Source organism: Natrinema versiforme (genome assembly GCF_005576615.1).
Classification (GTDB): Archaea; Halobacteriota; Halobacteria; order Halobacteriales; family Natrialbaceae; genus Natrinema; species Natrinema versiforme_A.
Genome location: NZ_CP040332.1, coordinates 287,234 through 344,904, shown reverse-complemented (window position 1 = coordinate 344,904; position 57,671 = coordinate 287,234). Strand labels below are relative to the sequence as shown.

The window sequence follows — 57,671 nt, the reverse complement described above, 5'->3', positions numbered from 1 at the left end:
GTTTGCGGTCATTTCTAACCTATTATTTCACATAGATGGGAACAATTGAGCGCAACCGCACACTTTTATCGGTCGGCCGGAGACACTCGAGACGATAATGGACGAAGACGCGCTCGAGTATCACCGGACCGCCCCGCCGGGGAAAATAGAGATATCGACGACGAAACCGACGAACACGCAGCGAGACCTCTCGTTCGCATATTCGCCGGGTGTCGCCGCGCCGTGTCGAGAGATCGACGCGGACGCGGGCGAGGCGTACCAGTACACGACGAAGGGGAACCTCGTGGGCGTCGTCTCGAACGGGTCGGCCGTGCTCGGGCTCGGCGATATCGGCGCACAGGCCTCGAAGCCCGTCATGGAAGGGAAAGGCGTCCTGTTCAAGCGCTTCGCCGACATCGACGTCTTCGATATCGAACTCGATCTCGACGATCCGGACGCGTTCGTCGACTCGGTCGCCGCGATGGAACCGACCTTCGGCGGGATCAATCTGGAAGACATCGCGGCACCGGACTGTTTCACCATCGAGGAGCAACTGCGCGAGCGGCTGTCGATCCCGGTGTTCCACGACGACCAGCACGGCACGGCAATCATCTCGGGCGCGGCACTGCTCAATGCCGTCGAAATCTCCGGGAAGGATCTCGCAGACCTCGAGGTGACCTTCGCCGGTGCAGGCGCGGCAGCGCTCGCGACGGCCCGATTCTACGTCTCTCTGGGCGTCAAACGCGAGAACATCACGATGTGCGATATCGACGGCATCTTGACGACCCAGCGGGCGGAATCCGGCGACCTCAACGAGTACAACCGGGAGTTTGCTCGAGACCTGCCCGAGGGAGACCTCGCAGACGCGATGGAAGGTGCGGACGTGTTCGTCGGCCTCTCCGCTGGCGGCATCGTCAGTCAGGAGATGGTCCGCTCGATGGCCGCGGATCCGATCATCTTCGCGATGGCGAATCCGGATCCCGAGATCGGCTACGAGGCGGCCAAGGACGCCCGCGATGATACGGTTATCATGGCAACGGGACGCTCGGATTATCCGAATCAGGTCAACAACGTCCTCGGCTTCCCCTTCATCTTCCGCGGTGCGCTCGACGTACGTGCCACCGAGATCAACGAGGAGATGAAGGTCGCGGCGGCGTCGGCGCTGGCCGATCTGGCCAAACAAGACGTTCCCGATTCGGTGGTCAAAGCCTACGGTGATCAACCGCTACAGTTCGGCCCCGACTACATCATTCCGAAGCCCCTCGACGCCCGTGTCCTGTTCGAAGTCGCCCCCGCGGTCGCACGGGCTGCGATCGACTCGGGAGCGGCCCGCGTCGACATCGATATCGACGAGTACGTCGAGCGACTCGAGGCCCGCCTCGGGAAATCCCGCGAGATGATGCGCGTCGTCCTCAACAAGGCCAAGTCCGACCCCAAGCGGATCGCGCTGGCCGAAGGGACCGACGAGACGATCGTTCGAGCGGCGTCCCAGATCGTCGAACGGGGGATCGCCGAACCGGTCCTGATCGGCGACGAGGACGACATTCGCGGCACGATCGCGAACCTCGGCCTCGAGTTCGAACCGGACGTAGTCGACCCCGAGAGCGGCGACTACGAGGGGTACGCCGACCACCTCTACGAACGCCGGAAGCGCAACGGCGTCACCCGTCGTGAGGCAGCGTCGATGATCCGCGACGACACCAATTACTTCGGCAGCGTGATGGTCGACCGCGGCGACGCCGACGCGCTGCTGACCGGCCTGACGAACCACTATCCGTCCGCGCTCCGGCCGCCGCTACAGGTGGTCGGCACGGCGGATGACGCCGACTACGCCGCGGGCGTCTACATGCTCACGTTCAAAAACAGTGTGATATTCGTCGCCGACGCGACCGTCAATCAGGCCCCCGACGAGGACGTCCTCGAGGAGGTCACCCGTCACACCGCCGAACTGGCTCGCCGGTTCGACGTCGAACCCCGCGCCGCGTTGCTGTCCTATTCGGACTTCGGCAGCGTCGACAACGAGGGCACGCGAAAACCCCGCGAGGCGGCCCGTCGCCTCCGCGAGGACCCTGCAGTCGACTTCCCTGTCGACGGCGAGATGCAGGCCGACACGGCCGTCGTCGAGGAGATGCTGACCGGCACCTACGACTTTACCGACCTCGAGAAGCCGGCGAACGTGCTGGTCTTCCCGAACCTCGAGGCGGGTAACATCGGCTACAAGCTGCTCCAGCGACTGGGCGGTGCGGACGCGATCGGGCCGATGCTCGTCGGGATGGACGAGCCGGTCCACGTCCTCCAGCGGGGCGACGAGGTCAAAGACATCGTGAACCTCGCGGCCGTCGCGACCGTCGACGCGCAGGACGAGGCGTACTGACCGGTCGGTCCGAAAAGCCAGTGGCTTCGACGGGTTCGTCTTCCCGTGAACGAATATCTCGCCGCCGGCCGCCTCAACGGCCGCCGATCGTCTCGACGATGACCGTTTTCGTGATGAGCCGAGCAGTTAATCGAGAACGACCGACGGTATTTATTGCGCTGTGTCGCTCCAATCAGACTCGAGAGCGATGCCTGGAACAGAGACGGTCCGCCGGCCCAACCCGGCAGTGAGCAACTGTACGATGCCCTCGTTGACGCCGGGGTCGACCTCCTCGTCGGGCTCCCCGGGACGCAGACGCTCCCGTTAGATCGTACCGTCGAGCGCCGAGAGGACATTCGATACGTGATGGCGCGCCACGAGACGGCGATCCCGCACATCGCATGGGGATACTACGAGTCTGGAGGTGAGGTCGCCGCGACGCTTACCGTCCCCGGCCCCGGCGACACGAACGCGATGCACGGGTTGAAGAACGCACTCGACGACCGCGTTCCACTGATCCACGTCGCCGCCGACGCCGATCCGGCCGACCGCGGGAAGGGGCCGATCCACGAAATCGAACCCGAGACGTACGACACCGTCGTCAAGGAGAACGTCTCGGTCGAGCGGCCGGTCGAGTTCCAGCAGGCGATCCGTTCGGGGATCGAAACCGCACTCACACCCCCGCGCGGACCGGTCCGGCTCGGCGTTCCGAAGTCCCTCCTCGAGGCCGAGTTCCGCTCACCGGCCGTAACGATCGATCCGCAGACGAGTCGCTTCGGCGGCGACGCCGAGTACGAAGACGCAAAGCAACTGCTCGCCGACGCGGAGCGACCGGTCGTCTACCTCGGCGTCGGTGCCCGCCGAACGGGAGACCCGGACGCGATTCGGGCCCTCGTTGAGACGCTGGACGCGCCGGTCGTCGCGTCCTACAAAGGAAAGGGCGTCTTCCCCGAGGACGATCCGCGCTGGCTCGGTGTCACGGGCAGTCATCTCCCGTCAGGAGCGAACGAGACCCTCGAGGCTGCCGACGTCGTCCTCGCGCTCGGCACCCGGTTCGACGGCGTGACGACCGCCGACTGGTCGCTGCCGATGGGTGACGAACTCGTTCACGTTACCCTCGAGACGAGTCGCATCGACATCGCCTACGACGCCGATATCGCGATCGTTGCGGACGTCGCCAGCGCGGTCGATCGGCTACGAGCGGGACTCCGTTCTGCGTCGCGTCCCGACACCGCTTGGGACGGGGCGTCCATCGGCGACCGCGTTCGCTCGGAGTACGACGACCGGCTTCGTGCCTGCAGCTTGCTCGAGGACGAGACGCCGATCGCGACGGCCGGCGCGCTCCGGACGCTTCGCGAGGTGTTGCCGCGAGAGGCCGTTGTGACGACCGATATCGGCGGCTTCCGTCTCTGGGCCAAGCAGACCTTCGAGACGTACGAACCCGAGGCGTACGTTACTTCCGGGTCGTGGGCGGGAATGGGCGTCGGACTACCGGCTGCGATCGGCGCGAAACTCGCCGTGCCGGATCGGCCGGTCGTCGCGTTGACCGGTGACGGCGGGGCGATGATGTGCTTACAGGAGCTGCATACGGCGGCGGCGTACGACCTAGACGTGGTCACGATCCTCTTCAACAACCAGGACTACGGAGTCATCAGTAAGTCGCCGGAAATCGATCAGTATGCAGAGGGGCATCGGTTCGACTGGTCGTCTCCCGAGTTCGCCGCCATCGCGGAGGGATTCGGCTGTCGGGGCGAGACTGTGAGGACGCTCTCGGAACTCGAGAGCGCAGTCGATACTGCACTGGCACGAGCGGACGGACCGGAACTGATCGACGTTCGCGTCGATCCGGACGAGCCAACAGCTGCCGACGTTTCCGAGTACGACTCGAGCGTGAAGTTCTGAGCGTCGACGGAAGCAATTCGGTTTCGCTCTGAGTTCCTGTTTCCGTTCGCTCGAGAACTCGAAGCGGGTGAGTCCGGCATCGGAAACCAGTGAGAACTACGTCCGACCACATTCCAGTTAGCCTAACGAATTAGCCTAACCCATAAACCGATACAGAGGTTGATTACGGGAACGGTCCCTCCATACATCGAAAGTGCGATAGAGCGTCTAGCCGTGGACGCGTGATCGGATCGAGGTCGGACCGAGATGATGACTCGGGCTCGAGGCTCGCGAAAGCGAGTGTCGGCGGTGGATGAGCGGTGCAACGGAGTTAGGAAGGTCGGTTCTGTCGACATCACACCACCATGTCCGCAGTTTTCGATCGAAATATCAAAATAACAACGGACACGGTGGTGTGGGGTGCTCCGAGGTAACGTAACTCGCAAGGAGTAGAGTGGACGGACTGACACCACGATGTCCGCTGTTCCATGGGGAAGAAGCGAACCAAGAGCAGCGGACATCGTGGTGTAAGAGAACGGAGTCGGCACCGTTGCTACTCGGAGAGCTCAGTCCGAAGAGACCAGTCAATCGGACGGTATAGGCAGACAGCGGCGGAAAGAGACGAAGCAATCCGATCCCGCTGCCGGTCGATTACGGAAGCCGACACACCCACCCCACCATGTCCGCTGTTCTTCCGGACGAACGGGGGTGGCCTGATCTGCGAGAATATATTTCAGACCATGCCTGATCTGAAATATCAACTATAGTTGCCATTTGGACTAGCTCTCAGTAGATTGCATTAAAACTTCTGTAGTCTAGATGGTCGTCTGAGACCATCCCCCTCTCGTAGACCTATTACTGCGGACACAGTGGGGTGGGTGTGTTCCTCGGTTTGATATAAGTGAGAAGAACTGCGGACACTCCGGACGGTGTGGTTTTATAAACCCTGCCGAGAGACACACTCCCAGAGACAGTCCGAATGAGCCTGTTCGAACGAGACACCGAAATCTACAGGAATCGCGACGCGCTGCGGGAGGATTACCAACCGGCGCAACTCGTCGGTCGCGACGAAGAAATCCAGATGTATCAGGCTGCGCTCCAGCCCGTGATCAACGGCGAACAACCGAACAACGTCTTTCTCTACGGCAAGACCGGCGTCGGAAAGACCGCCGCAACCAGATATTTGCTTTCCCACCTCGAGGAAGACGCCAGTCAGTACGACGATATCGATCTCCGGCTCACCTTCCTCAACTGCGACGGCCTCACGTCCTCGTATCAGATCGCGACGCGTCTGGTCAACGAACTCCGAGACGAAACGAATCAGATCAGTACGACCGGCTACCCGCGAGCGACGGTCTACGAGATGCTCTGGGACGACCTCGACGATCTCGGCGGGACCAATCTCATCGTTCTGGACGAAGTCGACCACGTCGAAGACGACTCGATCCTCTATCAGCTTCCGCGAGCGCGTGCGAACAATAACCTCTCCGAAGCGAAAATTGGGATTATCGGTATCTCGAACGATTTCTCGTTTCGAGACGACCTCTCCCCAAAGGTAAAGAGTTCGCTCTGTGAACAGGAGATCCATTTCCCCGCGTACGACGCGAGCGATCTGCAGAAAATCCTCGAGCAGCGGGCGGCGGTCGCGTTTCACGACGACGTCCTCGACGATGCAGTGATCCCGCTGTGTGCCGCCTATGGTGCGAAAGACGCCGGCGACGCTCGCCAGTCGATCGACCTCCTGATGAAAGCCGGCGATCTCGCTCGCGAGGAAGCCGAGACGACGACCGTCGCCGAAACCCACGTAGAGGCAGGCCGTCACGATCTGGAACGCGGCCGGATCGAAGAGGGGATCAGCGGACTCACTCAGCACGGTCATCTCGTGTTGTACTCCCTGCTCACGCTGCATCTCCAAAACGAGACTCCGGTCCGTTCACGAGACGTCCGGCCCCGGTACACCAACTTCGCACAGCGAGCCGGGCGGGACCCGCTTGTTCCGCGCCGGATGCGCGATCATCTGGCGGAACTGGCCATGCTCGGACTCGTCTCGGTCACCGAACGAAACGAGGGCCGACGCGGGGGAACGTATCGCGAGTATACACTCGATATGGACATCGAACTCATCCTGTCGGCACTCGATGAGGTCCTCGACGACGTCGGTATCCACGACTCCATTCAAGAGCACTTACTCGATGGCGATACGACCGACGAAAATACGTCATTAGCCGAATTTCAGTAATTCAGATTACTAATTCCAATATCAGAATCCCCACCTACCGAGTGAGTCACTTCTACGAACCCCACACCACCATGTCCGGAGTAAAATCCAATCTCATACCTCCTGTACTCTATTTTATCTGGGTGCGGATCCAGTATCCGTAACTGTTTACGACGCTGTTAGATATCTAATAGAAATGAGGGTTCCATCGATGAGCACATATCAGATATAACGATGTAGTATACTCTCGCCTTTCTTTGAACAATGGCTGTGCGTATCACACTCGAAGTTAACACCACTCTGTCCGCTGTTCTTTTCCTATTTTTCTCTTGACAGCCACTGCTGTCGGCTGGGGACGGAAACACTTCGATAGAGGTGTGTCTAATTTCTCAATAATTGAGAAAGTGATGAGAAACGAGAGACTCCCCGAACTGGCGATAATCGAGGATAGGTATCCGTATCGGATTGAATTTCCAAACTCCATATTTTCCGTCTATCAGGACATCAAACCGAAGATCACACATCGATAACGGTGTGTACTGAGATGAGACGACTGTACTCACCTTTCCGGATTGGACGACAACGATGGCGACCGCGGAGAAACACATCGATAGCGGGGCCCGACGAACAACGACTTACGTCTCGTTTCGAACCTGTGCTTTGACGACGCTCGAGACCTCGTCCACGGAGACCATTTCGAGGCGCGAATCCTCGCGAAGCGTTTCGAGGATCGTCTCGGGACGCTCTCCGAACTGGAACTCGAGGAACATCCCCGAACTGGGGCCGTGGCTCCGCCGTTCGAAGTCGACGAGCGAGTACGTCGTCATTTCCTTCATCTTGTTGACGTAGGTCTCCTGATGGTACTGTTCGGCGTCGATCGCATCCGTGAGGAACTGGTACACGCGGTAGCCAGTCGTGCTGCGAGCGGATTCGTCGTCCGTCTCCGAAGCGACGGCGGCCGTCGCGTAGAGACAAAGCTTCTTCTGTGTGCTGATACCGCGGACGACCTCGAGGACCCGATTCTTCTCGACTTTGTCCTGTGCTTCGCGGACGTGTTCCTCGCGAACGCGCTCGTCGCCTTCGCGTTCCGCGAGTTCACCGGCGACTCGAACGAGATCGATCGCCTTGCGAGCGTCGCCGTGGGTCTGGGCCGCGAAGGCCGCTGCCAGCGGGATAACGTCCTCGTCCAGAACGTCGTCGTAGAAGGCGTCTCGCCGGCGACGGAGAATCGACTGGAGCTGGTTCGCGTCGTAGTCGTCGAAGTGGACGTCTTCGGGGGTAAAGGAACTCAGGGCGCGGCTCCCCACGGACTCCATCATTTTCGTGTCGTTCGAAATCGCGACGACGGAGACGTGAGCAGTGAGGTCGTTGTTCGCGCCGGCTCGAGAGAGCTGATAGAGGAGACGGGAGAAGGCTGGGTCCTGCTTGTCCCGTCGGCCGACGAGCATGTCGAGTTCGTCGAGAACGAACACTGCCGAGTCGAAGTTTTCGTTGACGATCCGATAGAGTTCGTCCCACTTCTCTTTCGTCGCGACGCCGTGTTTCGGGACCTGTACCTCGACGGCCGCTTCGTCCGCCGCGCGACTCGCGAGTTCGTAGACGGCGACGCCGAGGGTATCGAGATCCTGGCAGTTGACTTCGATCGTCCCGAACCGAATGTCTCGCGTCTCGCAGATTTTGCTGATGTTCTTACAGACGGCCTTCGTGATCAGCGATTTTCCGGTTCCGGAGGGGCCGTAGAGAAAGAGATTGGGCGGCCGGTTGTCCCCGAGAGCGACGCGGAGCATCTTGGTTACTTCCTGTAACTGCTCGTCGCGACCGACGATCCGATCCTCGGAGACGATGTGATTCGGGTCGAGAAGCGACCGATCGCGAATGAGCCCCTCCTGTTGGTCGAACTCCAGTAACATCTCTTCGATCGATTGTGACTCACCGGCCGTCGCCGAGCCGGTCGAGGAGGGAGTCGTCTCGGGTATCGTAGAATCAGACGAGGATTCGACCCGCTCCGTCGCTTCATCCTTCGATGTCCCCGATCCATCTCGAGGATCGTCGAAGTCGTCCATACGGTGATCCATACAGAGGAGAAAGAAAAATGTTGCCCCACCTCTATCGATGTGTATTTCTCCGATTGAGTGGATGATATGCGCTATTTCGACTCGGCTGAGACGGGACGTCGTCGGGATAGCAACGACGACTGACGATGTGTTCGAGGATCGAGTCCGTCGCGAGACAGACACCCCTCTATCGATGTGTTTGGTCCCTCGAGCGGGAGGGGGTACGCTCGATAGCGAAACTGCGAGAAGAACGATGACTCGAGAGATTTCAGGAGAAGAACAGTCAGGACATCGATCACGGGTATTTGAGTGATTCCGTTTGCTTCCTTTCTTCTAGCTTTCTAGACGATACACTCACACACCCCTCTATCGATGTGTTCGATGTGTTCCGAACTGCAGTGAGTCTGTCGTTTCCCTTGCCTTTCCACTTCACGAAATTCCTCGAGGAGAGAGACGGTCTGAACAGGCGTATCAGACGATTTCCGGGCCGATACGGATTGAACGATTTTCATCTCGATCGACTATCCGCTCAGACGTCCGGATACCGTCTCTCCCTATAGAGAGAACACATCGATAGAGGGGTGTCTGTGTCGCGGTCCATTCGCTCTCTCCGGAACGTCTCCGAACGATCCCGTCTCGAGCGAAAGCCGATTTCGAGAGACACTTCGAGAGACACATCGATAGAGGGGCGTCCGTTTGCAGAGAGTTCCACATCTCGTGGATGAGACGGATATCACGAGGAGTATTCTCGATCAAGTGTATCCTCGACTAACAGATCTAGATCTCTCCCTCTATTGATCACGCACTCTTCTCTCGTCTTATCTCCGCTGTTATCTTCCCTCCTCTGTCGTTTTCACTCCGTGTTATCCGGGATTGTGAAGAAGAACGTCGTTCCCTCGCCGGGGTCGGACTCGACCCAGATACGGCCATCATGCGTCATCACGATGCGTTTGCAAATCGCGAGACCGATACCAGTTCCCTCGTACTCGTCGGGAGCGTGGAGGCGGTTGAACACCTCGAAGATGTCGTCCGTCCTCTTCGGGGCTATCCCGATCCCGTCGTCGCGGACCGAAAACAGCCACTCGTCGTCCCGCTTCTCGGCGGAAACGTGGACGGTCGGTGGGCCATCGTCCGCATACGTGATAGCGTTATCGAGGAGGTTCTGGAAGAGCTGAATGAGTTGGCGTTCATCGCCGCTCACAGTGGGCAGTTCGTCCGACGTGATGATGGCATTGCGTTCGTCGATTGCCATCTGAAGGTTCTCCATCGCCTCCTCGAGGACCGTCTCACAGTCGATCTGCTCGAAGTTCTCCTTACAGGTGTTGACCCGTGAATACTCGAGCAACGCATCGACCATCTCCCGCATCCGGTCCGCGCCATCGACAGCGAACTCGATGAACTCCCTCGCGTCGGCATCGAGGTCGTCTCCGTAGCGATTCTCGAGCAGCTGGAGATAGCTCGAGACCATCCGTAACGGCTCTTGAAGGTCGTGGGAGGCGGCGTGGGCGAATCGCTCGAGTTCCGCGTTCGAGCGTTTCAGTTGCGCGTTGGTTTGTTCGAGTTCCCGCTCGTACTCTTTGCGGTCGGTGATGTCGCTCGCCATCCCGATCCACTCGGTGATATCACCGTCCTCGTCCAGCATCGGTACCGCGCGCGAGAACGTCCAGCCCAGGCTCCCGTCGACCTGCTCTACCTGGTGTTCTAGTTCGAAGACGCTCTTGGTCCGGATCGCTTCGTTGATGGCCTCCATGACACGCTCGTGGTCGTCCGGATGAATGTATCTCTCAAGCCACTCGCTGGTCGATTCGTGCGTATCGGGGATGAACTCCTTGCCTTCGAGGTGGTGCATTTCGCTCCAATCGGGGCTCATGCGATACACGACGTCCGAGCTGGCGGCGACCAACGCCCGGAATCGCTCCTCGCTCTCCTGAAGCGCCTCCTCGACCTCCTTGCGCTCGGTGATATCGCGCGTTGTCCCGGCGATGGCTTCCACTTCCCCCTCGTCGTTGAGTACCGGAGCAAAGATGTAGTCGTAGATACGGCGGCCGTGCTCAGCGTGTTGGAACGCCACCTCGCCGCGGACGGGTTCTTTCGTCTCTACGACCTGGTCGATCTCGCGTTCGTGCATCTCCGCGTGCCATTGCTCGTAGCCGTTTTCCAGCAGGGTCTTTCCGACGGACTCTTCGAAGGTCTGGCCCCACATCTCGAGCAGTGCGTCGTTGGCGAATATGAAGCGGTAGTCGAGGTCGAACGCGTAGACGAGGTCGGGTGTACTGGAGATGATCGTCTCGTAGAGCCGCCGCTCCCGCTCGGACTGCACGGGCACTCTCGTCGTCTCTGCCGCCGCGTCCTCGCGCTCGGTGCCGTCGGTATTCGCGGACGATTCCGCATTTTCGAAGGCGTATGCGATCGTTACGCCGCTCTCTGCGAGCGATTCTCGCTCGGCCGCGCCAAACCCGTGCGGCCGATCGGTAGCCAGATGCAAGGCACCGTACAGCGTCTCGTCGTAACCGAGGGGGACGACCGCGAAAGTTCGGTAGTCGTGTTCGAGGGCGTGGTCGCGCCGATCCTCGCACGGCGGATCGTCAACGAGATTCCGTCCGACCGTAATCTCCCGCGTCCGCACTGCCTCGTTTATCAGTTCCGCTCGGGGTGACTCCTCGGTGATGGTGACTTCAGAGAGCGTCTGCTCCGCGATCCCGGCCGAGGCTGTCGGAATCATCGCCTCTGTCTTCGGATTATAGCGCCCGATCCACGCGAAGGAGTACAACTCCGATGCTGCGAACTGCTCGCAAACGCGTCGACGCATTTCGTTTGTGGTGATGGTCGGGATCAACGCTCGGGTGACCGCTCCGATCACCTCGTTTACTGACTGTTTCCCATCACGACTCATTTCGTCACTCTATCTCCAGAGGCGGTTTACTCCTGTCGATTTCTGAAGACGATATTCTTCCTCGATCCCAGAGGGGGTATAAAAGGGGAACGGGATCATATATCAGAACGGCGGAGATGTCGCCGCTGGCAGCCACGAGCGAATACCGTGAACGAGCGGGATGAGGACCGTTCCCGAAATATCCGTTCTCGAGATGCGAGTGAGCTACACGCACGAACACTTCGATAGAGGTGTGTCTCGGACCGGCCACCGGAGAACTCTCGAATCGCAATCGAACCGCTCTCACTCGAATCGGCAGGACGACTTTCTCGCTCGAATTGTCAGGATTGCTCCATCACGCCTGGCTCTGGTAGTAGAGCACGCTGATCGCGATGCCGACGAATAGGTCGGGGAGAAAGAGGAACACCCCGAGAGTCGGTTTCGGTCGTACAAAAGGAGCTGGCAGAGCGGGTTGCTCGTGAGTGCGTACAGGAGCAACACGGCGCTCAATACGATGAGACTTCGCGTGTACTTGTTCGATAACCCCCGATAGATACCGACGTCGGTCCGCGTGAGGATGACTAATATGACGAGATTGAACGTCGTGATGAACAGCTTTGCCCGAACGAAGAGGAGAGCAACGGCAGCGAACCTTCTTTCGGTCCGTGTGCGAGGCCATGGCCGAGAGACGGCAAGAGAGCGGCTCCCACCACTGCACAGACGAGCCCGGTACCCGTAACGACGAGCGTTCTAGCGATCGGTTTTCGCATTCGCGATCTCAATCCCCGCTTCGTCGACGATTTCGTCTAACACGTCGAGGTTCTCCGCTAACCGATCGGAGAGGAAGTACAACTCGCCGTACCCGTCCCCGTTCGTGAGGAGGACGCAGTGCTCGACGAGCCGCTCGAGGTGGTGTTCGACGGTCTTGTAGTTGAGGTCAAGGGCCGTAGAGAGCTGGTTGGTGTTTCTCGGTTGGTCCTGTATCGCGCGGATAATTCGAAGCCGGTTCTCACCGCCGCGCGACCCGCCGATGAGCCACCACAGCACGCGTCGAATCCCCCGTCCGGACGTCTCCCGTCGCTTTCCCGTTCCCGTTTCGTTGTTCGTCACCCTTCCGAGTCCCGTATCGTTTCTGTTGAGAGTCATCTCTGCTATTGCGTGTCGCTGCTCGACTGTACGGGAATCATCCGCGAGACTGTTCGTATCAACTATCCGCACCGACTGAAGCCGGAGATATCGGATAAGAGTTTGCCGAAGTATCCGGGAAATCCAGCACACACGAAGGGGACGGTAGACCCACATTTAGCGGCACTCTCCGCGCTGTTCGATGGACGTCTCGAAATCACTCCCCTGTGCCAGCCGGACACGCACTGGATTTTATTGTCCGGCGGGCTCGAATCCACCGGTACACGCCGACGTAACTATGGACGATTCACCACAGCAGTCGTCTGTCGACCAGCTCGAGTCTGCCCTCGATAGCGGAGCCCCCGAGGAGGCTGTCACGTGTCTCGAGCGTCTCGCAACGCACGATATGGAGACGCGGAAAGCAGCTGTTCGAGCGATACGTCAGTTCGCCGAAACGCAACCGACCGCACTCGAGCCCGTCCTCACGACGCTGCCGTCGTTTCTCACTGACGAGGAGCGATCGATCCGTTTGACGACCGCGAAACTGTTCGTCGAAGTCGCCGAGGCCGACCCCGACGTCGTCTCGTCGGTCGTCCCATCGCTCGCGGACCGATTGGCCGACGAGGACGAGTTCTATTACGTGCGCGCTCGCTCGGCGGAGGCGCTGGGCTATGTCGCGTTGGAGCACCCGGAGACGGCCGCCACACCCGAGGTGCTGGCTGACCTGCAAATCGGACTGTCGTTCGACGAGCCCGAGGTCAGAGAGAAGCTGGCGAAGGCCCTCGAGTTCGTGGCGCTTGGCGATCAGGATCGGCTCCGACACCGCGTCTCGACCCTGACCGAGTCGCTCGACGATCCGAACGAACTCGTCCGCTATCACCTCTGTACCGCGCTCGTCGCGATCGGTTGTGCGTCCCCCGATGCGCTATCCGAGAGCGCCGCCACACTGCGCGATCGATTGGACGACGAGAACCCCTACGTGCGCGGCCGGGTAGTCGAGGCGTTCGGATTGCTCGAGCGAGCGGACTCGGACGTGTCGATCCCGGACGTGACCGCGGCCGTCGACGACGACCCCGAACAGTTCCTCGCCGCTCGAGTTCGCTTTGCGACCGGCGGAGACGACGACTTTGGAGACGACGATCCCGGAGATGCCGTTCCCGAGACGATCGGGTCGATCCCAGCCATCCGTGACCGAACCGACGAGATCGTTGCAGAAATCACTACTCCGGACGGCGACGAGTGTCCGAACTGCGGACTCGTGCTTCCCGAAGCGAGCACTCCGATGTGTCCGCGATGTGGCGTTCCGTACTAATCCGGCGACATAACGGTATGGTAGCTCGCCCCGACTGCCGAAAGAATTAGGTGTGCCTAAATCGGAATGGTTTTGTATTTTAGGCAGACCTAAATCACTATGGGTGACAAAACCGGGGCGATCGAAGCGGTCGTCCGTCGCGAACGCCGGACGGATAGCGACGCAGTCATCGACGGCGTGTCGGGTGCGCGGCGTGGGGAGCGATCCACCGGACCGACCGACGCGACGGGCAACTACGGCTGGCTCGAATCGGCCAGCGTGGTCCGACATGAGTAAGCGAAAGTCGACTGTCGGGCCGGACCGGACAGCTTCGTCACCGGCAAACGAGACGCGGTTCGGGTGGCTCTTCGATCCGAACCTTATCACGGTAGTCCTCGGCAGCTTCGCTATCGTGTTCGCCGGCGGGTTGATCCAGGTGAGTTTCGGTGCGTATTCGATGACGTTCGCCGAGGCGTGGGCCGCGGTGTTCAATCCGAACGTGGTGTTCAATCCGCAGGCGTGGGACGCGTTCCTGTTGGGCGAAACGATGCCGGAGATGAGCACCGAAAGTCTCATCGTCTGGAACATCCGACTGCCGCGGGTGTTCGTCGCGGCCCTCGTCGGGATGAACCTCGGCGTCTCGGGGGCGATTTTTCAGGCGGTGACGCGAAACGAACTCGCGAGCCCGTTCATTCTCGGCGTCTCCTCCGGCGCGGGGCTCATGATTTTGCTGACGCTCGTCGTATTCGGGAGCCTGACGGCGTTTCTCCCGCTGATCGCCGCGCTCGGGGGTGCCGGTGCGTTCCTCATCGTCTACGTCATCGCGTGGAAGAACGGAACGTCACCGGTTCGACTGGTGCTCGCCGGCGTCATCGTCGGCACGGTCTTCGGCTCGCTGCAGACGGCGCTGTTTTTCTTCGCGGACGACATCGGCGTCGTCCAGTCGGCGATCGCGTGGACGACCGGGTCGCTTACCGGGACCGACTGGGAGCAGGTCCGCCTCGTGCTCCCGTGGACGTTCGTGGTCGTGTTGCTCTCCGTCGCCGGGTCGAGACAAATGAACGTCATGTTGCTCGGTGAGCAGACGGCGAAGTCGCTGGGAATGTCGATCGAGAAGGTCCGCTTTGCGCTCTCGGGGGTCGCGGTCCTCGCGGCGGCGGCGAGCATCGCCGTCGCCGGCATCGTCGGGTTCGTCGGTCTCATCGTTCCGCACATGGTGCGAAACCTCGTCGGGAGCGACTCGAAGAAGCTGATCATCGGCTGTCTCTTCGTCGGGCCGGCGTTAATGGTCGGTGCCGACGTGGGCGCGCGACTTGCGTTGAGCCCCACACAGATCCCCGTCGGCATCGTCACCGGACTCCTCGGTGGCCCGTACTTCCTCTACCTGATGCGAAAACAACAGAACATGGGTGAGATCTGAATGGGAAGCCCCATCGCTGACCCGGGTCGGTCGACCGAATCGGAGGACAGCCGTCGCCGACTCGCCGGTGAACATCGAACAGCCGGCGCGGCTCGCCGACCGCACGATCGTCCTCGAGAACGGGCGGATCGTCGAGCGGGGACTCACGACGACTTCCTCGCGGTGGACGGACTGTACGCGACGCTGTGGGAAGTCCAAGGCGGTGAAATCGATGCCGTCCCCGAATTATTTCTCGAGACCGTCGCTCAGGAGTAGTCGATACCGCCCTCTAATTTAGGCAGGCCTAATAATCGGTGGACTTATTATGTTTTAGGCAAGCCTAAAAGTACGATGGGAGACGAAACGAGAGGCGGAGGCCCGACGCGGCGGGATTTCGTGACGTACGGCAGCACGGCCGTTGGCAGCGGAATACTGGCGGGCTGTTCGGAGTTACTCGGACAGGAGGGTGCTGAGGGTACCGAGACGACCGAGGACGGATCGTACTCGGTATCGATGGAACCGATGGGGACGGTCTCGTTCGACCAGGTACCCGAGCGGTGGATCGCATACGACGGCGGGTACGCCGATATGGCCGTCGCACTGGGCCAGACCGACGGATTGGCCGGTGTCGGCGGTGCGGACCGGTACTACACCTACGTTTACGACGACCTCCCCGGCGTCACGGTCGATCAAGACGTCCTCGAGGAGTATCCGGAGGTCCGAACCAAAGAGGAGTTCTACGAACTCGAGAGCGACGTGCATCTGTACGATCCCCAGATGCTGGTCAACTGGTTCGACTGGGGCGAAGGAGACGTCGACGAGATCGCGACGAACGTCGCGCCGTTCGTCGGGAACCTGATCTTTCGTCGGTCCGACGAGTGGCACGAGTACCGCTACTACACGCTGTACGAGGCGTTCGAGAAAGTCGCTGAGGTGTTCCAACAGCGAGCGCGCTACGAGGCGTTCAGCGAACTCCACACCGAGTTCATCACATCGATACAGGAGCGACTCCCGCCCGCTGACGACCGACCGTCCGTCTTCCTCACGTTCGAGGGGGCCGACGAACCGGAGACGTTCTCGCCGTACCGGCTCGACGACGGGGGGACGAGCAAGAAACAGTGGCGGGATCTCGGCGTCCACGACGCGCTCGCGGGGACGGGCACCGACAATCTCAGCACCACGAACCGCGGGAAACTCGACTACGAGAACCTGCTCGAGATCGACCCCGACGTGATTCTCATCCGGGGCCACGAGCGAAAGTCCGCCACGGAGTTCCGGGACGTCGTTCTCGACAATATGCAGAGTCATCCCGTCGGGAGCGAACTCACCGCCGTCCGGAACGGGCGCGTCTACCGCGGCGGCTACCTCAATCAGGGCCCGATTCACAATCTCTTCCTGACAGAGCGAGCGGCGAAGCAACTGTTCCCCGACGAGTTCGGGGCCGTGACCGGGGACGAACAACTCTTCGACCGACAGGTGGTCGCAGACATCGTCAACGGGGAGGTCGAACGATGAGTGATAATACCGACAGCGCGACCGGCGAGCCGACTCGCAGAGACGCGCTGAAATACGGCGGCGCGCTCGCAGCCGGCGTTTCCTTCGCCGGCTGTTCGGAGCTAGCCGATCAGAGCGACGGCGACGAGATGACCGGTAGTGAGTCGTACACGGTGACGATGGCCCCGATGGGCAAGGTCTCCTTCGACGCCGTGCCCGAGACGTGGATGGCGTACTTCAGCACCTATGCCGACATGGCTATCGCACTCGGCCAGCGCGACGGCCTGCAGGGACTCGTCTACACGGAGAATTGGCCGAACGCGTTCTACGACGTGCTTCCGGGCGTCGATGTCTCGTTCGACGACGTTCCGCAGCTCATGGGTGAGGGTGGAATCGATAAGGAGACGTTCTACGACCTCCAGAGCGACGTCCATCTGTTCGATCCGAACTTCATCAGCGTCCTCGACGACAGTTGGGGGCCAGCAGATTTCGATGAAGTCTCGACCGGCATCGGCCCCATCGTCGGCAACTCGATTCGTCGTCGCGGGGATGACTGGCATGACTACCCGTACTACTCGCTATACGAGGCCTTCGACGTAATCGCCGATGTATTTCAACAACGAGAGCGATACGAGGCACTCAACGAGATTCACGAAAGCCTCCTCTCAAAGATTCAGTCCGAACTACCACCGAACGAGGAACGACCGACCGTCGGACTGCTATCGATCAATTCGAACTTCGAGAAGGGTGCGTTCTACGCCTATCCGGTTCACGACGGGAACGGACACAAGCAGTACCGGGACCTCGAGATGCGAGGCGCGTTCGACGACGAGATCGACGGGAGCTACGCGGAGTGGGACTACGAACGGCTCCTCGAGATCGATCCGGACGCGCTGCTGTTCCAGTACGGGTTTTCTCACGTCTCGACCGAACAGTTCGAGCAGCGAATGGATGCCATGCGCGAAGACCCGGTCGGCAAACGGCTCACTGCCGTCCAGAACGATCGGCTCTATCGCGGTGGAACCTCCTATCAGGGACCAATCATCAACCTGTTCCAGACCGAAGCTGCCGCCAAGCAGTTCTACCCCGAGACGTTCGGAGAGTGGAACGGTCTCGAAACGCTGTCGAACGGGGATGAGCGCCTCTTCGACTACGATCGCGTTGCGGACATTATCAACGGAGAATTCGAACGATGACGGATGACGATACCGTTCGACACGAGACACTGACGAGACGAGACACCCTGAAGTACGGCGGAACGGTCGTCGGCAGCGGACTGGTCGCTGGCTGTTCGGAACTCGCCGGCCAGAGCGAACCGAGTTCGTCCGACGAGCCGGATGGGACGTACTCGGTGACGATGGCGCCGAGCGGAACCGTCGAGTTCGAACGGCCGCCGGAGAACGTCCTCACGGTCCTCCCGCATCACGCGGACATGGCGCTTGCAGCCGGCCACGGCGACGCCGTCTCGTCGATGCTGTACAACCCCGAGTACAACGACACGATCTGGAACAAATTCCTCGAGCGCCTCGACGGTGTCTCCGCGGAGTGGGCCGACCTCCCCGGTACGTGGGACCCGGACAAGGAGTTCCTCTACGAACTCGAGAGCGACCTCCACTTGGCTGATCCAGCCTACATGACGACGATGGGTGCCTGGAGTACCGACGACATCGAGGAGATCGGCGAGACCGTCGCCCCGTGGTTCGGGAACACGTTCAGTAACGCGAACAAGGAGCCGCCGGCCGAGTGGGCCGACGGCTATGAGTACTACACGCTCTGGGAACTCTTCGCGAAGGTTGCACAGGTCTTCCAAGCGGAGGCGCGGTACCAGGCGCTCGCCGACGTTCACGCTGAGATGCTCGCGACCATCGAAGCGGACCTCCCGTCCGAAGACGAGCGACCGAGCGCGGCGATGATCATCCTCAACCAGTCCGAGGACAGCATGTACGTCTACGCGCTGAACGGTCCCGGTTTCCTGACGGCCCACACCCGCCCCCTCGGCGTGACGGACGTCTTCGCCGACGTGGCGACCGAGTCGACGGTCGACTTCGAGGCGCTCATCGAGGCCGACCCCGATGTCATCCTCTGTCTCGCGGGGATGTCCGAATTCAGGCACGTGTCGAAGACCCGAGAGCGACTCGCGGACGATCCGACGACGGCGTCGGTGTCGGCCGTGGAAAACGATCGCATCTACACGCAGGGCGGGCGGAACCAGGGGCCGATCATGAACCTCTTCCAAACTGAAATGGCGGCCAAGCAACTCTACCCCGATGTATTCGGGGAATGGCCGACCTACACCGAGGGGCCATATCCCGAGATTCCCGAGGACGAACAGCTGTTCGACCGGCAGGACGTTGCAGACATTATCACTGGAGCCAACAACGCATGACTGACGAAATCGATACTACAGTCGACGGACCGACGCGCAGAGACACACTGAAATACGGCGGCGCGCTCGCGACCGGGACCGCTCTCGCGGGCTGTTCGGAGCTGGTCGGACAGAGCGACGAACGGGGTGCCCAATCAGGCGAGGGGACGTATTCGGTGACGATGGCTCCGATGGGCGAGGTGTCGTTCGACTCGCCGCCGGAGAGCATCTTCACGCGACTGACACACCACGCCGGGATGGCGTTTGCCCTCGGACGCGGAAACGACGTCAACGCGATGCACGCGCCCGAGTACTACGACAAACTGTGGAATCAGTTCACGCCGCGACTGCCCGGTGTTACGCTCGACTGGACCGGGTTGTACTCCTCGTGGGAGCCGAGCAAGGAGAAGCTCTATGATCTCGAGAGCGACGTTCACCTCGCCGATCCGGCGAGCGTCAACGCCCTCGATAGCTGGAACGCGGAGGACGTCGAGGAGATCGGCGGGACCGTGTCCCCGTGGTTCGGCAACACGTACAGCGACAGACACGACGAGCCGCCCGCCAACTGGGCCGACCGCTACGAGTACTACGGCCTCTGGGAGATGTTCGAGAAGGTCGCAGGCATCTTTCAGGAAGCGGAGCGATACGAGGCGCTCGCGGAGATACACACGTCCCTATTGGACACGATCGAGGCGAATCTGCCCGCGAAAGAGGAGCGCCCGACCGTCGTCATGGCGGGGATGAGCGACATCGAGGGCATGTACGCCTACACGCTGGATACGCCCGGATTTCTGACGGCGCACGTGCGCCCGCTCGATCCGATCGGCGCGCTGGGCGACAACATCTCCTCGGGCGACGTGATCGACATGGAAGTGCTGCTCGAGGCCGATCCGGACGTGCTCTTCTCGCTGGGCGGGATGCACCCCGAAACGGATCTGGCCGGCATTCGATCGTCGCTGCGGAACCACTCCGCCGGTAGCAGGCTCTCGGCGGTCCAAAACGACCGCGTCTACCCGCAGGGGGCCCGCTATCAGGGACCGATCCTGAACCTGTTCCAGTTGGAGATGACTGCGAAGCAACTCTACCCCGACGTCTTCGGGGAGTGGCCGACCTATACCGAGGGCCCGTATCCGGAGATTCCGGCAGACGAGCAGCTATTCGACCGCCAAGCGGTCGCCGACATCATCACGGGTGATCGCTGAATGCGCGCTCGAGAGTGGGCGATCGCCGGAGCCTTCCGCGACCCGGCGGAGTACGATATCCCCGATTTGCCGTCGTGGCGCGTCCGTCGCAATGACTGCGGTGGGCTGTCCTTCGCCGACGAGGACGACGAGCCGTTCATCGCCGCTGACCACCCAGTGACGGTGAGACGCTAACGATACCCCATGAGTGACAATACCGATAGCACGAGCGGGATTCCGACACGTAGAGACACGCTGAAGTACGGCGGCGCTGTGGTCGGCGGCGGGCTGCTCGCCGGCTGTGTGGCTAGCCCGGAGGACGAAACGAGCGAAACGGAGGGATCGTACTCGGTGACGATGGATCCCGTCGGTACCGTCGAGTTCGACGAGGTTCCCGAAACGTGGTTCCCGTACACGGGCGATTACGCGGACATGGGCGTCGCGCTCGGACAGGGTGACGGACTCTCGGCCATCGGCGTCCGCGCCCGGTTCGCCTCACACCTGTACGAGGAACTCCCCGGCGTCTCCGTCGACGGAAGCGAACTCACCGAACTCTATCAGGACGGCACCGGCAAAGAGATCTTTTACGAACTCGAGGCCGACGTTCACCTCATCGATCCGAACTTCATGGAGAATCGCCTCCAGTGGGATCGGGTCGACATCGACGAGATCCGAGACGCCGTCGCGCCGTTCGTGGGGAACACGATCTTCTCGCGTGTCTACGACTGGCATGATTACGCCGACTACACGCTGTACGAGGCCTTCGAGAAGATCGCGCAGGTGTTCCAAGAGCAGGCTCGCTACGACGCGTTCGCGGCGTATCACGACGAGGTACTCGCGGACGTACGAGCGCGCCTTCCGAACGAAACCCCGACCATCGCGGTTCTCTACCCGGAGGGAGTCCCGCCGGAATCGTTCTATCCGTACCTGATCGGCTCCGGGACACAGTCCAAACACTGGACCGATCTGAACGTCGCGGATAGTCTCGCCCGGAACGATATCGTCGATGCGCAAGCCGGCGGGGGAACTATCGACTACGAAACACTGTTGGAGATCGATCCGGACGCCCTCGCGATCAGGATGCAAGGTGAGATCACCCAGGAGTATTTCGACACCGAAATCGTCTCACATCTACGGAACCACAACGTCGCGAGTGAGCTTCAGGCGGTTCAAAACGACCGCGTCATCTATGGTGGCCTGACCTACCAAGGGCCGATCATCCACCTCTTCCAGCTCGAGCGGGCGGCTCGTGGACTGTATCCCGACGAGTTCGGAGGCGAACAGCTATTCGACCGCCAGCGCGTTGCGGACATCGTCACCGGGGAATTTCAGAAATGAGTGATAGCGACACGACCCAAACGAACGCAGCGTTCGATCACGATGTCGTCATCGTCGGCGGCGGCCCAGCGGGCTGTGCCGCGGGGGTCTTTACCGCACGCTACGGGCTGGACACGGTGATCTTCGATCGCGGGCGCTCCTCGATCCAGCGGTGTGCCGTCCTCGAGAATTATCTCGGCTTTCCCGGTGGGATCGACATCGAGACGCTGTACGGGCTGATCCACGACCACGCCGAGGAGGCAGGCTGTGAGATCGTCCCCGATCTCGTCGAGTCGCTCGAGCGCGCCGACGGCGGCGAGGGGTTCGTCGTCGGCGTTCAGGAGGGTGAGCCGGTCACGGCTCGCCGAGTGATCGCCGCCACGCGCTACGACGGCGAATACATGCGCGGTCTCGACGACGAGGCGGCGATGTTCGAGACGCACGAACACGACGGCGAAGAACACGAGCACTTCGACAAGGGGTACGCCGAGGGCGACGGAACGACGCCCGTCGACGACCTGTACATCGCGTCACCGTACGGAGCTACCGGCTATCAGGCGAGCATGGCTGCCGGACGCGGGACACGGGTCGGGATAACCGTCGTCGAGGACGTTCGACGGGAACGGGGCTATCCCGAGTCCGTCGCGAGTTACTACGACTGGAGGCGCCCGGCGGCGGAACTCGATTCGGAGTGGAGCGACCGCGATCGGTGGCGGGAGTGGTTCGACGACCGATTGCCAGACGATCACGACCTCGAGGACGAGCGACGCCGCGAGATCCGCGAACGGGAAGTCGATCGCCGACTCGAGACGTACCTCTCCGACGACGAGATCGACGCTCGCGTCGAGCGCGGCCACAGGCGACTCCTCGAACACGTCGACGACGACCTGATCCTCGAGGCGGCGCGCGAAATCGAGGGCGAGGAGTGAGTCGGGAGTGACGAATGACTCTCCCCGACGACACACTCACTGATCCCGACCGTCCGCTGCGTCCCAGCGTCGCGGAGGCGAATTCGAACGAGCGGGAGTCGTTCGAGCGGCTCACAAAACGGCGGTCGTTTCCGCGTATCTCGCCGGGCTCACTGACGGCCGTTCGATCGGGCGGCCTCGCCCCGACGACTCGAGACCGGGTATCGATTCAGTCATAAATGACCGGTGCTCCCCACTACCTACTCGTTCTCTATCTCGCCGAACGACGCGATTCGCCGCCGGTTTCGCCCGGTCACGTCGCCGATGCGGTCGACCGGTCGCCCGCGGCGACGACGGAGATGCTCCAGCGCCTCGAGTCCAGAGGGCTGGTGACGTACGAACCCTACGAGGGGGCGACGCTCACCCCAGCAGGGCGGGACGCCGCCGAAGAACTCTACGAGACCTACACCACTCTCTCACAGTTCTTTCACGACGTGCTCGAACTCGACGAGTACGAGCGCGAGGCGATGGAGCTGGCCGGAACGATCAGTCCGGTGGTCGCCGAGCGACTCGAGTCGGCCCTGCTCACCGAGTGAGGTGTTTCGGGACGGCTGTCGCGATCGGCTCGGGACGATGCGTTACTCTCCGATTCTCCGCCGTCACGTCGACTGAGACGAACCGCGAGCTTTTTATTTTAGGTCTACCTAAACACTGCTAATGGCTACCGGGACCCAGTCGTCTCCACCGTCCGACTCCGAACCGGCTTCGAACCGTGGACCCGAGATATCCGTCTGCGAAAGCAGCCCTGCGAAATCAGTCTTCATCGAATCCGGAAACACCGACGGGTGGATTTCGAGCGATCACATCGTCGATGTAAGCCGCTAGTCCCCTCGAGTCCCGCTCCGGTCTCAGGGGTTTCCTCATTTCGCTCGGCCGTCGGTCCGTCTGCACCGACTGGAAAGTAGTCCGATTCGGAACCGTTGAAGATCCACCGTTAGTTCGTCGCGGACTCGAGGACGAGGGTATCGTCTTCGAGGTAGTGTTCGATGTGGTGGGCGTGTTCCTCGATGGTCTCGAGTTGCTCGCGGAGGATCTCTCCCGTCGCGTAGTCGCCGAGTTGCTCCGCGAGTTCGATGTGCTGACGGTAGCTCTCGATGATATCCCCCATCATCTCGAGGTCGTTGGCGAGCGAGGTCCGGATGTCGTAGACGTCTTCGTCCTCGGGTTCGACCGTCGCGGTTTCTGCGAGCGTCGTCATGCTCGCGTGCGGGACGCCACCGAGCGCTTGGAGTCGCTCGGCGAGTTCGTCGGCCGCGTCTTCGACGTCTTCGTAAACCTCTTGGAGGAAGACGTGAACGTCGAGGAACTCCGCGCCTTCGACGTTCCAGTGGTGCTTGTGGAGCTGATGGTAGAGGACGTAGGCGTCCGCGAGGTCGGTATTGAGGGCGTCGATGATCTGTTCGGCCTTTCCGGTCTCGAGTCGAAGGGCGTTCTCTTCGACGGTATCTGCGTCCTGTCGGGTGCTCTTTTGCGTGTTCATTACGATTCACTATTGGTCCGTCACTCTCTTATAACTTTTCAATTACTAAACAATTTTTCGCACTGCCTAAACCAAGGGCTGGATCACAGCACACATTCGCTCCCGTCCGTCCTCCTCACGGTCTGTGGAGAGAATTCTCGAGCGCCTCAGTATCTGCTTGACTCACACATCACGGTAGTTGTTGTGACGAACAGGGACGATTCCGAGCTCGCTGGAATCGGGATGAAGTTGATAATACCGTCGCCGAACATATTCACTGTCGCGCTCCCACCGCGCGACATGGCCGATCCAACCAACATCCCACCTGACATTGTCCGCGGCTCGCCCGGCGACGGTTGCCACCCCCAACCCGCCGGGCGCTTTTGAGGTTTTCTCGAGGCGGTTATGACCGGTCCCGAACCGCTGACTTCCGAGTTCGCTGGCTCGAGCGCGCCACCTTCACAAACACTCGAGTTCTCGAACTGTATCTGAAAGCGAGGGGTTGGTACAGTGATCCCGATCGGAGTACCCTTGTTGCAGGGCGAGATCGGCAGCGATCCGAGACGGATCGTGGGCCCCCTGTTTCGATCGACCGCAGAATCGGACGAATGCTGTGGCCATCGATTCCCACCCCGAATCGCGGCAGGCGATACGTTCGCACCTGTTAAACGGGTCACCGACCAACCGCACAGACACATGGATCTCGAGCGGAATTCGTGGACGGAGATCGAGTCGGCAGCACTGACGACGGCACTCCTGCCCGTCGGCAGCACGGAACAGCACGGGCCCCATGCGCCGGTCGGGACCGATACGATCATCGCTCGGTCGATCGCCGCTGCGGTCGATCAGGAGTGGGACGGGAACGCGGCCGTGCTCCCACCGTTGCCGGTCGGGGTCGCACCGTACCACGGTCGGTTTCCCGGGACGCTGTCGGTCTCGCCGGAGACGCTTCGTCGGTACGCCCGCGATGTCGTGGACTCCGTCTCGGACTCGAGTGACAGTATCGAGACGGTCGTGTTCGTAAACGAACACGGCGGGAACGGCGACACGCTGTCTCACCTCGCTCGAGAGTTGACCGAGCGGGACTCGATCGACGTAGACGTGTTCCTCTGGGAGTGGATGCGTGCTGTCGACGACCACGTCGGGCACGCGGGAACCCTCGAGACGTCGGTCCTGTTGCACCTGTGTCCCGACGATGTCGGGGACCCAGTCGCCGGCGATGCACCGACGTGGGCGAGCACGGTCGACGGCGGCGTCCTCCACGATTTCACCGACGAGTTCAGCGAGAACGGTGCGGTCGGCGACGCGACGGACGCCTCGCCGGAACTGGGCGAGCGGACGTTCGCGACCGCGGTCGACGCGCTCGCGTCGTTTCTCGATCGAGTCGCGACCGAGCAGTCGTGACGGGATCGCCCCCACCCGGACCCGAAAAGGCGGTCAAAGCCGTCGTTCGCCGATACTGGAACGGGCGCTCCGACTCGTACGACGCCGACGGCATCTCCGGCATAGACACGGCCGAGCAGCGTGAGGCGTGGCTGTCGCTCCTCCGGGGGTGGACCGGCGACCCCGATCAATCCAAACGCGTCCTCGATCTCGGCTGTGGAACGGGGACGCTCTCGGTGCTGCTGGCGGCGTTGGGACACGACGTTACCGGGGTCGATCTGTCGCCAGCGATGCTCGAGCGGGCTCGATCGAAGGCTCGAGAGCGCGATCTCTCGATCGACTTTCGCACGGGGGACGCCGAGTCTCTACAGGTGCCCGATTCCGCCTACGACGTGGTGACGGCGCGCCATCTCATCTGGACGCTCCCGAACCCCGCGAGCGCGCTGCGGGAGTGGCGTCGCGTCGTCCGGCCCGGCGGTCGCATCATTCTCATCGAGGGCTACTGGGATTTCCCGCAGCCGTGGGACGAGTACCGGGAAATCCACGAGGATCTCCCGTTGTATCGCGGTCGCCCGCCCGAAGAGTTACGCGAGTTTATCGCTGGCCACGGATTCGAGCGGGTCGAACAGGAACCGCTGATGGAGCCGGCGCTCTGGGGCGAAACACCGGAGCAGGAATTGTATCTCGTGGCTATCGACGTTCCCGGGTGACCGAGTCGCCGCAATCCCGCGGTCGATCCCGCAGCGTTCGGTGGGTAGAGCGCTCGACTCGAGACCGTACAGGCCGTTCAACGGTTCGTGATCCGACGTAGTCGCGTCCAGTTGATTGAAGCGGTCGAACAGTTGGGAATGTCGTGACCGAAACGCGCCCTGTATTCAGCACACCGCGAAGAACAGCTATCGAAGCTGGCGGAATCGTTGGCGGTCAATATGCACGTGTAGTGTGAATTAAATTCACAGAAATAACCATATAAAGAAGAGGATTTCAACAGAGCCGTTCATGTCGGCTAGCCGGCCGAAGTCGCCCGCCGATACCGTGGTGTAGTCCACTGTGAGCGTGTCTTCATCGCTCGACTCTTCCCGACAAACGTCGAGCTTTCTTCGAGCGATTCCCCAATACGAATCGTTCCATACAGCGAGTTCAACGGACAGAGACGGTCAGCACGACGACGTATCCGTCACATAGTGGTACGCCGCAGCGACTGCAAAGATGGCTTCGCCGGTTTTTGCGATAATCGCCATCACGGTCTTCCTACACAGCAATTACAGGGAATATATGACGTCAAAGGCAGCTGACCCGCTGAAATCGCTCTACGCATCGAGTGCGTCGACGATGTCGGTAACGGTGAACAATCGGAGATCGGCCCGCTCTGCGGCGGCTTCTTCCACCGACGGTTTGAATCCGCTCCGCGAGAAGAGCGCGTACGTCTCGGCCCGCTCGTTCCCGCCTTGGGGTGACCATCGAAGCTCGTCGACGTGCCGTTCGAGTTTCGAGAGCGCGTCGTACCCGAGCGGTGATTGCTGGAATTTACACTCACCGGCGATCAGCGTCCCCTCGGACGTGAGGCCGACGACGTCGACCTCGTGCTCGCCGTACCACCACTGTCCTGTCTCCGTGATCGTATACTCCGGATAGAACGTTCGAAGTGCCGAACAACAGAGTTCTTCGAACGACTGGCTCACGAAGTCGGCCAGTTCCGGTTCGATGAGCGCTTCGTAGGCGTCCGCGCCAAGCTCGTCGTACTGTTCGCCGGTGCCGTAGACGAAGTGGAACCAGAACCGGAAAAACGGATCGCGGATGCGGTAGCGGCTACGCTTGCTGCGCTCTTTCTGCTCGGTGATCGGCACGTGCTGGTCGACGAGGCGGAGTCGGGAGAGACGGTTGAGGTACTTCGAGAGCTGGTTGTAGTCGATTCCTGTCGTCCCGGCAATCTCGTTTCGGCTGGTGCTTCCGCCGGCGATCGCCTCCAGAATCGAAAAGTACCGTGTCGGTTCCGTTAGTTCCATTCGAAGGACGTAGTCCGGCTCGTCGTGGAGCGTCCCGTGTCGGGTGAGGATCGTCGACTGAACGTTTTCCGCCAGCGTCGCGTTCGGTGACACCTCTTCGAGGTAGTACGGAACGCCACCGAAAACGCCCCACGTAAGCACTTGCTTGTCCGCAGTGTACGAGTCGTCGAAAAACTCCATCGCGGCGTCGAACGGAAGCTGCCTGATATCGAGTTTCAGCGACGATCGCCCGTAGAGCGGACTGTTCCCGAGTAGGGCTGCCTCTTCCATCATACTGATCGACGAACCGACGAGTACGAACGTCGCGGACGAGTCGTCGAGGTCGTGATCGAACATCGCCTGCAGCACGGACGGAAGGCTGCCGTCCTGTTCGACGAGGTAGGGGAACTCGTCGAGGACGATGATGGCGTCCTGTTCGGCGAGATATCCGAGAATTTCCTCCCAGTCTTCCCGAATGCGCGTCACTCCGGGGTACGATTCCGCGGCTGCGTCGATGAACTGTCGGAGTTGGAGGGCGCTCGTTTTCTGCTTCGCCTGATAGATGATGGCGTCGTCGTCGCCCTCGAGCGATTCCTTGACGAGCGCCGTTTTCCCGAGGCGACGGCGACCGAAAATCACTGCGAGTTCGGCGTTCGCCGAATCGTAGAGTTCGTGGAGGCGTGAGAGTTCTTCCGTTCGATTCACGAAATCCGGCATAGATGCTGTACTATCGGTGGATCAATAGTACTTTTGATAATCGTACTCTAAAGTATGATACTCCAAAGTATCATCCTTGCTGCTTTGGTGATCTCGAGTACGAGTTCCGCTCTCTGAAACGAACGCTCACTGTATTCACTAAACTAGATCCGGACGGTTCGCACGGAGAACGATCGTCCGTTCGCAGCTCCACAGTACATAGACGACGAATTCATGCGAACAGGTCCCGGTGAGACGCCGATCAGATGGTGAATGACACCGGTGGGCGACGACATTCTCCGCGCTTTAGGGCAGAGACCTCATACTGACGTCGTCGGTCATCGCCTTCAACACTGGATTCAGCCGGAAGGAGTGAACCGTCTGATCGAACTGGACGACCACACATTCGTCGAGAACGTCGAACGGGGCAAGTGCCGGCTGACGGGACGGTAAGCGAGACTTCACAGTGGGCTCGAGACGACCTCGTCACTACTGTGAACCTGTCGAAGATCCAGTCAGCAGGCGCAGTTTCGTGGATGGCTACTCACAGATGGATTCCTGCTGTACTAGTTCCTCCCTGTTCGCGACACGTTCGATTTCGCGATGATCGTGATCGACGTGTCGCCGTTCGAACACGTCGAAGTGACTCGACTTGCGCAGTATAGTCGGTCACCGATCCGCGTCTTACTCTTCGACGAGGAGATACTCCCGAATGTAGCGCTCGAACGCATCACGGCTGTCTTCGAGTACCTTCTCCTCGTCGTTGGTAACGCGAAACACCATCGTTCCGAGGAAGACGCTCTGGAAGAGCGCTGCCGTTTGCTGGGGGTCGACCTCCTGAAACTCGCCCTGTTCGATCCCCGATCGGATCGTATGTGCGATGTGTTTTCGAATGAACCGGTCGCTTCGGGTGAAATACTCCCGGTAATCGTCGTTGTGGGTCGCCTGCGATCGAAGTTCGACGATCGCTTGCGTGAACTCGGTTGGGGTTGCGGTGTCGCCGAAGCCGAACGTTTGGTCGACGATTTCCTCGATGTGATCGTCCACGTCCCCGTCCCCATACACGGGAATCTGTTCCTCGACCTGATTCAACATGAACTCGAGGAAATCGAGGAGGAGATCGTCCTTGCTGTCGTAGTGGTGGTACAGCAGCGACTTGCTCTTCGAGAACTCGTCGCCGATCCGCTGGATCGTGAGATCGCTGTACCCGTGTTTACAGAGCGCCACGTACGTCGCGCTCATGATGGCGCCGCGAGTTCCGCCCGGATCCTCGAGGAACGGTGGGAGTTGTGTCATCGTGATCGTGTCCTGTTCGCCCCGGGTATTTCGACGACACCCCGATGTGGATTCCGATTCGATCCCGTTGTTCCCACCATACTGAATACCGTATACGACTACCAACTATAAAAATTGATTGAATGATCAGTCTACTACTGTCTTTCGTTCACCAGCAGGTGACTTCATTCACAGCAGATGGAAAAAGGCCTATAACTGTTGACTGAATATTCAATCAACACATGGTAGCGGACACGAGTTGGACGATCGGAACGGCCCCCGCCGATCAAAACGAGGGGGACTCTTCGCTCAGCATAGCGTCACGGACGACAGAGAGTCGGTATCCGGGACGGAGGTCGGCCCGGTAGATGAGCTGGCTCGACACGGTTTCCGAGACGATCACGGACTACAGTCGGCCCGTGATCGCCGTCATGCTCGTTCTCACGCTCGTCGTTGGCGCGGGCGCTGGGATGGTCGACCAGTCCTCAAATCTCGATGCGTTCCAGAGCGACAGCGAGGAAGCGCAGAAACTGGAGTACATCGAGGGGAACTTCTCGACCGGCCAAGAGAACACGTCGGCAGCACAAGTGATACTCAGGGGTGAGAACGTGCTCACCCAGGAGTCGATGGTCGAGAACCTCCGATTGCAACAGTCGTTCCGCGAGAACGGGACGATCGAGCGGACACTCGTCGACGAACAGCCGACGGTCGGCGTGGCGAATCTCGTCGCGATCTCCTCTCTCACCGGCGAACAGCAGCGGGAACTGGAGGCGACGGCAGCGGAGTTCGAGGAGTTGAACGCGACTGTACAGGACGAACGCACTGCGGTGGAACGGCGGAGTGCGGAACTGAACGCCACCCAGCAGGAACTCCGTGCGGCGCTCGAGACGCTTCAGGAGGACCCGTCGGCATCGCCACGTGTGCAGTTCGAGGCAGTCGACGAGAACTCGTCAGTCGACCTCGGCGAGACACAGTATGCGACGTTCAACGAATCGACGCGACTGCTTAGAAACGCCGAAAACGAGTCAGGGATCGAAGCGGCCTATCAGCGCGGCACTCAAGGCGTTCTCGCCGACGAGTACGAGGCCCTCGACCAGCGCAGTACGGACCTCGAGTCACAGGCCGAGCGGCTAGCGGAACTCGGCGCGCAACTGGAAGCGCAACGGGCTGGCCTAGAGAACGCCTCGACAGCCACGCTGCAGGAACAGATCGACGCGCTCGAGTCGATGAACGCGACGGAGTACGAACGGGCACGCAGTAGCGTACTGAGTGAGAACTCGTCCGGCGAGATGAGCGGACTGTCGTTCATGCCGACGAGCTACGATCCGGGGTCGACGAGCGCGAACGCGACGATGCTGCTGGTCACTCATCAGACCGACGGTGGTGGCGGCCAAGGGGGAACGGTATCCGACGCAGTCGTCGACGCGCAACTGGCCATGCAGTCCATCGCGAACGAGGACGTCGAGGGAGACGGATCGGCGGCCATCGTCTTCGGCGGCGGGATCATGGGCGAAGAGATCGAGAATTCGATGGGCGACAGCATCGCGATCGTCGGCCCGCTCGCGTTGTTGTTCGTCGTCGTCGCGCTGCTGGTCGCGTACCGCGATCTGCTCGATATCTTCCTCGGCCTCGTCGGTATCGGCGCAGTCCTCCTCTGGACGTTCGGGTTCATGGGCTGGGCGGGTATCGACTTCAACCAGATGTTCATCGCGGTGCCCGTCCTGCTGATCGGGCTCTCGATCGACTACGCGATCCACATCTTCATGCGCCACCGCGAACAGCGCCAAGCGGGCGGTGCGTACGGTGCAGACGACACTCGCGGATCGATGCGGGTGGCCCTGGCCGGCGTCGGCGTGGCGCTCGTGCTGGTGACCGCAACGACGGCCATCGGCTTCCTCTCGAATCTCACGAGTCCGATCCCGCCGATACAGGAGTTCGGCATCGTGAGTGCGGTCGGTATTGCGGCCGCCCTGCTCGTCTTCGGCGTCCTGATCCCGGCGCTCAAAGTCGAACTCGATGAACTCCTCGAGTCTCGCGGCATCGATCGGAAAAAGCGCGCGTTCGGGACGGGTGGCGGCCGATTCAGCCAACTCCTGTCTATCGGCTCGACGGCGGCTCGACGGATGCCACTCGCCATCATCCTCGTCGCAGTTCTCGTGAGCGCGGGCGGTGCGTACGGCGCGACACAGGTCGACACCAGCTTCAACCAGGAGGACTTCATCGCAGAGGATCCGCCGGAGTGGACGAGCAACCTCCCCGGCCCGATGGAGCCGGGCGACTACTCGATGAAGGAGAACCTCGAGTTCGTCAACCAGAACTTCGCCCGAGAGGACTCCCAAGCCCAGATCCTCGTCGCGGGGAACGTAACTGATCCCGAGACGTTACAGCGACTCTCCGAGGCCGAACGCGAGGCCGCCGAGAGCGACGTCGCGATCACTCTCTCGAGCGGCGAGGCCGACATCCAGAGCCCCCTCGGGACGATGCGACAGGTCGCCGCCGAGAACGAGTCGTTCAACGCGACGTTCACCGCGGCCGATACCGACGGCGACAGAGTGCCCGATCGGAACGTCGAGCAGGTGTACGACGACCTGTTCGCCACTGCCCCCGACGAAGCGCGGAGCGTCATCCATCGGGTCGACGGCGGTGAGGGCTCCGACGGATCCACGGTGGACGACTCGTCCACCGGTGGCGACTACGAGGCCGTTCGAATGGTCGTCTCGACGAGCGGCACTGCGTCCATGAGCGATGTCACGAGCGAGATGCGAGCCATCGCGGACGGGATCGACGGGAACGGCCTCGAGGCCACCGCGACCGGACAGACGATCACGTTCGATATCGTGCAAGGCCAGCTGATGGATACGGTCATCGAGAGCCTGCTGATTACCCTCGTGGCCGTCTTCGCCTTCCTGATGGTCGCCTACCGGATCACGAAGGGGAGCGCGACCCTCGGCGCGGTGACGCTGCTCCCGGTCGTGTTCAGCGTCTCGTGGATTCTCGGGACGATGTATCTGCTCGAGATTCCGTTCAACGTCATGACGGGGATGATCACGAGCCTCACCGTCGGACTCGGCGTCGCCTACAGCATCCACATGAGCGAACGGTACAGTCTGGAGCTGGAACGGACGGGATCGGTCTGGGAAGCGATGTCCCGAACGACCACGGGAACCGGCGGCGCACTGCTTGGCAGTGCCGCCACGACCGTCGGCGGCTTCGGCGTTCTCGTCTTCGCCATCCTCCCGCCGCTCCAGCAGTTCGGGATCATCACCGGGCTGACGATCGTCTACGCGTTCCTCGCCAGCGTACTCGTCCTCCCGAGTCTGCTCGTCGTCTGGACGAAGTATCTCGGGCCGGACGTCTCCTTCGACGCAGCGAGTGCCGGTTCGACCGCCACGACGGCCAGTGATGGCGGCCGGCCGGAGGACCGAAGAACGGAGGACTGACCCGACGATAGCGTCGATCGACAACCCTCTAGATTCCGCCTGCTGTCCTCGTCCGACGGTGCCCCTTTCGAACCTCGAGGACTCTCCCTTCTCGTTGTTGCACGAACTGTTCTCACGTTTCACGCGTAACGACACAGCGCCGGCAGCACCGACCCACGTGTTATATTCAGCCACTCCCTAGCATGGGTATGCGCGAACTCGTCTTCGCCCTCGAATACGAACCCGGGTGTAACAGGGTGGCGGACACCCTCGCCGATCACCCCGACGCCCGGATCCGCTCGCTGTCACTGCATGCCACCGCTGAGCGTCTCTGGCGAGTCGACCACGTCACCGGACCCCCCGATGCCCTCGACGATATCGGGGACGCCTTCCTCACTAGCGACTACTACGCTGACTGTCTTGCTACTGAGGACTGCGGCGCCACCCAGGAAACCCAAGTCCTTGATCACACCGACGACACGCTCGTTCTCTACTCTGACTGGGAGCGCACCCCCGACTGCGCGTCCGTCCCCCACATCGCCCGCGACCACCTCGGCGACGGCGTGCTGTTCGAGACCCGTCACGAGGGGCGCCACTACACGTGGCGCATCATCCACTCCGGCGAGGGCGACGTGGCCGCATTCTTCGACGACCTCGAGGCGGCGGTCGGCGACTGCGCTCAAACGGAGATGCTCCGGACGGCAGATACGTCGGCGCCAACCAGAGAGACGACAGCCGACTCGAGTGGACTGTCCCCCGATCAGGAGGCTGCCCTCCGGGCCGCCGTCGAACACGGGTACTACCAGTCGCCGCGCGAGGTCGACGTCGGCGACCTTGCCGACCACCTCGACGTGCCGCGGTCGACGCTCACATACCGGCTCCGTCGGGCCGAGGAACACTTGGCCAAGCGGTACGTCGCTGGCGAGCAACTGACAGGTGGGGCGTCGCCACCGCTCTAACGGGGCAGGGAATTTGGAATATTCCAACAAAGGCTTATCGAAATAACGCCCCTACCTCGAGGTGATGACCGACGAATCAAACGCGGCCGAGCGGGTGAGCGGGGGCGGTCGGCAACAGGAGCTGACTGCACGCCTCGTGGTCCCCGAGATGGACTGTCCCTCTTGCGCCCAGAAGGTCGACAAGAGCCTCCAGCGCGTCGACGGCGTCGTCGACGCCACGCTGCAGCCGACCACCGGCACAGCAAACGTCACATACGATCCCGACCACACCAGCGAAGCCGACGTGGTCGAGGCGATCGAGGCCGCCGGCTACGAGGTCGTCGGGGGCTCGGACGCCGACGGCAACGACGAGCGAACCGCGGCAGCCGACGGCGTCGACATCGCGCCGCCGTCGACGGTTTGGACGAGTCCTCGTGCGAAGAAGACGTGGATCGGTGCGGCGTTCGTTACCCTCGGACTCCTCTTCGAGTTTCTCCTCACTGCCCAGAACGCCGCGGTGGCGAGCGTCCTCGACTATCCACTTCACGTGGCGGACGTCCTGTTTCTCGGTGCTGTCGCCGCCAGCGGCGTCCCCGTCGTCCGTAGCGGCTACTACTCCGCGAAGAACCGGAGTCTCGACATCGACCTGCTGATGGGGACGGCGATCATCGCCGCGACCGGCATCGGCTACTTCGTCGAGGCGGCGACGCTGGCCGTCCTCTTCAGCATCGCCGAACTGCTCGAGGACTACGCGATGGACAGAGCACGGAATTCCCTGCGCGAACTGATGGAGCTGTCGCCCGACGAAGCCACCGTCAAGCGGGAGGCCGCAGCGACCGGCGGGAGCGAGGCCGCCGAACGAGCGAGCGGGGAGCGTGAGCGACCCGCGAGCCGCGACGGCGAGGAAGTGACGGTGCCCGCCGACGAGGTGGAAGTCGGCGAAGTCGTGGTCGTCCGGCCCGGCGATAAGATTCCGCTCGACGGGACTGTCATCGAGGGCGAAAGCGCGGTCGACCAGTCGCCGATTACGGGCGAGAGCGTCCCTGTTGACAAGACCGCCGGCGATGAGGTGTACGCCGGCGCGATCAACGAGGAGGGCTACCTCGAGGTGGAGGTCACGTCGACGGCGGGCGACTCGACGCTCTCGCGGATCATTGAGATGGTGCAGGGCGCACAGGCGAAGAAGACCGAGACCGAGCAGTTCGTCGACCGGTTCTCGGGGTACTACACGCCGGTCGTGGTCGTGCTGGCGATCCTGACCGCCATCATCCCGCCGCTGGTCATCGCTGACCCCGTGTCAGTGGACGTAGCCGGGTACGGAATCAGCTTCGCCGGCGACTGGCAGACGTGGTTTATTCGCGGGCTCACATTGTTGGTGATCGCTTGCCCGTGTGCGTTCGTCATCTCGACGCCGGTGTCCGTGGTGTCGGGCATCACCAGCGCCGCGAAGAACGGCGTCCTGATCAAAGGCGGCAACTACCTCGAGGCGATGGGCGAGGTCGACGCCGTCGCCATCGACAAGACGGGCACGCTCACGAAGGGCGAACTCGCCGTCACCGATGTCGTCCCGGTCGGCGACACTGACGAGGCGACGCTGCTCCGCCACGCCGCCGGACTGGAGCGGCGCAGCGAGCACCCCATCGCCGCGGCGATTCTCGCTCGTGCCGACGAGGCAAGCGTGGGCGATCTGCCCGAGCTGACGGGCTTCGAGAGCCTGACGGGCAAAGGTATCCGCGGGGAGATCGATGTCTCCGGCGAAGCCGGAGGCTCGTCGGACTCGTCCGACGGTGGCGAGACGTACTACGCGGGCAAGCCCGCGCTCTTCGAGGAGCTAGGCTTTGACCTCTCGCGGGCGCGCCGCGAGACAGACGGTGTCCCCGGGAGCGGAACGACCGAGGGCTCGTCAGGCCATCGGTCTGACGGTGGCGTCGTGGCGGAAGATACGGCCGAGTCCGATGACGGAGCGTTCGCCGGGGATGCTCTCGCCGCACTAGAGCGGGAGGGCAAGACGGTCGTCGTCGTCGGGACGGACTCGGAGTTGCTGGGAGCCATCGCCATCGCCGACGAGGTGCGTCCCGCCTCGAAGCGGACTGTCGAACGCCTGCACGAACTAGGTGTGGAGCGCGTCGTGATGCTGACCGGCGACAACGAGGGCACCGCCCGCGCCATTGCGGAGGAAGTCGGCGTCGACGAGTACCGCGCCGAACTCCTGCCAAATGAGAAGGTCGATGCGGTCGAGGAACTGCAGGCGGAGTACGGCGACGTGGCGATGGTTGGCGACGGTATCAACGACGCACCCGCGCTCGCCACCGCGGAGGTCGGCATCGCGATGGGTGCGGCCGGTACCGACACCGCGTTGGAGACCGCGGACATCGCGCTGATGGGCGATGATGTCGGGAAGCTACCGTACCTGTACGAGCTGTCGCACACGGCCAACGGCGTCATCCGGCAGAACATCTGGGCGAGCCTCGGCGTGAAGGCCCTGCTCGCGCTTGGCGTGCCGCTGGGACTGGTAAGTGTCGCGATCGCGGTCGTCGTCGGCGACATGGGGATGAGTCTCGGCGTCACTGGGAACGCAATGCGGCTGTCGCGAATCGTCCCCGACCGGCTTGAGTGACCGCCGTTCCTTGCTCTCTGCCTCGCCGCGTTTTCTCACCACGATAGTATAGAGAGAGCAGATAGTAACGGATGCACTGCTTGTCGTTAGCCGTCGTGGATTCAGGCGAACGTGCGTCCGGATCAGTATCCATAGACCCCATTCATTTATGGCTGCTTCTACAACTAGTTCGGACGATGACTCCCCTTGAGATCAGTCTCCGAATACTGGCTGGTTTCATCTTGATCGGATTGAACGCGTATTTCGTCGCTATCGAGTTCGGTTTGACTCGTGCCCGACAGTACTCCAAGTCCGAGTTCGACACGCCGTCGCTCGAGCTCGCATGGAAGATGACCGAAGACCTCGAGTTTTACTTGACAACGTGCCAGATCTGGATCTCCGGAACAAGCATTGCGTTAGGGATCGTCGCTGAACCCGGGCTCGCGGCGGTGTTTGAACCGCTGTTCGAAAATACAGCGCTGGCATCGATCGGTGCTGGATCACTCCTCGGATTCTTGCTGATCAATCTCGTTCATCTTACCCACGGCGAACAGACGCCAACGTATCTCGGCGTCGAACGCTCCAAACAGGTCTGCCAGTACGGCGCACGACCCCTATACTGGTTCGCTAAGGTGCTTGCGCCGGCGATTTGGTTCGGTGACTGGATTGCGAAAAAGACGCTCGGTCTCTTTGGGATCGAAATGACCGGCGCGTGGCAGGAGACTGAACAGGAAGTCATCGAGACTCGAGCGGACCTTCGGAACCAGCTTGGATCCGTTCTCGAAGAAGGAGAGCTTTCGGAAGAACGCCGCGAAGAGGTGATGAACGCGTTCAATATCGGCGAACAGTCGATCAGTGAAGTGATGGTCCCGACTGATGACATCGTCGCTTTGTCTACTGAAGACGAGTCCGAAGTGAATCTTCAGAAGATGGAAGATCGACCGCAGACCCGATATCCGTTGATCGGCGATAATTTGACTGATTTTCAGGGTATTCTCTACACCCCGATTCTTCTCAGACATCGCGAGGAGTTAGCCAGCGGCAATCTCGACTTTGCTGCACTGGCAGCGCCGCCGATGACGCTCTCCCCTGATGCTGATGTCAGCGATGCCATTGATCAGTTCCAAGCAGAACGGCAAGAACTTGCTCTCGTAATCGAGGACGGGGAGGTTATCGGGCTGGTGACGGTAACTGACCTATTAGAGGCGATCATGGGTGACATTGAAGATCCGCTCGACCAGGAGTCAATCGAGACACCCAATCGGTGAGAGAACTCCATCGAACAGTTCTAGTCAGAGAGAGCTTAGACATGGATTCGTACTGTGGTTGAGAGAACAAACAGACCCTGCCTGTTAGGAGGCTCAGAAAACCGTCACAACGCCGCCGAAGATACCAATCAGGGCTTCTCGGGAGACGTGGGACGATGTCCACTACGCCGATGGATCGACATACGGCGAAAAGACCATCGAACGAGCGATTGCAAGCACGTCTGAGTTCTACGGTCCGGACGCTCGAGAGGACTCGAGTGAAGCGAGTTCCAGACAGAGTAAGTCGTCGACCGCCGGCAGTCGTGACGATCTAGCGCAGAATCATGCATATTTGGCCGAGAAGAATCGACTGTTGACCGACCGCGTCGACAACCTCGAGGCAACACTCGAAGAGAAAAACGACCGCATCGATGCACTCGAGGCGACCAACGAAGCGCTTCGAGAGCAACTCAGTGACTGTCAGGAGACACTCGAGCGTCGTGATCAGTCTTCGAGCTCCGAGACGGATAGACGGGTGCTGGTGAAGCCAACTCGATCTGGGTCCGTGCACGGCGGTTCGTCGGAGATGACAACTGAAGCCCATTCCAAAGCACTCTGACGGGTTTATCGACTCTCCGGAGGGATGAGGAGTTCAACGATGACTGCCACCAACCAGACAGATGACCACGGCATTGTGTGGTTAGACGAACCACTCGAGGAGTGCGGGCATGATCCGATTCCAGCGACGCTTGGTTCGACTGGATCACCAATCGACTGCGCGAGATGTGGCGCATCAGGCGTCCTAATCAATCACTATGCAGAAATTTAATCAGAGCTGCATTCGACGACGCAGACGAGGATTCTTCGGAAGATCATCGGGACACTCCGCAATGATCGCGGTATGTTCGTTCACGAGACGATCTTGTCCCTGCTGGCGACGTGGCACCAGCAGGGACGCAATCTCTACGAAGAACTTCGCCGAGTCGTCAGCAGCAATGAGATGATCTCACGGACTCACGCTGTACCCGCTGTTGAGCCCTCGGGGTAAACACATACTTCATTTGTAATTTTATAAGCATTCGAAGAACGTGAAACTAACTCTACAGCCTGCTCATTCCTCAAACTGGCCTAACTAGACACTGCCTCCTTCGACCTCTTGATCGTGGCTGTAACACACCTACCCCGACGCCGTACCCCTATTCAACAGAGCAGATTTTCTGGAGGTGGAATCGGTATGTACTCCCGGTTTGAACGCGTTCACGCGTCGTTCCAGCAGCGAAATTAATTCATAATATAGTAAATAAATAGCTAGACTTAAGTTATGGTCTCTGCTAACTACTGGCACAGATGAAGGGAACTGAAGCCGAGCAGACGTCTGATTATATGAAACGACGCGGTTTTATGGGGGGGATTGGCTCGCTACTCGCAGCGGCGTCGTTCTCACAGGCCGTGACAGCAGAGGTTGCTACACCGGTCACAAAAGGAGACGCGTCACCAACGCAGACGGTCTCCTCGCCGGACGGCAACATTGAGGTAACTATCGACGTATCGAACGGAACACCAACGTACTCGGTTACGTATGACAAAACGACCTATGTCGAATCGTCGGCACTGGGGTTCGAGTTCCAGAACCAACAGTCGTTCGGCGCGGCATCAGATGGTAATGCAGACCCGAGTCTCTCGGTTACTGGAAGCGAGAGCGGGACGGCGACCGAACGTTGGAATCCGGTCTGGGACCAGTATGCGACCGTCTCGGAGGAGTATCGGTGCCTCCGTATCGGGGTGGCCGAAACAGAAGACCCGAACAGATCGGCGAACCTGGAGGTTCGCGTATTTAACGATGGACTCGGGTTCCGGGCCACGTTCAACGAGGACTTCGCCAGTAACGACGGGAAGACCGTCATCACCTCGGAGAACACGCAGTTCAACTTCGCTGGCGACTACACCGCATGGTGGATCAGCAACGAGATGGTCAACCCCCGCTTCGAACAAGAGTACCAAGAAACCGCGCTCAGTGACGTCGACGCCGGTACTAGAACCATCCGTCCGAACGACAATACGCTTCGAAACGGCGCTCACACACCGTTTACGGTCGAAGCTGACGAGAACGCGTACCTGAGTGTCCACGAGGCTGATCTTACCGACTATGCGACGCTCTCGCTCGCACCTCAGTCTGACGACGGTGGGACGGAGTTTGCTGCAGAACTTGCCCCACTTCCAGACGGGACGAAAGTATCCACCAAAGCACCGTTCGCGACGCCCTGGCGGACGATTCAAGTCGGAACGAGTCCGGGTGACCTTGTCGAATCGTCGCTCATCCCGCTCCTCAACGACGAACTGGACGAGTCGGTGTTGCCTACCGTCGATGGCGAACCGGATACCAGCTGGATCACGCCCCGGAAGTACGTCGGTATCTGGTGGACGATGATCGCTGGGAACGCCAACTGGGAGTACAAGTCCGACGCCCAGATCGAAGAGGAGGGGGGCAACCCGGCCGCATACATCCACGGCGCGCGCACCGAGCGGATGAAGCGGTACATGACCTTCGCCAGCGAGAACGGCATCGATAGTGTACTCGTCGAAGGCTGGAATCAGGGCTGGGACAGCTATCCCGGCTCGGGAATCTCGATGGACTTCGACGCGTCCTATCCCGACTTCGACTTCGATGACGTCACCGACTTCGGTCAGTCGCTCTCCCCAAGCGTCGAGATGACCGCCCACAACGAGACCGGCGGGAACCTCGTCAACTACGAGGACCAGATTCTAGACGACGAGATATTCCAGTTTTACGAGGACAATCACATCCGGAGCATCAAGAACGGGTACGTCAACGATGCCGGGATAGGACACGAGGGGGATGGCGGAACGGCGACGATCAACCACCACAGCCAGATCGCGGTGAACCACCACGAGTTAGTCGCGAAGGAGGCAGCGAACGACCGACAGCTGCTCGAGCGCCACGAGGCCGACAAGCCGACCGGGAAACGACGAACGTATCCTAACCTCGCCGCGACCGAAACGGTGCGAGCGCAGGAGTTCGACGGTTTCAATGCGCTCGCCAGCAACCTCGGGCGAGATCACCACGTCAACCTACCGTTCACGCGAATGCTAGCCGGTCCGACGAGTTTCCAACCTGGAATCTTCGATATCACGTTCAACGATGACACCGGCGGGCAGGTACAGACCACGCGAGCCAAACAGCTCGCGATGTATCCTAACTATAACGCCGGAATCCAGATGGCCGCCGACCGTATAGAGGCGTATCTCAATCCTGAACTCGAGGTCGGTGAGCTTCTGCAGGCGACTGCCGGCGAACTGGATGGACTCATTACTGCTGATAACTGGCGGAACGCGTTCGGAACGAACTACGTGGCGGTTGACTCTAACCGGGCATCGTCCGGGTCGTCGGTCACGTGGACGGTCACGAACGTTCCGTCCGACGGAACGTACGATCTCCACCTGCGCTATGCCAGCGATGGCGAAGAAAATGCGTCCCGCGTTATCGACGCCGGCGAGACGCAGGCTACGCTCCGAGTCAACGATACGACGAAGACGATCACTCCGTCGTTCACCGAGTACTGGGACGACTGGCAGGTATTTACGGCGCAGGTCGAACTCACCGAGGGAGAGAACACCGTCGGTATCGAACTGAACTACGACGACACCAGCGGGTCGTTCACCGGAGATGTCGGCGGTTTCAACCTCAACGCTATCGCAGTCACAGAGCACGGGGCGCCCTCGCCGATCCCGGACAGCTACTCGGGCTATACTCCAGAGAACGAGAACTTCGATACCGAACCGGAGTTCTCGTTCATCGAGAACGTCCCCGCGGGCGGCTGGGACGATACGACGGTCATCGACGCCGAAATCGGCGAACACATCGTCACAGCCCGCCAGAAGGGTGACGAATGGTACGTTGGCGCGATGACCGGCGAGACTGGGCATGCACTCAACGTACCGCTGCGGTTCCTCTCGCCCGGTCGTGGCGACGAACGGGCGAACGAGAACGGAGCGCCCGCGAACGGATCAAACTCGCCGAAAGGACCGAAGTACGTCGCGGAAATGTACTCGGATGGGATCGACGCGACGGTTGATGAGAATCCGACGGACGCGCGAATCGACAAGGCTATCGTCGATCCGAGCACGACGCTCCTGGCTTCTGTCGTGGCCAGTGGGGGGCAGGCTGTTCGGTTACGGCCAGCTCGGGGCGGCGAGGTCGGCAAACTGCCGAAGTACGAGCGGCCCGACCAGCAGTACGACTCTATCACCCTTCCCGACCAGGCGTACGTGAGTTTCTCGTTCAACGTTGAGATAACAGGATCCCACTCCGGGGAGTTCATCGGCGGCGAGGAACTGAACGTCTACGCCAACGGGGAACAGATCGATACCGTCCTCGTTCGCTTCTCGTCCGAGCGGGAAACAGACAGCTTCAGCCTCACCTTCGACGAACCCGGCGAGTACGAGATTACAGTTGGGCGGTCGCTTGACGACGCCCTCCCCACACAGACAATCACCGTTCAGGACCCGTACTCGGCCGGCCTCCCGAGCCAGTATTCGACGTTCGCGTCGGCTCCCGCGGACTTCGGTCAGATGGACGATCAGCTCCTCATCAATGCCGCTGGTGAGGACGTCGAGACCTACGCAGACGAGTATGGGACCATCTACGTGGACGAGGGCCTAGGTGAGAGCGGAACGGTCACGACGGAAATTCTGAACCAGGAGATCACCAATACGTACGCCAAAGCGGGCCTCATGGCGCGGAACGCCATCACTGGGGCCGGAGAGTCCACTGGGTACGTATTGATAGCAACGGCGCCGGGGCTGGGACCGTTCATGCACGTCGACGCCGACGAAGACGGTCTAGTTGACACGTTTATCGGGTCTGAGGTCCCGTACGAGTTCCCGACGCATTTCCGGCTCGAAAAAGACGGCACGACGTTCACGGGATCGGTGAGTGTCGACGGTGGGTCGACGTTCACCGAAGTGGGAACCGTGGAAGTGCCCTCTGCGAATGAGACTCAGGACACGGGAATGTTCGTCACATCCCACAACGTAGGTACGAAGAGTCGAGTTGCATTCAGCGACTTCGAGATCGTGGAGTAAGCGATCTCCAGCTCGCTAGCCGGGCCGTGAGGCCCGAAATACGCTTTCGAGCGTTCTCGATTGCGAGAACTCCACCTTCAAGCTGCACCCAACTCCCATCTACCGTGGTGTCGGTTCCGCAAATCCGTCTGATACGCTCGCCAGCTGTACGGGCTGCAGAGGGCGCTAAACTGTCACTTTCTGAGGGTTTCAACACTGTCTATTCTCCCCCTTTCTAACGTGATCACTATCGGTATTCGATTGTTCTCTTTCCCGTCTGTTGCTGAGGTCATAATCCTACTGACGAACTCATAGATACTTCGGACAGGGTCTTGTAGGACCCCTAATACCCTCCCAGATCCATTAACAACCATTAAGATCTAATGAAATGAGCGGTAGCTAGTGAACTTGTGGGACGAGCAGCAACTCTACGACCTGCACTTATTGCTGTGGGTGTCTAGCCTGTCACCAGTTGAGGATTTCAACAAAGCCGTTGTTTTCAGTCGTTTGGGCATCTCTAGTAGCCACTGAGGGCTGCATGTGGTGACAGTCCCTTGTTGCTGCTCGAGTTCGGTAATTCGCTGGTCGCTATCTGACAGTCCTCCTATCGCGTGTTGGCCGACGCACACGGTGCCGTGTCGCTCGTGGATGGTTCTACTGAACTGGAGTTCGCAAGTGACAGTCCCCTACTGCTGCCGAGTTCATGAGTGAACTCGAGTCCACGTGATCCGCTGTTACTGGAACCACAGTGTTTCGCACAAGACGGCACCAACTAGTGCGGTCACGGTGGCCCCCAGATGGTGCGTCGATGCTGGCACCCCATTGGTGCTCTCGTGCTGTTTACATTGGTCACCCTCCGTCTCATCACACCGGCACCCTAGTCCTACGCAACCGAAACTGTGTTTCCAGTATCGGTAACTCACCTATCGTTTGATGCAGGGCGAATATAGTATCGTGAAGTTCGTCACGTTGTACTCGCCATTCTTGTGGTCGAGAGACTCACCGCCATCCTCGTAGAACGAGTACGTGGCTTCAGTATCGAGGTAGGTGTTGAGATCGAGCATCGTCAGCGGCTCCTCTCCGATGTACTGCTGGACCTCACACATCGGGATAATCAAGTCCTTATGCGCATAGATCGGCAAGCAATCAATCGCGACTCACCGCGAAGAGAGAGGGAGAGAGTGCACGGCGCGAAGCGCTCCGAACGATCGTCACTGGTGAAACGTGAGCAAGTGCGAAGGTGACCCGGAGTGTAGACCGCCGATATCTATTTACAGATTCTGTACACCTCGAGATAACTATCGCATCCTCTTTCGGGACAAAAGATTATTAACTCTAGTCTGGATAAATAATTACAGGCCTCACCCATGCCGACATCACACACAGATACTGCCGACGGACAGAACTCGTTTATTTACGTAGTCACGGCGTTAGCCGCACTGAACGGATTACTATTCGGCTTCGACACTGGTGTTATCTCCGGTGCAATGCTCTACATTCGGGATGTGTTCGAACTCACCGCAGTGTTCGGCTATACGATGAATCCGTCCTACGTCGAAGGGGTAATCGTCAGCGGGGCAATGGTCGGCGCGATCATCGGCGCGGCACTCGGCGGCCGTCTCGCCGACCGGCTCGGCCGACGCCGACTCATCCTCGTCGGCGCAGTCGTCTTCTTCGTCGGCTCGCTCATCATGGCGATCGCACCGACCGTCGAAATACTAATCGTCGGCCGCATCCTTGACGGGGTCGGGATCGGCTTCGCGTCGGTAGTCGGTCCACTCTACATCTCCGAAATCTCGCCCCCGAAGATACGGGGATCGCTGGTCTCGCTGAACCAGTTAACCATTACAAGCGGTATCCTCATCGCGTATCTGGTGAATCTCGCGTTCGCCGGCGGTGGTGAGTGGCGCTGGATGCTCGGTCTCGGAATGGTCCCTGCAGCCGTCCTGTTCGTCGGGATGCTTTTCATGCCGGAAAGTCCACGCTGGCTCTACGAACAGGGTCGTGAGACGGATGCCCGTGCGGTCCTGTCCCGAACCCGCGTCGAAAGCCAGGTCGGTGCCGAACTCAACGAAATCAAAGAAACAGTCCAAGTCGAGTCCAGTTCGTTTCGTGATCTGTTCCAGCCGTGGGTCCGCCCGATGCTGATCGTCGGCGTCGGACTGGCGGTGTTCCAGCAAGTGACCGGCATCAACACGGTCATCTATTACGCTCCGACGATCCTCGAGTCCACTGGCTTCGAAGATACCGCTTCGATTCTCGCGACTGCCGGAATCGGCGTTGTCAACGTCGTGATGACCATCGTTGCCGTCCTCCTCATCGACCGGGTCGGACGCCGACCGCTGTTGCTGAGCGGACTCAGCGGAATGACCTTGATGCTCGCCGTCCTCGGCTTCGCGTTCTTCCTACCCGGACTCTCGGGCATCATCGGCTGGGTCGCGACCGGGAGCCTGATGCTGTACGTCGCGTTCTTCGCGATCGGACTCGGACCGGCGTTCTGGCTGCTGATCTCCGAGATCTATCCGATGCAGGTCCGCGGAACCGCGATGGGGACCGTTACGGTCCTCAACTGGGCTGCGAACCTGATTGTGTCGCTGACGTTCCTCCGTCTAGTCGACGTTTTCGGCCAGTCGGGCACGTTCTGGCTCTACGGCGGGCTCTGTTTCATCGCACTGGTCTTCTGTTACCAGCTCGTCCCCGAAACGAAGGGCCGATCGCTCGAGGAGATCGAATCCGATCTGCGCGAGACGACCATCGGCAAGAAAGCCGGGCGCTCTAACACCGTGAAATCGGACGACTAACCGGCTCGATCCCGAACCGGCGTCAGTACCAGCGTTTCTGAGCGATGTGCACTCGTGCGGTCGTAACCTCACTGGCTGATCGATTCGTTCAGGACGTACCGAAATCCTCTGTCTCTGCCTCTGCTGATCGAAACTCAGTCAGATAACAGCGATGAGTACGGTTTCGGAGCCGTGATACCGGGTCCGCACTACGGACGCGTCAGGAGAATCGCGATCTCACTCTCGATCGCGGACGAACGTGACCGGACAGGGCGCGTTCAGCATGACTTTCTGTGCTGTGCTCCCGAAGAGTGCCTTTCCGGCGGGAGAGCGTTGTCGGCCGCCGATGATCACGCGATCAGCGTCGGCCTCTTCGGCGATCTCGACGATCCCGTCTCCTTTTCTGCCGGTCGTCGCACGAGCCTCGTAGTCGATCGAATTAGCTTCCAGCTGGCCGATAATCTCTTCGGTAGTGCTCATCTGAGCAGCTAGTTCGTCAGGTTCGATGTGTTCATCCTCTGTATTCGCTACCTGCTTGACTGTTTCTTTGTAGGAATCCGTATCGAAAATATGGACGATGATTACCGTGGTGTTACTGGAGGCTACTTCCTTGACGACATCCACAAGTGCGTCGACACGGAAGTCATCACGCCCGCCAACGCCAAGCAGAATTGTTCGTAGTTCGGGTTCGCGTGACGGGTCTCTGGAGTATGATCCTTCGCTCATGCTTAGTGGAAAATAGTTGCCGAGCGGTAAGTAAATTCCTATAGATAAAATATGGTTATAGTTATAATTCAGTCAGCGCGACAGCCAGCGCTGGCAAACTCGTGCCGACCGTACTGGACCTGATCGGACACAGTTGACCGTGATCGCGGGCATCACCTGGTGCTATGCGGGCTGACCGCGTCCGAGAACGCAGTACGTGATTTCTTTGTAATTCACCTCTCAGCGTCTAGACGGCCGGTATCTTCTCCTCCCATTCCTATCGCGCGGCTCCCACAGTGGCAGGATCTCGTGGCTCTCACACCGTTTGTTCGAGCGTGCGCTACGTTCGATTGAATCCACGCACCGGACACCGCGGTCATAATGATCGTCTCTCCCACTTCGAGTCCGAGTGCGGCGTATCGGTTAAGAATCGCAGGCGGCTGATCGCCGCCGACATGGCGGCGTTACCACTGATCGGTGGGGTAGACTTGGTTACCAGTGGAAGCGGTCGCCCCGTGGTCGGTTTGCGGGGACGGCCCGACGCGTCGCGAGGGTCATCCACACTGTCTGAGTCCCCATGTCGACGAATTCGTCGAATGGCCATTTCCAGAGGCAACGACTGCCTTGGCGGGGCATTGGCACGTACACCCAATGTAAGTACCGCCAGACATTCTGAATCTGCAGGGTGAGCACGACGAACAACAGTCGTCTCGTTGGATCTTTCGCTGCCGGTGAGAGACGGATCGCCAAGGTGTATTGCTTTGTCCCTCACGCGTGCGTAGAGGGTCAGTGTAGGCATAGAATGCGGTTCTCCAGGCTTCGCTTCTGAGTGATAGAGACGTCATGTCCGCGGCTGGGCTCCAAATTCAACGTAGTTAGACAGAGCTCGGTTCGAGCATCAGTGTCTTTACTGTAGCATCAGTATGAACCGATGGCCGAACGGAGAAGAAGATGCTATTCAGCTAAAATACCGCCTTATAGTGACTGTGTATCTATTTCTAGGCGAGACGTTACGATCAAAGAGTGACTGGTCCCTTCATAAGCCTAGGAAATTAACTCGATTTCGAGTATATGTTTGAAATTGTACTTCAAAAGCTAACTAGCGACTGATTCCAGCTATTATATATAATATAGATACAAAATTAGTTAAATATCCACATAGTGAAATAAGTATATTATTTGTATCCGCTCTCCTGTATAGGGGATATTTACAAGCGTATGTATGTTCAACGTAAGAGATGAATATACTTTCATCGAGAAATGGTCTTCTAGAGAGCGACCTATCTTTAGAGTCGATCGCACCCGAGTGAGTGGTGCTGGTTCTGTTGAGGTGCGCTGACTCTGAACCAGGAAGCAGATCCTCGAGTCCGGTGAGGAATCGAGACAGATTGACGTTTACGTCTGCTACGACAGCTAAGTGAATGTCCCGTCGAACCGATGCGCCAATCTCCTGGGGATGATTGTTTCCGTCGACGAGTTGTAGCGCCGCCTGAACGACTTTCGAATCAATCCCAGGATTGAGATCGTTTCACAGTACCGTTCGAACAGAACCTTGCCTATAAAAGAGTGACAGGTCGCTTATCGACATAGCCTCTGCCGCCAACTGGAGAGTACAGTATCAGAGCTCAGAGAGGTAGCGAAAAAATTCTCGGTCGGAATGAGAGTCGGCAAAATACCCCTCTAGTTTTCACCTCAGAAGTCAAATAGAAGCCCCGCAGTCCGTCGGTTTTTCGTTGATAGGAGACTATGGATGTGCATCCAGTCGAAATAATTTTTCTTGCTGGAGGTCCCCTCCAAAAGCGTAAGCGGGAGGTCAGAGAAAGCTAGACCAACGAGAGAGCGCCTCTGGGGCGCGAAAGTTACAGCAAGAGAGAACAGGAAGAGACGACCTGAAGGAGTCGACTGCGGCTACGTTTTACTTCACCTGCCTCAAAAGGTCTACTGCAGTCTAGTAGTTTACTACATCATTTAAGAGTTCACCATGGGATCAATATTCTGGCCTGTGACATATGTTTAGTTTCCGTAAGTTCGTATCTGAGTCTGTCTCATCCTGTCAGTCGTGGAACTTCCTGTTACTGTCCGCATCTGTTCTGTACGTATTTAGAAGACAGATGGATCGCTGACACTTGGACATCAGTACTATCCTAGAACAGCCCGATTACAGTGGTCGTAGATCCTGCCACCGGAAGTCTATTTCCCGGCTGTCGGCCAGTTCGACGTGGTACAGGACACATTGTCGCATTCATCGCTTGTCGTTGCCCGATATCGTCAGTAAGAATATGGTGACTGGGCCGTGGTCACTATGGTACCCATCGTGACCACTGTGATCGTACAAAGGGGGAACGCGGATTTGCGACAGCGTGTACGGATTGTGAGGAGTTATTCGTGAATAGTGACAGCGCTGTTACCGGTGACCGTCACCGGGTAGCCCATATATGAAAACGTGATCTCTAGGTTGTCAGCCGCGTCGTAGTGGTCCAAAAGCGCCGTCAGCGCGTCGGCGTCAACTGCCGTATGAAGCGGCGGCAGGTTAAGGGATCCATGTCTTCTTTGGCCGCTACTTGCTTCGGAATCGCAACAGATAGCGGAAGAGTGGCTGTGTCTGTCGAATCGGGCGTCATCAACACACCTATATTCTAGAGCCGCATAAAGACGCTGGCATATATCTGCGGGATAAAGAAAACATCGATATCTGTCTGGAAAAATAATGGATGACTAAACACTATCTTTGAATTATGGATATGGCCATCAGTAATCCTCCGGGGACGTGAGAAGGACGGCCTCCAGGACCACTGATTGACAGTATATCACGAGTTGCGTATCGTCAACTGTTCCTGCCGGCAAATCCTGTTTAGTGCGATGCCCAGGACACCAGTCACGGTGATCACTGTCTAATCTAACAGTTAAGAAATATTATACTTCACAAACTGATCGTGTAGTGTTGAAAACCCTGCAACGAGATCTCCCAATAGTATACAAAAACAAGGCTCAGTTCTGATGGAATAATTGGTGGCTTGATTACTTATGTACGGTATTTTGCCGTTATACGGCCTCTTACGGTTATCACCGACGAATATCAGGAAACGTCCTTCACGACAATTACTTTTAAACTCTACCGTGAACGAGACTCGAGACCCGTTTTACAGATGAACTGACGTTCTGTGAAATCTGCTTGCAAAGGTCCCAATATTACGGAGGTACGACTGTAAAGCGCCTCGGGAGTCTAAATATGGTTGTTGAAGCCCAACAGGTTATTTGAAGTAGGGGGGGGGGGAGCGGTAATGAAAACCGCGAGCTACTCGAATGGATTCCAGTCCAACCGAATGAGGACTCCGAGCCCAACCATCGAAGTGATAATGAACCCGAGACTGACGAGTGTGATAGTCTCTGCAGCTGATCCCGTCTCGATGAACGGCCAACTGAGACCGACAAGGGCGAGTAACACGGCATTGAGAGTGAAAAGAATGCGCCAGAGAGAAGTCATTCTATGGGGAGTAGTGTTATTTCTTCAGCGCTGATGTCCTCCATAAAGGCCCCCTCGCCACCAATATTGACCCGTTCGTCGTCTGTCTCGACTGTAATCGTATTTTCGAGGGGGAACGAGTTGTTGAACGGTTCGACCAGACGTTGTCGTACGTCGATCACACGGCCCTCTACCGACAGTGGTTCGTCCGTTTCTGGATTGGTACCGTTAGCTTCCACTCGAAGCGGTCGCCGCTTTTGCTGGCAAAGAGCCGCGACCGTAACCGCCGGTCGCATCGTGGTGAAAGTTGCGGGCGGTGTCTTCGGGATTGAGGCGAATACTTCTTCGCCTGCTGACCAGTACCCTCCCTGGAACGATCCAAAAAGACTACCGACGAGGTCCGTTTGAGAGACCATAACTGACTGGAGATCGTTCTGATCATCCTTTAGTTGAGTACGCTGGCCGACGATGCCTGCTCCTGAATCCGAAGTGACAACAAATGGGATGTCTGGCTCGACCTGTCGAACGACGTGAGCCAGGCCGTCAAACCGCCGTTCCGCTTCTCCAGGGTCCTGCGGGACAATCGCTCCTTCTAAGAGCCATACGCTAGCCCCCCGATCGACCGCAGCGGCGATATCAGACTCGATCTTGGTGACGATGTAGTTCGGCATCGTGATGAAGGCTTCCTTCTCGGCACTTGCCAGGATTCTGCGGATCTTCTTGAGGACGGTTGACCGACTCTTAAGGACCTCGAACGACGCAGATTGTTTTCTGTCTTCCGAGAATCGCTCCTCTAAATCCGTCTGGATCGATCGAAGATGACCCACTAATCCTTCTATCGCCTGCTCAGGATCGACCGCAGCGATCGTTGTTGGTTTTGCGTGATCTTTTACTGTAACTAATCCGCGTTCTTCGAGCGTTTCGGCGGTCTGATAGACGTATCGCTGGGAGACTTCCGCCTCGTCAGCAATCACACTCGTTTTAGCTTCGCCCAGAGGAAGCAACGCTAGATAGGTGTTGATCTCCTTCTCAGAGAATCCGAACACCGAGAGTTGTGATTTGATTACTTTCTCATCCATGGTTTTTGTAGTAGATGTAGCTCAACTGCCTTCAATATTTTTCGATTGTGTGCCTTCGAGAGGTTCGCTGGACCAGTACTCGTGGTCCGGGTCATCGCGGAAACACTGTGCGCAGTGACCACGGCTGGTCGACGATTGATCGGCCAAATCTGGCGACTTTTCCGCACATACGCTTCTCGCCTCTGGACAACGAGGGTGGAACCGGCAACCAGAGGGCGGGTTCACGGGGTCAGGGATGTCTATATCTCTAACCGGCGGCTCCTCAACTTCCCCGAGACTCGTTGCGAGGTCGGCAGTCGCCCACTTGAGCACCTTCGTGTACGGGTGTTTGGGATTCTTGAGAACCTCCTCGGCAGGCCCGATTTCGACGAGCTCGCCCAGATACATCACTCCCAGACGGCCGTCAGCGTTCTCAGCAAGATATCGGGCATTCGATAGGTCATGGCTGATAAACAGGAACGAGGTCCCGAACTCCTCTTGCAGTTCGAGCAGGAGATCCATCGTCTCGACCCGAAGAGAGACATCAAGTGCGGAAACCGCCTCGTCTGCGAGGATCAAATCCGGATTCATGAGCAGCGCACGGACGAGTGCGACACGTTGTTGCTCGCCACCGCTGAGCTGGTGCGGGTAACGGTGAGCATAGTCCTGCGGCGGGCTCATCCCAACACGTTCGAGCATACGCAGCACCCGCGCTCTGCGATCCTCGCTCGACATTTCGGGCTGCCAACGTGCTAACGGTGTCGTCAAGCTCTTCATTACTGTTCGGTTCGGGTTGAGCGACCCGCCCGGATCCTGATGAATCATCTGCAGCGAACGGCGAATCTCCTCGTACGGAATTTCGCCATCACCGTCTCTTGCGGCCCAGATATCTTGTCCACGGTAGCGGACACTTCCACCAGTGGGGCGGCGCGCACCGATAGCAGCCTTCCCGAGAGTCGTCTTACCACAGCCAGACTCGCCGACAAGCGCAACAACGTCGTTCTCAGGGATTTCTAGAGACACCCCATCGACGGCACGTACCGCCTCAGGATCGTTGAACAAGCCTTCGACGAACCCCTGCTCCTGCTCAAAGTGGACCTCGACATCGTCGAGTGTGACCACCGGCGTATCGGTCATCTGGACACCTCCGGATCCGCGACATCGAGGTCAAGTTCGACTGCCTCGTCGGCTTGATCCCAGTAGTAACAGGTAACCGCATGCTCGCTGTTACCGTCAACCTGGTGGAACTCGGGTGGCGACTCTCGACACGTATCGTCGGCCAGCGGGCACCGAGGCGCATACGTACATCCGTCCTGCGTAGCTACCGGATCGGGAGCAGAGCCCTCGATCGGTTCCATCGTGTCGAGTGGCGCATCGAGGTTGGGAACTGCCTTCAACAGCGCACGAGTGTAGGGGTGAGACGGGTTCCGGACGATGCTCTCCGTAGGACCCACTTCTCGGAGATCGAACGCGTACATCACGGCTAGGCGATCAGCTAGTCCCGCCACTAAGGGCAAGTCGTGGGTGATGAACACGACGGTCAACTCGTATTTCTCCTGAAGGTCGGACAGCAAACTGAGGATGGAGCGTTGCATCAGGAGATCGAGCGCTGCAGTCGGTTCGTCCATCACGAGTACTTCGGGCTCTAACACGAGACTCAGCGCGATCAGCGCCCGCTGAGACATCCCGCCGGACAGTTCATGCGGGTAGGAGTCCAGCACGCGCTCTGGATCAAGGTAGAGGTCCGAAAGCAGTTCTCGGGTCCGCTCCATACCGTCCTCCAGATCTTCATCGTGGGCTTTGAGCGTCTCCTCAAAATGCCCGCGAATCGACATCGTCGGGTTGAACGAGCGAGAGGCCCCTTGGAACACCATTGAGATCTCTTCCCAGCGGAACTTCCGGAGTTCTGTGTCCGACAGTTCAAGGACGTCCTTCGGATCCTCGCCTTCGGGGAAGTACCTCACGCTGCCGGTGACCCGACCTGGTTCTTCGACCGCGTCGAGCATCGCGTTCGCGAGCATTGACTTCCCACTGCCGCTTTCGCCGACGATACCGACGATCTCCTCGCGGTACACGTCGAAGTCGACGGAGTCGAGCACACGAGACGTGCCCCTGTCCATGTCGAACTCGACCGTCGCGTTTTCTAGAGAGAGAATTACGTCTCTGTCGTTGTCGACCGTATTGGCCTGGTTTTGGGCTGATTGTTGTACTGTGTTTTCCATCAGGACTTCACCTCGCTGGTCGTGTCGTTATCTCCACTAATCGACTTTGCGTGACGCGCCCGTACGCGGGGATTGAACAGCCGGTCGGCCGATTGGGCGAACAGTGTCAGCCCCATCGACAGCAGGATGATGGCCAACATCGGCATCGCCAACCAATGGAACGCGGCTGGCGAGGACGTCGCACCCGCTTGCTTGACCGCGTTGTTCATCATGACGCCCCAGTTAACCGTGCTGTACGGCAGAATGCCAAGGTAATACAGACCGACGGATCCAAATATCACCGCCCGGGCCTGTTTGACGAAGTTCATCGTGATGTACGGCATCAGGTTCGGGATGATATCGACGGTCAGTATTTTCGAAGTCGGGATGCCCATGAGTCGGGCGGCCTCGACGTAGTCGGCATCTCGTAACGTCAAGACCTGCGATCGGAGTGCCCGCGCTAGCCCGGCCCAAGCGTTGATAGACAGCAAGACCCCGATCAAGTACGGGTTTCCGCTGATATCCATCACGCCGGCGAGGACGATCACTAGCGGGAGTCCTGGGATCGTCAGCATAACGTCGGTCAGCGCCATCAATGCACGGTCGATGGTACCGCCCTTGTAACCCGATATGGTTCCGACAGTCGTCGCTACGACCACCGAGAAGACCGCACCTGCGGTGATCATCTTCAGCATCGGGACGGTAGCGTAGATGATCTGGGACATGATATCTACTCCCAGCGGTGTTGTCCCAAGGGGATGTTCGAGCGTCTGGAATGCACCTACGAGCCGATCGCCTTGGTTCGTCCGGGGCTCTTTGACGAGGCGGATCCCGACGGTACCCATGAAGACGAACACGGAGATGATCGTGATGGCGATGCGCGCGCGCCAATCGTTCCACACGATGCGGGCGGGTGCGAGTAACAGCTCGTCAACTAGTTGTCTGTACCGTTCACTGCGCGAGATTTGACTGTCGGAGACGGTCTCGAAGTCTGACCTATTTGCCTCAGTAGGACTCACGCGATTCACCTCGTTTGGCCCGCGGATCGAGTTTTCCGTATGTCATGTCGGCGATGTAGATCCCGATCACAACAGCGACTGTGATCAGAATGAACGCGCCCATCATTACGGGATAGTCACGCTGGTGGATCGAACTGATGAGATAGAAGCCAACGCCAGGGTAGGCGAAGATCTCTTCGATGATGATGGCGCCGCCGAACATCGTCCCGATTGCGATCATGAGACCAGTGTACATTGGCAAGATCGCGTTCCGCGCCACGTATCGCAGCGCGATCCGCCGCTCGGGGAGCCCCCTGAGCCGAGCGACGTGCAGATAGTCGGCACCGAGAACGCGAATGCTGTTCCCGCGCATGTCGAGCGCCCAACCACCGAACGCGACGACTGTCATCGAGAGGATCGGCAAGGCGCCATGGTAGGCTGCGCTGAGTAGGAACTTGGCGTTCAGTCCGGGCTCTAGCCCCGAGGCGTGATGACCTCCTGTCGGGAAGATTCCGGTACGGTATCCTAGGAACACAAGCGCGAGCAGTCCGACGACGTACCCTGGCGTCGAATTCAACACCAGTGCCACGCCGGTTGACGCCACGTCAAACCGACTGCCCTCTCGGTACGCCATGAATGCCCCGAGGCTAATCCCGATGGCAAACGCGAGGAACAACGAGACGGACATGATGAAGATAGTCCACGGGACAGCACTCCCGAGCACTTCGGTCACAGGCTCGTTTTGCCAGTGTGAAGTCCCGAAGTCACCCGTCAGGATACTCGTCATGTAGTCTATGTACTGTATGTGTAGCGGCTCATCAACGGCAATGTTGGTCTGCGCTTCGATCCGACGATTAATCTGTTGGGCGGTCATATCCTCACCACGCTGAAGCATCTGTGCTCGGAGATAATCCGTCGGTCCGCCGGGCAGCAGGCGAATCAGCCCGAACGATACCGAGATGGTGGCGAAGATTGTGAATATCGCCTGGCCGGTTCGTTTTATTACGTAGTTCATGTGAACGTCAGTTAGGTCACACCAGAGGCCGCAGTCCGTTTGTGTTTAACCTGTATAACAGTATAAACCATGGTGTAGTCAGTTTCGGTCGAGGATCGTTATTCGCTGGTGACCTTTGCGAGCGATTCGATGATTGTGGTTGGATCGACGGTCGAGCTATCTCGAACATCGTCGTGGAGTACCTCGACGTCGAACTCATCCGGGAAGTTCGCGTTATCCTGCACACTGCCGTCACCGCCGCCGTAGAGGTGGTCGAAGTGGTAGTAGGGGTACGTCTGGTCGTAGTTCGCCCATCCTTCGGTCGCGATGACAAAGTCACTTTCCGGGACGTCCTGCCCCCAGTAGGTGCCGTCGTCTCGCGTGAGTGTTTCGGCTGCGATACCGAACTCATCGAGTTGGTCGACGACAGTTTGGACGGCGGTCACCCAGTCCGAGAAGCCCTGCGGGACCTTGATGGGCACCGTGAGCTCTGATCCGGTCTCGTCAACCCACGTACCGCCTTCCTTCGTATAGCCGGCATCTTGTAGTAGTTCTTCGGCACGACCAGTATCCGTCTCGTACTCGTTGAATTGATCGACGACGCCATCGAGCCACTCCTCTTCGACGCGGTTGCTGAAATCGCCCGTGATACCGCTCGGATAGGAGACGCCGAGCTTCGTTCCCGTGCCCGAGTCTGCGTTCCCGGCGACGAGTTCTCGATCGACGACGTGCGCGATCGCCTGTCGAACTTGGAGTTTCCCGATGTGCTCGTCGTCGTGGTTGAACATCAGCCCCATCCCCCAGTGGCGCGGAACGTGGGCAACCTGCATGTCGTCCGGGAGCTGATTCACTTGGTTCTGCGGCATAAACAGGGTCGCTTCGCCGTCAAGTTCGCCGTTCTGGAGTGCGTTCCAACGCCGTTCGTTGGACGGCATGTACCTGTGCTCAAGGTAGTCGAAGTTGATGTTGTCCGCATCGGGGTGATCATCGAACTTCGCGAGCAGGGTCCGCTGGGTGTCGGCATCCTCAAACGCAAACGGTCCAGAACCGATCGGTTCCGGGACGGACCATTCTTGGAGATCGCTCAGGACGGCAATCTCCTCGTCTTCGTTCTCGGCATCGTCGAATTGCTCGACATACTCGCCGTATTCGCTGTTCTTGGCGATGAGCCGGGTCGGCTGGAGGTAACCGAGGACGATCCGTTCGTTGATCTCTCCCTCGAACGTGATTCGCGCCGTCGCATCGTCGACGACTTCGACGTCCGTCGGGATATTCGAGACCAGATCGCCGAGCGTCGAACCGGCATACATGTCCAACTTGATCTGGTTGACAATATCCTGCGCCACGACGTCATCGCCGTCGTGCCAGGTCAGACCATCCCGGACGGTGAGGTCGATTGTCTGCCCGTCGTACTCCCAGTCGGAGACCGCATACCCCTCGTACTCGCCGGTGACAATGTTGAAGGACATGAACCGGTCGAAGAGGTTTCGTCGCGGCTCTGCGTCGCCACGAGTGTTCCAAGGGTTGTACTGGCAGTCATCGGGGACGTCCCACTGAGTAACGCTAAGCGTGTCGTCGTCGCCGGTTGCCCGCCAATTGCCGAAGCGAGGAACCCACTCCGTGGGCCAGTAGTAGTATAGATCGTTGCTGTCCGTGTCCGGAACGTCCCAGCCATCCGTCGACTGGAACGACTGCGACGTTTTCTCCGTCACTGGCAACATCGGGAGTTCTTGGTTCGTGATCCACGCCAGCTCCTGGATCATTTGCAGTGCTTCCTCGTTTGTCTCAATATCCTCTTCCGCGTCCACAGTGTTGTTCCTGTTATCTTCGTCGCCCATGCCGCCACATCCGGCTAGCATGGCCGTAACGCCTGTCGCGCCGATACCTTTCATGAACATCCGGCGGTCCAGAGCCAAATCACTACTATAGTTAGTGTCCTTTTCGGACATGGTGGAGGAATTATATCACCCATTAATAAATGTTTGGGATTAACACCCCAGGAATATTTTATCTCACTGTCCAATCTAATAAATTAAATAGAAATACTGTGAACAAGGTTAATTACTTATGAATTATCTCGCACGAAAAAGCCGTGAAGATTTTTCGACGGGCTTTTGATATCCATATCTGGGCCGAATTATTCGATGGGTTTTTGAACAACCGGTGATGAAATCAGGATGAAAGATTCATATGGACGATGATCAGTGGTGGAAAGAAGCGGTTGTGTATCAGGTGTACCCTCGAAGTTTTAACGACACCAATGGCGACGGAATCGGTGATATCCCCGGAATCATAGAGAAAGTCGACTATCTTGAAGACTTAGGTGTCGACGTGGTGTGGCTCAACCCGGTCTACGAGTCGCCGATGGCCGACAACGGCTACGACATTGCAGACTACCAGTCGATCCACCCCGAGTTCGGCACTATGGAGGACTGGGAACGGCTGCTCGAGGAACTCCACGACCGTGATATGCGCCTGATCATGGACCTCGTGGTCAACCACACGTCCGACGAGCATGAGTGGTTCGTGAAGTCCCGTAAGGGACACGAAAAGTACGACGATTACTATTACTGGGCTGAGGGGGAGCCAGACGATGATCCACCGAACAACTGGGAGTCCCTTTTCGGCGGCTCGGCGTGGTCCTACGACGACGAGCGCGGCGAGTACTATCTCCATCTGTTCGACAAGAAGCAGCCGGACATCAACTGGCGTAATGAGGACGTCAGGGACGAGGTGTTCGAGATGATGAACTGGTGGTTAGAGAAGGGCATCGACGGCTTCCGGATGGACGTCATCAATCTCATCTCCAAGACGGAGTCATTACCCGACGGTGACCCCGAAGGCGGGCTGACCGGTGCGGAGCACTTCATCGATGGGCCAGAATTACCGAATTAT

Annotated in this window: 38 protein-coding genes and 4 pseudogenes (1 of these 42 cut by a window edge); 26 read left to right on the top strand and 16 right to left on the bottom strand. The window is 59.3% G+C overall.

Translation table 11 applies throughout. From position 1 onward, the window contains the following. Positions 1 to 97 precede the first annotated feature (97 nt). The 3 genes from FEJ81_RS22520 (at position 98) to FEJ81_RS22510 (ending at position 6,452) form a co-directional block, all read left to right on the top strand. On the top strand, positions 98 to 2,353 hold the full coding sequence (locus tag FEJ81_RS22520) for an NADP-dependent malic enzyme (protein ID WP_138247424.1): 2,256 nt from the start codon (positions 98 to 100) through the stop codon (positions 2,351 to 2,353). 153 nt (positions 2,354 to 2,506) lie between these two features. After that, positions 2,507 to 4,234 carry a thiamine pyrophosphate-binding protein gene (locus FEJ81_RS22515; protein WP_229504837.1) on the top strand — a complete coding sequence of 576 codons (1,728 nt, stop codon included), beginning with the start codon at positions 2,507 to 2,509 and terminating at the stop codon, positions 4,232 to 4,234. Positions 4,235 to 5,192: 958 nt separating this feature from the next. Next, positions 5,193 to 6,452 carry an orc1/cdc6 family replication initiation protein gene (locus tag FEJ81_RS22510; protein WP_138247423.1) on the top strand — a complete coding sequence of 420 codons (1,260 nt, stop codon included), beginning with the start codon at positions 5,193 to 5,195 and terminating at the stop codon, positions 6,450 to 6,452. 614 nt (positions 6,453 to 7,066) lie between these two features. On the opposite strand, the gene FEJ81_RS22505 is transcribed toward FEJ81_RS22510, so the two are convergent. The 3 genes from FEJ81_RS22505 to FEJ81_RS22490 all read right to left on the bottom strand — a co-directional run bounded on the left by FEJ81_RS22505 (position 7,067) and on the right by FEJ81_RS22490 (position 12,413). Next, entirely contained in the window at positions 7,067 to 8,494 is a 1,428-nt protein-coding gene (locus tag FEJ81_RS22505) for an orc1/cdc6 family replication initiation protein (protein ID WP_138247422.1), read from the bottom strand. An 844-nt stretch (positions 8,495 to 9,338) separates the two neighbouring features. Beyond that, positions 9,339 to 11,378, bottom strand: a complete 2,040-nt coding sequence (locus FEJ81_RS22500) for an ATP-binding protein (RefSeq protein ID WP_138247421.1) — start codon at positions 11,376 to 11,378, stop codon at positions 9,339 to 9,341. Between the two features lie 729 nt (positions 11,379 to 12,107). Next, positions 12,108 to 12,413, bottom strand: a complete 306-nt coding sequence (locus FEJ81_RS22490) for a winged helix-turn-helix domain-containing protein (protein ID WP_138247489.1) — start codon at positions 12,411 to 12,413, stop codon at positions 12,108 to 12,110. Between the two features lie 367 nt (positions 12,414 to 12,780). Here FEJ81_RS22490 and FEJ81_RS22485 point away from each other — a divergent pair, with 367 nt between their 5' ends. The 12 genes and pseudogenes from FEJ81_RS22485 to FEJ81_RS22440 all read left to right on the top strand — a co-directional run bounded on the left by FEJ81_RS22485 (position 12,781) and on the right by FEJ81_RS22440 (position 23,033). Then, positions 12,781 to 13,794, top strand: a complete 1,014-nt coding sequence (locus FEJ81_RS22485) for a sister chromatid cohesion protein PDS5 (RefSeq protein WP_138247420.1) — start codon at positions 12,781 to 12,783, stop codon at positions 13,792 to 13,794. A gap of 99 nt (positions 13,795 to 13,893) precedes the next feature. Then, positions 13,894 to 14,070, top strand: coding sequence for a hypothetical protein (locus FEJ81_RS23575; RefSeq protein ID WP_175416550.1), 177 nt, complete (start codon positions 13,894 to 13,896; stop codon positions 14,068 to 14,070). Continuing rightward, positions 14,063 to 15,193, top strand: coding sequence for a FecCD family ABC transporter permease (locus FEJ81_RS22480; RefSeq protein ID WP_138247419.1), 1,131 nt, complete (start codon positions 14,063 to 14,065; stop codon positions 15,191 to 15,193). Before FEJ81_RS23575 ends, FEJ81_RS22480 begins: the two co-directional genes overlap by 8 nt. Positions 15,194 to 15,287: 94 nt before the next feature. After that, a pseudogene (locus tag FEJ81_RS24500) lies at positions 15,288 to 15,448 on the top strand (ABC transporter ATP-binding protein); the annotation flags it as partial. 75 nt (positions 15,449 to 15,523) lie between these two features. Next, a complete protein-coding gene (locus FEJ81_RS22470) occupies positions 15,524 to 16,687 on the top strand; it encodes an ABC transporter substrate-binding protein (RefSeq protein WP_138247418.1) in 1,164 nt (387 codons plus the stop codon). Beyond that, positions 16,684 to 17,862, top strand: coding sequence for an ABC transporter substrate-binding protein (locus FEJ81_RS22465; RefSeq protein WP_138247417.1), 1,179 nt, complete (start codon positions 16,684 to 16,686; stop codon positions 17,860 to 17,862). Before FEJ81_RS22470 ends, FEJ81_RS22465 begins: the two co-directional genes overlap by 4 nt. Continuing rightward, complete coding sequence (locus FEJ81_RS22460) at positions 17,859 to 19,052, top strand: ABC transporter substrate-binding protein (protein WP_175416548.1); 1,194 nt, start codon at positions 17,859 to 17,861, stop codon at positions 19,050 to 19,052. Before FEJ81_RS22465 ends, FEJ81_RS22460 begins: the two co-directional genes overlap by 4 nt. Next, complete coding sequence (locus FEJ81_RS22455; protein ID WP_138247416.1) at positions 19,049 to 20,233, top strand: ABC transporter substrate-binding protein; 1,185 nt, start codon at positions 19,049 to 19,051, stop codon at positions 20,231 to 20,233. The genes FEJ81_RS22460 and FEJ81_RS22455 overlap by 4 nt, the downstream gene beginning before the upstream one ends. Then, complete coding sequence (locus FEJ81_RS23565) at positions 20,234 to 20,407, top strand: hypothetical protein (RefSeq protein ID WP_175416547.1); 174 nt, start codon at positions 20,234 to 20,236, stop codon at positions 20,405 to 20,407. Between the two features lie 9 nt (positions 20,408 to 20,416). Continuing rightward, entirely contained in the window at positions 20,417 to 21,550 is a 1,134-nt protein-coding gene (locus tag FEJ81_RS22450; RefSeq protein ID WP_138247415.1) for an ABC transporter substrate-binding protein, read from the top strand. Then, positions 21,547 to 22,458 (top strand): FAD-dependent oxidoreductase, encoded by a 912-nt coding sequence (locus FEJ81_RS22445; protein ID WP_138247414.1) that lies wholly within the window; start codon positions 21,547 to 21,549, stop codon positions 22,456 to 22,458. Before FEJ81_RS22450 ends, FEJ81_RS22445 begins: the two co-directional genes overlap by 4 nt. A gap of 218 nt (positions 22,459 to 22,676) precedes the next feature. Further along, positions 22,677 to 23,033 (top strand): metal-dependent transcriptional regulator, encoded by a 357-nt coding sequence (locus tag FEJ81_RS22440; protein WP_138247413.1) that lies wholly within the window; start codon positions 22,677 to 22,679, stop codon positions 23,031 to 23,033. 398 nt (positions 23,034 to 23,431) lie between these two features. Here FEJ81_RS22440 and dpsA read toward each other — a convergent pair whose 3' ends face one another. Further along, positions 23,432 to 23,977 (bottom strand): DNA starvation/stationary phase protection protein DpsA, encoded by a 546-nt coding sequence (gene dpsA / locus FEJ81_RS22435; RefSeq protein ID WP_138247412.1) that lies wholly within the window; start codon positions 23,975 to 23,977, stop codon positions 23,432 to 23,434. A gap of 675 nt (positions 23,978 to 24,652) precedes the next feature. On the opposite strand from dpsA, the gene FEJ81_RS22430 reads away from it, so the two are divergent. Both FEJ81_RS22430 and FEJ81_RS22425 read left to right on the top strand, forming a co-directional pair. After that, the gene (locus tag FEJ81_RS22430; RefSeq protein ID WP_138247411.1) at positions 24,653 to 25,360 is read left to right on the top strand and encodes a creatininase family protein; all 708 of its coding nucleotides are present in this window, start codon (positions 24,653 to 24,655) and stop codon (positions 25,358 to 25,360) included. Further along, the gene (locus FEJ81_RS22425) at positions 25,357 to 26,049 is read left to right on the top strand and encodes a class I SAM-dependent methyltransferase (protein ID WP_138247410.1); all 693 of its coding nucleotides are present in this window, start codon (positions 25,357 to 25,359) and stop codon (positions 26,047 to 26,049) included. Before FEJ81_RS22430 ends, FEJ81_RS22425 begins: the two co-directional genes overlap by 4 nt. Positions 26,050 to 26,649: 600 nt before the next feature. Here the strand turns inward: FEJ81_RS22425 and FEJ81_RS22420 are convergent. Together FEJ81_RS22420 and FEJ81_RS22410 are read right to left on the bottom strand one after the other, a co-directional pair. Beyond that, a complete protein-coding gene (locus FEJ81_RS22420) occupies positions 26,650 to 28,041 on the bottom strand; it encodes an ATP-binding protein (RefSeq protein ID WP_138247409.1) in 1,392 nt (463 codons plus the stop codon). Between the two features lie 663 nt (positions 28,042 to 28,704). Beyond that, on the bottom strand, positions 28,705 to 29,316 hold the full coding sequence (locus tag FEJ81_RS22410; RefSeq protein WP_138247408.1) for a TetR/AcrR family transcriptional regulator: 612 nt from the start codon (positions 29,314 to 29,316) through the stop codon (positions 28,705 to 28,707). 347 nt (positions 29,317 to 29,663) lie between these two features. Here FEJ81_RS22410 and FEJ81_RS22405 point away from each other — a divergent pair, with 347 nt between their 5' ends. From FEJ81_RS22405 to FEJ81_RS22375, 7 genes and pseudogenes are all read left to right on the top strand, one after another. Beyond that, positions 29,664 to 32,735, top strand: a complete 3,072-nt coding sequence (locus tag FEJ81_RS22405; RefSeq protein ID WP_138247407.1) for an MMPL family transporter — start codon at positions 29,664 to 29,666, stop codon at positions 32,733 to 32,735. A gap of 188 nt (positions 32,736 to 32,923) precedes the next feature. Beyond that, positions 32,924 to 33,673, top strand: a complete 750-nt coding sequence (locus FEJ81_RS22400) for a helix-turn-helix domain-containing protein (protein WP_138247406.1) — start codon at positions 32,924 to 32,926, stop codon at positions 33,671 to 33,673. Positions 33,674 to 33,737: 64 nt separating this feature from the next. Next, positions 33,738 to 36,269: a heavy metal translocating P-type ATPase gene (locus FEJ81_RS22395; protein WP_138247405.1), complete on the top strand. Its 2,532-nt coding sequence runs from the start codon at positions 33,738 to 33,740 to the stop codon at positions 36,267 to 36,269. 176 nt (positions 36,270 to 36,445) lie between these two features. Further along, complete coding sequence (locus FEJ81_RS22390; RefSeq protein ID WP_138247404.1) at positions 36,446 to 37,516, top strand: CNNM domain-containing protein; 1,071 nt, start codon at positions 36,446 to 36,448, stop codon at positions 37,514 to 37,516. 139 nt (positions 37,517 to 37,655) lie between these two features. Beyond that, positions 37,656 to 37,947: pseudogene (locus FEJ81_RS24045) on the top strand (phage NrS-1 polymerase family protein); the annotation flags it as partial. A 407-nt stretch (positions 37,948 to 38,354) separates the two neighbouring features. Continuing rightward, positions 38,355 to 38,543: pseudogene (locus FEJ81_RS22380) on the top strand (IS66 family transposase); the annotation flags it as partial. Between the two features lie 299 nt (positions 38,544 to 38,842). Further along, on the top strand, positions 38,843 to 42,598 hold the full coding sequence (locus tag FEJ81_RS22375) for a glycoside hydrolase family 97 catalytic domain-containing protein (RefSeq protein ID WP_138247403.1): 3,756 nt from the start codon (positions 38,843 to 38,845) through the stop codon (positions 42,596 to 42,598). Positions 42,599 to 43,500: 902 nt separating this feature from the next. Here the strand turns inward: FEJ81_RS22375 and FEJ81_RS22370 are convergent. Continuing rightward, on the bottom strand, positions 43,501 to 43,683 hold the full coding sequence (locus FEJ81_RS22370; RefSeq protein ID WP_138247402.1) for a DUF5110 domain-containing protein: 183 nt from the start codon (positions 43,681 to 43,683) through the stop codon (positions 43,501 to 43,503). A 261-nt stretch (positions 43,684 to 43,944) separates the two neighbouring features. On the opposite strand from FEJ81_RS22370, the gene FEJ81_RS22365 reads away from it, so the two are divergent. Further along, entirely contained in the window at positions 43,945 to 45,378 is a 1,434-nt protein-coding gene (locus tag FEJ81_RS22365) for a sugar porter family MFS transporter (protein WP_138247401.1), read from the top strand. Between the two features lie 216 nt (positions 45,379 to 45,594). Here the strand turns inward: FEJ81_RS22365 and FEJ81_RS22360 are convergent, their stop codons facing one another. From FEJ81_RS22360 to FEJ81_RS22330, 9 genes and pseudogenes are all read right to left on the bottom strand, one after another. After that, positions 45,595 to 46,083 (bottom strand): universal stress protein, encoded by a 489-nt coding sequence (locus FEJ81_RS22360; RefSeq protein ID WP_138247400.1) that lies wholly within the window; start codon positions 46,081 to 46,083, stop codon positions 45,595 to 45,597. Between the two features lie 471 nt (positions 46,084 to 46,554). After that, positions 46,555 to 46,779: pseudogene (locus FEJ81_RS24040) on the bottom strand (ISH3 family transposase); the annotation flags it as partial. 1,662 nt (positions 46,780 to 48,441) lie between these two features. Further along, positions 48,442 to 48,543, bottom strand: coding sequence for a hypothetical protein (locus FEJ81_RS24495; protein ID WP_394349674.1), 102 nt, complete (start codon positions 48,541 to 48,543; stop codon positions 48,442 to 48,444). A gap of 999 nt (positions 48,544 to 49,542) precedes the next feature. Further along, entirely contained in the window at positions 49,543 to 50,604 is a 1,062-nt protein-coding gene (locus tag FEJ81_RS22355) for a TrmB family transcriptional regulator (RefSeq protein ID WP_138247399.1), read from the bottom strand. A gap of 21 nt (positions 50,605 to 50,625) precedes the next feature. Next, positions 50,626 to 51,720 carry an ABC transporter ATP-binding protein gene (locus FEJ81_RS22350; protein ID WP_138247398.1) on the bottom strand — a complete coding sequence of 365 codons (1,095 nt, stop codon included), beginning with the start codon at positions 51,718 to 51,720 and terminating at the stop codon, positions 50,626 to 50,628. Further along, positions 51,717 to 52,805 (bottom strand): ABC transporter ATP-binding protein, encoded by a 1,089-nt coding sequence (locus FEJ81_RS22345; RefSeq protein WP_138247397.1) that lies wholly within the window; start codon positions 52,803 to 52,805, stop codon positions 51,717 to 51,719. The genes FEJ81_RS22350 and FEJ81_RS22345 overlap by 4 nt, the downstream gene beginning before the upstream one ends. Beyond that, a complete protein-coding gene (locus tag FEJ81_RS22340; RefSeq protein WP_229504835.1) occupies positions 52,805 to 53,803 on the bottom strand; it encodes an ABC transporter permease in 999 nt (332 codons plus the stop codon). The genes FEJ81_RS22345 and FEJ81_RS22340 overlap by 1 nt, the downstream gene beginning before the upstream one ends. Next, the gene (locus FEJ81_RS22335; RefSeq protein WP_138247395.1) at positions 53,790 to 54,797 is read right to left on the bottom strand and encodes an ABC transporter permease; all 1,008 of its coding nucleotides are present in this window, start codon (positions 54,795 to 54,797) and stop codon (positions 53,790 to 53,792) included. Before FEJ81_RS22335 ends, FEJ81_RS22340 begins: the two co-directional genes overlap by 14 nt. Before the next feature lie 98 nt (positions 54,798 to 54,895). Further along, on the bottom strand, positions 54,896 to 56,725 hold the full coding sequence (locus FEJ81_RS22330; protein WP_229504834.1) for an ABC transporter substrate-binding protein: 1,830 nt from the start codon (positions 56,723 to 56,725) through the stop codon (positions 54,896 to 54,898). 241 nt (positions 56,726 to 56,966) lie between these two features. Here FEJ81_RS22330 and FEJ81_RS22325 point away from each other — a divergent pair, with 241 nt between their 5' ends. Further along, on the top strand, positions 56,967 to 57,671 hold the start of the coding sequence (locus FEJ81_RS22325; RefSeq protein WP_138247394.1) for a glycoside hydrolase family 13 protein. It continues 969 nt past the right edge of the window; the window shows 705 of its 1,674 coding nt (coding positions 1-705); the start codon lies at positions 56,967 to 56,969; its stop codon lies beyond the right edge, outside the window.

Bases quoted from the DNA above. Each gene is read 5' to 3' on its own strand.
- FEJ81_RS22520 (WP_138247424.1), top strand. From the start codon at position 98: ATGGACGAAGACGCGCTCGAGTATCACCGGACCGCCCCGCCGGGGAAA.
- FEJ81_RS22510 (WP_138247423.1), top strand. From the start codon at position 5,193: ATGAGCCTGTTCGAACGAGACACCGAAATCTACAGGAATCGCGACGCG.
- FEJ81_RS22505 (WP_138247422.1), bottom strand. From the start codon at position 8,494: ATGGACGACTTCGACGATCCTCGAGATGGATCGGGGACATCGAAGGAT.
- FEJ81_RS22500 (WP_138247421.1), bottom strand. From the start codon at position 11,378: ATGAGTCGTGATGGGAAACAGTCAGTAAACGAGGTGATCGGAGCGGTC.
- FEJ81_RS22485 (WP_138247420.1), top strand. From the start codon at position 12,781: ATGGACGATTCACCACAGCAGTCGTCTGTCGACCAGCTCGAGTCTGCC.
- FEJ81_RS23575 (WP_175416550.1), top strand. From the start codon at position 13,894: ATGGGTGACAAAACCGGGGCGATCGAAGCGGTCGTCCGTCGCGAACGC.
- FEJ81_RS22480 (WP_138247419.1), top strand. From the start codon at position 14,063: ATGAGTAAGCGAAAGTCGACTGTCGGGCCGGACCGGACAGCTTCGTCA.
- FEJ81_RS22470 (WP_138247418.1), top strand. From the start codon at position 15,524: ATGGGAGACGAAACGAGAGGCGGAGGCCCGACGCGGCGGGATTTCGTG.
- FEJ81_RS22465 (WP_138247417.1), top strand. From the start codon at position 16,684: ATGAGTGATAATACCGACAGCGCGACCGGCGAGCCGACTCGCAGAGAC.
- FEJ81_RS22460 (WP_175416548.1), top strand. From the start codon at position 17,859: ATGACGGATGACGATACCGTTCGACACGAGACACTGACGAGACGAGAC.
- FEJ81_RS22455 (WP_138247416.1), top strand. From the start codon at position 19,049: ATGACTGACGAAATCGATACTACAGTCGACGGACCGACGCGCAGAGAC.
- FEJ81_RS23565 (WP_175416547.1), top strand. From the start codon at position 20,234: ATGCGCGCTCGAGAGTGGGCGATCGCCGGAGCCTTCCGCGACCCGGCG.
- FEJ81_RS22450 (WP_138247415.1), top strand. From the start codon at position 20,417: ATGAGTGACAATACCGATAGCACGAGCGGGATTCCGACACGTAGAGAC.
- FEJ81_RS22445 (WP_138247414.1), top strand. From the start codon at position 21,547: ATGAGTGATAGCGACACGACCCAAACGAACGCAGCGTTCGATCACGAT.
- FEJ81_RS22440 (WP_138247413.1), top strand. From the start codon at position 22,677: ATGACCGGTGCTCCCCACTACCTACTCGTTCTCTATCTCGCCGAACGA.
- dpsA (WP_138247412.1), bottom strand. From the start codon at position 23,977: ATGAACACGCAAAAGAGCACCCGACAGGACGCAGATACCGTCGAAGAG.
- FEJ81_RS22430 (WP_138247411.1), top strand. From the start codon at position 24,653: ATGGATCTCGAGCGGAATTCGTGGACGGAGATCGAGTCGGCAGCACTG.
- FEJ81_RS22420 (WP_138247409.1), bottom strand. From the start codon at position 28,041: ATGCCGGATTTCGTGAATCGAACGGAAGAACTCTCACGCCTCCACGAA.
- FEJ81_RS22410 (WP_138247408.1), bottom strand. From the start codon at position 29,316: ATGACACAACTCCCACCGTTCCTCGAGGATCCGGGCGGAACTCGCGGC.
- FEJ81_RS22405 (WP_138247407.1), top strand. From the start codon at position 29,664: ATGAGCTGGCTCGACACGGTTTCCGAGACGATCACGGACTACAGTCGG.
- FEJ81_RS22400 (WP_138247406.1), top strand. From the start codon at position 32,924: ATGCGCGAACTCGTCTTCGCCCTCGAATACGAACCCGGGTGTAACAGG.
- FEJ81_RS22395 (WP_138247405.1), top strand. From the start codon at position 33,738: ATGACCGACGAATCAAACGCGGCCGAGCGGGTGAGCGGGGGCGGTCGG.
- FEJ81_RS22390 (WP_138247404.1), top strand. From the start codon at position 36,446: ATGACTCCCCTTGAGATCAGTCTCCGAATACTGGCTGGTTTCATCTTG.
- FEJ81_RS22375 (WP_138247403.1), top strand. From the start codon at position 38,843: ATGAAGGGAACTGAAGCCGAGCAGACGTCTGATTATATGAAACGACGC.
- FEJ81_RS22370 (WP_138247402.1), bottom strand. From the start codon at position 43,683: ATGTGTGAGGTCCAGCAGTACATCGGAGAGGAGCCGCTGACGATGCTC.
- FEJ81_RS22365 (WP_138247401.1), top strand. From the start codon at position 43,945: ATGCCGACATCACACACAGATACTGCCGACGGACAGAACTCGTTTATT.
- FEJ81_RS22360 (WP_138247400.1), bottom strand. From the start codon at position 46,083: ATGAGCGAAGGATCATACTCCAGAGACCCGTCACGCGAACCCGAACTA.
- FEJ81_RS22355 (WP_138247399.1), bottom strand. From the start codon at position 50,604: ATGGATGAGAAAGTAATCAAATCACAACTCTCGGTGTTCGGATTCTCT.
- FEJ81_RS22350 (WP_138247398.1), bottom strand. From the start codon at position 51,720: ATGACCGATACGCCGGTGGTCACACTCGACGATGTCGAGGTCCACTTT.
- FEJ81_RS22345 (WP_138247397.1), bottom strand. From the start codon at position 52,805: ATGGAAAACACAGTACAACAATCAGCCCAAAACCAGGCCAATACGGTC.
- FEJ81_RS22335 (WP_138247395.1), bottom strand. From the start codon at position 54,797: ATGAACTACGTAATAAAACGAACCGGCCAGGCGATATTCACAATCTTC.
- FEJ81_RS22330 (WP_229504834.1), bottom strand. From the start codon at position 56,725: ATGTCCGAAAAGGACACTAACTATAGTAGTGATTTGGCTCTGGACCGC.